Source organism: Pseudarthrobacter sp. 05T312 (assembly GCF_056396685.1).
Genome location: NZ_JBFTLY010000004.1, coordinates 225611 through 281348 on the forward strand (window position 1 = coordinate 225611; position 55738 = coordinate 281348).

The 55738-nt window shown below is 66.7% G+C and carries 51 protein-coding genes, 4 tRNA genes and 1 other RNA gene (2 of these 56 cut by a window edge); 22 read left to right on the forward strand and 34 right to left on the reverse strand.

Going from position 1 to position 55738, the window contains the following annotated elements; genetic code table 11:
- On the reverse strand, positions 1-1224 hold the 5' portion of the coding sequence (locus AC1DIP_RS08755; protein WP_477733508.1) for an Rne/Rng family ribonuclease. 2202 nt of this gene lie to the left of the window's left edge; 1224 of the gene's 3426 nt are visible here — the first part of the coding sequence; the start codon lies at positions 1222-1224; its stop codon lies beyond the left edge, outside the window.
- 438 nt (positions 1225-1662) lie between these two features.
- Here AC1DIP_RS08755 and AC1DIP_RS08760 point away from each other — a divergent pair, with 438 nt between their 5' ends.
- Positions 1663-2331: a vitamin K epoxide reductase family protein gene (locus AC1DIP_RS08760; RefSeq protein WP_477733509.1), complete on the forward strand. Its 669-nt coding sequence runs from the start codon at positions 1663-1665 to the stop codon at positions 2329-2331.
- A 98-nt stretch (positions 2332-2429) separates the two neighbouring features.
- On the opposite strand, the gene ndk is transcribed toward AC1DIP_RS08760, so the two are convergent.
- The 4 genes from ndk to ileS are packed head-to-tail and all read right to left on the reverse strand — an operon-like array spanning position 2430 to position 8044.
- The gene (ndk, locus tag AC1DIP_RS08765; RefSeq protein WP_387565024.1) at positions 2430-2846 is read right to left on the reverse strand and encodes a nucleoside-diphosphate kinase; all 417 of its coding nucleotides are present in this window, start codon (positions 2844-2846) and stop codon (positions 2430-2432) included.
- A 51-nt stretch (positions 2847-2897) separates the two neighbouring features.
- The gene (locus AC1DIP_RS08770) at positions 2898-3362 is read right to left on the reverse strand and encodes a DUF4233 domain-containing protein (protein WP_477733510.1); all 465 of its coding nucleotides are present in this window, start codon (positions 3360-3362) and stop codon (positions 2898-2900) included.
- 2 nt (positions 3363-3364) lie between these two features.
- Complete coding sequence (locus AC1DIP_RS08775) at positions 3365-4723, reverse strand: bifunctional folylpolyglutamate synthase/dihydrofolate synthase (RefSeq protein WP_477733511.1); 1359 nt, start codon at positions 4721-4723, stop codon at positions 3365-3367.
- Positions 4724-4726: 3 nt separating this feature from the next.
- Positions 4727-8044, reverse strand: a complete 3318-nt coding sequence (ileS, locus tag AC1DIP_RS08780) for an isoleucine--tRNA ligase (protein ID WP_477733512.1) — start codon at positions 8042-8044, stop codon at positions 4727-4729.
- A gap of 467 nt (positions 8045-8511) precedes the next feature.
- Here ileS and AC1DIP_RS08785 point away from each other — a divergent pair, with 467 nt between their 5' ends.
- Together AC1DIP_RS08785 and AC1DIP_RS08790 are read left to right on the forward strand one after the other, a co-directional pair.
- Positions 8512-9591, forward strand: a complete 1080-nt coding sequence (locus AC1DIP_RS08785) for an endonuclease/exonuclease/phosphatase family protein (protein ID WP_477733513.1) — start codon at positions 8512-8514, stop codon at positions 9589-9591.
- Between the two features lie 67 nt (positions 9592-9658).
- The gene (locus AC1DIP_RS08790) at positions 9659-10666 is read left to right on the forward strand and encodes an endonuclease/exonuclease/phosphatase family protein (protein WP_477733514.1); all 1008 of its coding nucleotides are present in this window, start codon (positions 9659-9661) and stop codon (positions 10664-10666) included.
- On the opposite strand, the gene AC1DIP_RS08795 is transcribed toward AC1DIP_RS08790, so the two are convergent.
- Positions 10663-11421: an SDR family oxidoreductase gene (locus tag AC1DIP_RS08795; RefSeq protein ID WP_477733515.1), complete on the reverse strand. Its 759-nt coding sequence runs from the start codon at positions 11419-11421 to the stop codon at positions 10663-10665. The genes AC1DIP_RS08790 and AC1DIP_RS08795 overlap by 4 nt on opposite strands.
- Before the next feature lie 18 nt (positions 11422-11439).
- Positions 11440-11811 carry a DUF488 family protein, N3 subclade gene (locus tag AC1DIP_RS08800; RefSeq protein ID WP_476211440.1) on the reverse strand — a complete coding sequence of 124 codons (372 nt, stop codon included), beginning with the start codon at positions 11809-11811 and terminating at the stop codon, positions 11440-11442.
- Positions 11812-11891: 80 nt separating this feature from the next.
- Here AC1DIP_RS08800 and valS point away from each other — a divergent pair, with 80 nt between their 5' ends.
- A complete protein-coding gene (gene valS / locus AC1DIP_RS08805; RefSeq protein WP_476211442.1) occupies positions 11892-14513 on the forward strand; it encodes a valine--tRNA ligase in 2622 nt (873 codons plus the stop codon).
- A gap of 345 nt (positions 14514-14858) precedes the next feature.
- Here valS and AC1DIP_RS08810 read toward each other — a convergent pair whose 3' ends face one another.
- The 6 genes from AC1DIP_RS08810 to AC1DIP_RS08835 all read right to left on the reverse strand — a co-directional run bounded on the left by AC1DIP_RS08810 (position 14859) and on the right by AC1DIP_RS08835 (position 20043).
- Positions 14859-15473 carry a mycothiol-dependent nitroreductase Rv2466c family protein gene (locus AC1DIP_RS08810; RefSeq protein ID WP_476211443.1) on the reverse strand — a complete coding sequence of 205 codons (615 nt, stop codon included), beginning with the start codon at positions 15471-15473 and terminating at the stop codon, positions 14859-14861.
- A gap of 14 nt (positions 15474-15487) precedes the next feature.
- Positions 15488-16768 (reverse strand): ATP-dependent Clp protease ATP-binding subunit ClpX, encoded by a 1281-nt coding sequence (clpX, locus tag AC1DIP_RS08815; RefSeq protein ID WP_224026309.1) that lies wholly within the window; start codon positions 16766-16768, stop codon positions 15488-15490.
- 175 nt (positions 16769-16943) lie between these two features.
- Positions 16944-17603, reverse strand: coding sequence for an ATP-dependent Clp protease proteolytic subunit (locus AC1DIP_RS08820; protein ID WP_307426312.1), 660 nt, complete (start codon positions 17601-17603; stop codon positions 16944-16946).
- 38 nt (positions 17604-17641) lie between these two features.
- Positions 17642-18265: an ATP-dependent Clp protease proteolytic subunit gene (locus AC1DIP_RS08825; protein ID WP_018761581.1), complete on the reverse strand. Its 624-nt coding sequence runs from the start codon at positions 18263-18265 to the stop codon at positions 17642-17644.
- 233 nt (positions 18266-18498) lie between these two features.
- On the reverse strand, positions 18499-19890 hold the full coding sequence (gene tig, locus AC1DIP_RS08830) for a trigger factor (protein WP_476211446.1): 1392 nt from the start codon (positions 19888-19890) through the stop codon (positions 18499-18501).
- A 78-nt stretch (positions 19891-19968) separates the two neighbouring features.
- Positions 19969-20043: transfer RNA gene (locus AC1DIP_RS08835), tRNA-Pro, on the reverse strand.
- Positions 20044-20174: 131 nt separating this feature from the next.
- Between AC1DIP_RS08835 and AC1DIP_RS08840 the strand changes: the two genes are divergently transcribed.
- Positions 20175-20248 (forward strand) — tRNA-Gly (locus AC1DIP_RS08840).
- Between the two features lie 44 nt (positions 20249-20292).
- Here the strand turns inward: AC1DIP_RS08840 and AC1DIP_RS08845 are convergent.
- From AC1DIP_RS08845 to AC1DIP_RS08855, 3 genes are all read right to left on the reverse strand, one after another.
- On the reverse strand, positions 20293-21252 hold the full coding sequence (locus AC1DIP_RS08845; RefSeq protein WP_477733516.1) for an Fpg/Nei family DNA glycosylase: 960 nt from the start codon (positions 21250-21252) through the stop codon (positions 20293-20295).
- On the reverse strand, positions 21252-21746 hold the full coding sequence (locus AC1DIP_RS08850; protein ID WP_476211449.1) for a ribose-5-phosphate isomerase: 495 nt from the start codon (positions 21744-21746) through the stop codon (positions 21252-21254). The genes AC1DIP_RS08845 and AC1DIP_RS08850 overlap by 1 nt, the downstream gene beginning before the upstream one ends.
- An 86-nt stretch (positions 21747-21832) precedes the next feature.
- Positions 21833-22846 carry a hypothetical protein gene (locus tag AC1DIP_RS08855; protein ID WP_476211450.1) on the reverse strand — a complete coding sequence of 338 codons (1014 nt, stop codon included), beginning with the start codon at positions 22844-22846 and terminating at the stop codon, positions 21833-21835.
- 162 nt (positions 22847-23008) lie between these two features.
- Between AC1DIP_RS08855 and pepN the strand changes: the two genes are divergently transcribed.
- Positions 23009-25582, forward strand: coding sequence for an aminopeptidase N (gene pepN / locus AC1DIP_RS08860; protein WP_476211452.1), 2574 nt, complete (start codon positions 23009-23011; stop codon positions 25580-25582).
- On the forward strand, positions 25579-26052 hold the full coding sequence (locus tag AC1DIP_RS08865) for an OsmC family protein (protein ID WP_476211454.1): 474 nt from the start codon (positions 25579-25581) through the stop codon (positions 26050-26052). The genes pepN and AC1DIP_RS08865 overlap by 4 nt, the downstream gene beginning before the upstream one ends.
- Here the strand turns inward: AC1DIP_RS08865 and AC1DIP_RS08870 are convergent.
- A complete protein-coding gene (locus AC1DIP_RS08870) occupies positions 26049-27044 on the reverse strand; it encodes a Rossmann-fold NAD(P)-binding domain-containing protein (RefSeq protein ID WP_477733517.1) in 996 nt (331 codons plus the stop codon). The two genes, AC1DIP_RS08865 and AC1DIP_RS08870, sit on opposite strands and share 4 nt — an antisense overlap.
- A gap of 66 nt (positions 27045-27110) precedes the next feature.
- On the opposite strand from AC1DIP_RS08870, the gene AC1DIP_RS08875 reads away from it, so the two are divergent.
- Both AC1DIP_RS08875 and AC1DIP_RS08880 read left to right on the forward strand, forming a co-directional pair.
- Positions 27111-27794, forward strand: coding sequence for a mechanosensitive ion channel domain-containing protein (locus AC1DIP_RS08875; protein WP_476211458.1), 684 nt, complete (start codon positions 27111-27113; stop codon positions 27792-27794).
- Position 27795: 1 nt separating this feature from the next.
- Complete coding sequence (locus tag AC1DIP_RS08880; protein WP_387564988.1) at positions 27796-28254, forward strand: globin; 459 nt, start codon at positions 27796-27798, stop codon at positions 28252-28254.
- A 60-nt stretch (positions 28255-28314) separates the two neighbouring features.
- Here the strand turns inward: AC1DIP_RS08880 and AC1DIP_RS08885 are convergent, their stop codons facing one another.
- A complete protein-coding gene (locus AC1DIP_RS08885) occupies positions 28315-28974 on the reverse strand; it encodes a DUF8185 domain-containing protein (RefSeq protein ID WP_476211461.1) in 660 nt (219 codons plus the stop codon).
- A 64-nt stretch (positions 28975-29038) separates the two neighbouring features.
- Here AC1DIP_RS08885 and AC1DIP_RS08890 point away from each other — a divergent pair, with 64 nt between their 5' ends.
- Complete coding sequence (locus AC1DIP_RS08890; RefSeq protein WP_476211463.1) at positions 29039-29959, forward strand: acyl-CoA thioesterase domain-containing protein; 921 nt, start codon at positions 29039-29041, stop codon at positions 29957-29959.
- Positions 29960-30085: 126 nt separating this feature from the next.
- On the opposite strand, the gene ettA is transcribed toward AC1DIP_RS08890, so the two are convergent.
- The 3 genes from ettA to AC1DIP_RS08905 form a co-directional block, all read right to left on the reverse strand.
- Entirely contained in the window at positions 30086-31768 is a 1683-nt protein-coding gene (gene ettA, locus AC1DIP_RS08895; RefSeq protein ID WP_141181731.1) for an energy-dependent translational throttle protein EttA, read from the reverse strand.
- Between the two features lie 61 nt (positions 31769-31829).
- Positions 31830-32405, reverse strand: coding sequence for a DUF6993 domain-containing protein (locus tag AC1DIP_RS08900; RefSeq protein WP_477733518.1), 576 nt, complete (start codon positions 32403-32405; stop codon positions 31830-31832).
- 171 nt (positions 32406-32576) lie between these two features.
- The gene (locus tag AC1DIP_RS08905) at positions 32577-33128 is read right to left on the reverse strand and encodes a single-stranded DNA-binding protein (RefSeq protein ID WP_476211466.1); all 552 of its coding nucleotides are present in this window, start codon (positions 33126-33128) and stop codon (positions 32577-32579) included.
- 208 nt (positions 33129-33336) lie between these two features.
- Here AC1DIP_RS08905 and AC1DIP_RS08910 point away from each other — a divergent pair.
- Positions 33337-33409: transfer RNA gene (locus AC1DIP_RS08910), tRNA-Arg, on the forward strand.
- Between the two features lie 51 nt (positions 33410-33460).
- Here the strand turns inward: AC1DIP_RS08910 and AC1DIP_RS08915 are convergent.
- A complete protein-coding gene (locus tag AC1DIP_RS08915) occupies positions 33461-34687 on the reverse strand; it encodes an ROK family protein (RefSeq protein ID WP_476211520.1) in 1227 nt (408 codons plus the stop codon).
- A gap of 146 nt (positions 34688-34833) precedes the next feature.
- On the opposite strand from AC1DIP_RS08915, the gene xylA reads away from it, so the two are divergent.
- Positions 34834-36021: a xylose isomerase gene (xylA, locus tag AC1DIP_RS08920; RefSeq protein ID WP_476211521.1), complete on the forward strand. Its 1188-nt coding sequence runs from the start codon at positions 34834-34836 to the stop codon at positions 36019-36021.
- Between the two features lie 3 nt (positions 36022-36024).
- Positions 36025-37443, forward strand: a complete 1419-nt coding sequence (gene xylB, locus AC1DIP_RS08925; protein ID WP_476211522.1) for a xylulokinase — start codon at positions 36025-36027, stop codon at positions 37441-37443.
- A 102-nt stretch (positions 37444-37545) separates the two neighbouring features.
- Here xylB and AC1DIP_RS08930 read toward each other — a convergent pair whose 3' ends face one another.
- Genes AC1DIP_RS08930 through AC1DIP_RS08940 form a run of 3 tightly spaced genes read right to left on the reverse strand, consistent with a single transcriptional unit; the run spans position 37546 to position 40765 of the window.
- Positions 37546-38385 (reverse strand): sugar phosphate isomerase/epimerase family protein, encoded by an 840-nt coding sequence (locus tag AC1DIP_RS08930; RefSeq protein ID WP_477733519.1) that lies wholly within the window; start codon positions 38383-38385, stop codon positions 37546-37548.
- Positions 38382-39596: a DUF993 family protein gene (locus AC1DIP_RS08935; RefSeq protein ID WP_476211524.1), complete on the reverse strand. Its 1215-nt coding sequence runs from the start codon at positions 39594-39596 to the stop codon at positions 38382-38384. Before AC1DIP_RS08935 ends, AC1DIP_RS08930 begins: the two co-directional genes overlap by 4 nt.
- Positions 39596-40765 (reverse strand): Gfo/Idh/MocA family protein, encoded by a 1170-nt coding sequence (locus tag AC1DIP_RS08940; protein ID WP_476211525.1) that lies wholly within the window; start codon positions 40763-40765, stop codon positions 39596-39598. The genes AC1DIP_RS08935 and AC1DIP_RS08940 overlap by 1 nt, the downstream gene beginning before the upstream one ends.
- Positions 40766-40932: 167 nt before the next feature.
- On the opposite strand from AC1DIP_RS08940, the gene AC1DIP_RS08945 reads away from it, so the two are divergent.
- Positions 40933-42015 (forward strand): LacI family DNA-binding transcriptional regulator, encoded by a 1083-nt coding sequence (locus AC1DIP_RS08945; protein WP_477733520.1) that lies wholly within the window; start codon positions 40933-40935, stop codon positions 42013-42015.
- The gene (locus AC1DIP_RS08950) at positions 42015-42782 is read left to right on the forward strand and encodes an alpha/beta hydrolase fold domain-containing protein (RefSeq protein ID WP_476211527.1); all 768 of its coding nucleotides are present in this window, start codon (positions 42015-42017) and stop codon (positions 42780-42782) included. Before AC1DIP_RS08945 ends, AC1DIP_RS08950 begins: the two co-directional genes overlap by 1 nt.
- Here AC1DIP_RS08950 and AC1DIP_RS08955 read toward each other — a convergent pair.
- A complete protein-coding gene (locus AC1DIP_RS08955; protein ID WP_477733521.1) occupies positions 42779-43681 on the reverse strand; it encodes an aldose 1-epimerase family protein in 903 nt (300 codons plus the stop codon). The genes AC1DIP_RS08950 and AC1DIP_RS08955 overlap by 4 nt on opposite strands.
- A 79-nt stretch (positions 43682-43760) precedes the next feature.
- Between AC1DIP_RS08955 and AC1DIP_RS08960 the strand changes: the two genes are divergently transcribed.
- Positions 43761-44468: a DNA alkylation repair protein gene (locus tag AC1DIP_RS08960; RefSeq protein WP_477733522.1), complete on the forward strand. Its 708-nt coding sequence runs from the start codon at positions 43761-43763 to the stop codon at positions 44466-44468.
- A gap of 6 nt (positions 44469-44474) precedes the next feature.
- Here the strand turns inward: AC1DIP_RS08960 and mptB are convergent, their stop codons facing one another.
- On the reverse strand, positions 44475-46031 hold the full coding sequence (mptB, locus tag AC1DIP_RS08965; protein ID WP_476211530.1) for a polyprenol phosphomannose-dependent alpha 1,6 mannosyltransferase MptB: 1557 nt from the start codon (positions 46029-46031) through the stop codon (positions 44475-44477).
- 154 nt (positions 46032-46185) lie between these two features.
- On the opposite strand from mptB, the gene orn reads away from it, so the two are divergent.
- The 3 genes from orn to def all read left to right on the forward strand — a co-directional run bounded on the left by orn (position 46186) and on the right by def (position 47721).
- The gene (gene orn, locus AC1DIP_RS08970; protein WP_476211531.1) at positions 46186-46815 is read left to right on the forward strand and encodes an oligoribonuclease; all 630 of its coding nucleotides are present in this window, start codon (positions 46186-46188) and stop codon (positions 46813-46815) included.
- A gap of 129 nt (positions 46816-46944) precedes the next feature.
- Positions 46945-47017: transfer RNA gene (locus AC1DIP_RS08975), tRNA-His, on the forward strand.
- Between the two features lie 131 nt (positions 47018-47148).
- Positions 47149-47721, forward strand: coding sequence for a peptide deformylase (gene def, locus AC1DIP_RS08980; protein ID WP_476211532.1), 573 nt, complete (start codon positions 47149-47151; stop codon positions 47719-47721).
- Between the two features lie 21 nt (positions 47722-47742).
- Here def and AC1DIP_RS08985 read toward each other — a convergent pair whose 3' ends face one another.
- The 5 genes from AC1DIP_RS08985 to rnpB form a co-directional block, all read right to left on the reverse strand.
- Positions 47743-48540 carry an HNH endonuclease family protein gene (locus tag AC1DIP_RS08985; RefSeq protein ID WP_477733523.1) on the reverse strand — a complete coding sequence of 266 codons (798 nt, stop codon included), beginning with the start codon at positions 48538-48540 and terminating at the stop codon, positions 47743-47745.
- A 124-nt stretch (positions 48541-48664) separates the two neighbouring features.
- Positions 48665-48874: a hypothetical protein gene (locus AC1DIP_RS08990; RefSeq protein ID WP_476211534.1), complete on the reverse strand. Its 210-nt coding sequence runs from the start codon at positions 48872-48874 to the stop codon at positions 48665-48667.
- A gap of 65 nt (positions 48875-48939) precedes the next feature.
- Positions 48940-50418, reverse strand: a complete 1479-nt coding sequence (locus tag AC1DIP_RS08995; RefSeq protein ID WP_477733524.1) for a glyceraldehyde-3-phosphate dehydrogenase — start codon at positions 50416-50418, stop codon at positions 48940-48942.
- 270 nt (positions 50419-50688) lie between these two features.
- The gene (locus tag AC1DIP_RS09000) at positions 50689-51222 is read right to left on the reverse strand and encodes a TspO/MBR family protein (RefSeq protein WP_477733525.1); all 534 of its coding nucleotides are present in this window, start codon (positions 51220-51222) and stop codon (positions 50689-50691) included.
- A 44-nt stretch (positions 51223-51266) separates the two neighbouring features.
- Positions 51267-51654, reverse strand: an RNA gene (gene rnpB / locus AC1DIP_RS09005) — RNase P RNA component class A.
- A 57-nt stretch (positions 51655-51711) separates the two neighbouring features.
- Here rnpB and AC1DIP_RS09010 point away from each other — a divergent pair.
- Positions 51712-52476, forward strand: coding sequence for a YaaA family protein (locus tag AC1DIP_RS09010; protein ID WP_477733526.1), 765 nt, complete (start codon positions 51712-51714; stop codon positions 52474-52476).
- Between the two features lie 27 nt (positions 52477-52503).
- On the opposite strand, the gene AC1DIP_RS09015 is transcribed toward AC1DIP_RS09010, so the two are convergent.
- Entirely contained in the window at positions 52504-53241 is a 738-nt protein-coding gene (locus tag AC1DIP_RS09015; protein ID WP_476211538.1) for a CT398-like coiled coil hairpin domain-containing protein, read from the reverse strand.
- 60 nt (positions 53242-53301) lie between these two features.
- Complete coding sequence (locus AC1DIP_RS09020; RefSeq protein ID WP_476211539.1) at positions 53302-54225, reverse strand: Nif3-like dinuclear metal center hexameric protein; 924 nt, start codon at positions 54223-54225, stop codon at positions 53302-53304.
- A 98-nt stretch (positions 54226-54323) separates the two neighbouring features.
- Here AC1DIP_RS09020 and msrA point away from each other — a divergent pair, with 98 nt between their 5' ends.
- Both msrA and cysK read left to right on the forward strand, forming a co-directional pair.
- Positions 54324-54848 carry a peptide-methionine (S)-S-oxide reductase MsrA gene (gene msrA, locus AC1DIP_RS09025; protein WP_476211540.1) on the forward strand — a complete coding sequence of 175 codons (525 nt, stop codon included), beginning with the start codon at positions 54324-54326 and terminating at the stop codon, positions 54846-54848.
- 65 nt (positions 54849-54913) lie between these two features.
- Positions 54914-55738, forward strand: partial view of a cysteine synthase A gene (gene cysK, locus AC1DIP_RS09030; protein WP_476211541.1) — the 5' portion only. 111 nt of this gene lie beyond the right edge of the window; the window shows 825 of its 936 coding nt (coding positions 1-825); it begins with the start codon at positions 54914-54916; the stop codon falls past the right edge of the window.

Sequence of the window (55738 nt, forward strand, 5' to 3'; positions counted from 1 at the left end):
AGTCCGGCGCCGGCCCGTGTCGCGGGATTCGCGGCGGCGCTGCTTCTTGGCCTCCAGGCGGGTGGAGCCCTTGACGCTGGTCACGCGGTTGCTCACGGGCGCTTCAGTGACAGCACGCGGCGCGCGGACCCGGGTGACCGTGTTGGGCGGATCATCGTCCCCGCCGCCCGTGAGCTCAAGGTCCTGGTCCCCGCGGCGGCGGCGACGGCGGCGGCGCGACGTCACGCCGTCTTCCACCTGGCCGGCTGCGTCTTCGTCAGACTCGTCCTCAGCATCGGAACTGCTGTCCTCGTTATCCTCCTCCGCCGTACCACCGATACGGCTGCGGCCCCTGCGGCCACGGCTGCGGCGACGGCGGCGGCCGGAGGAATCCTCGACGTCTTCGGATTCTTCTTCCTCGGGCTCCGCGGCTGCGGGCGCCGCGGGCCGGACTACAGTGCTGAGGTCCGGCGCCTGGAAGAGTACTGACGTGGGGGAAGCGGGTTCCAGGAAGAGGGAACCGAAGGGGCTGGCGGCAGCGGCGGCCTCGCCGTCTTCCACTGCCGGCGCTTCCGTGGGCTGCTCCTGTGCGGGGGCGCCTGCCACCGCAGGACCTGCTTCCTGCCCGGCGGATCCGTTCGCCTGCTCCACGTTCTGTTCCGCGACTTGGTCAGCGGCTTCCGGCAGCACGGCTTCCGGGGCTGCGGCAGCTTCAGGGGCTGCGGCTGCAGGTGTTTCGTCAGCCGTTGCCGCGGAGTCACCTGTGGGGGCGGCGACCGGGGAGGCAGCCTTGCGGGTGGCTACCCGACGGCGGCGGACGGGCTTGGTTTCGGGATCTGCCGTTGCATCCTGGGCAGGAACGGCAGGGCTTTCGGCGGCAGGGTCCTGAATGGCGGCCGGTGCGTCAACGGCCGCCACTTCGGCAGCAGGCTCCACGTCAGCGGCGAAGGCAGGCAGCGGTTCGGCGGTGTCGGCCTTCTTCCGGGCCCGGGTTCGCCGGGCGGGGGCCTTCTGCGCGGTGCCGGCTTCTTCGGCAGCGGTTGCTTCCACGGCGGTTGCTTCGACCGCGGCTTCTTGACCGGCCGGGTCTTCACCGGGGGCCGAAGCGGCGTCCGGTCCGCTGGTCATGGCATCCGCGGGAGCTTCCCCGGTTTTTGTTGCCGCTTTGCGGCGGGTCCGCGGAGCCCTCTTGGGCGCAGCAGCCGCTGCTTCGTCGTTAACGGCCAGTTCCTGATCATTGTCCATATGTGGCAACACTCCTGCCCCTGACGTACCGCCACATCCGGCACCCATTGGGGCACATATTGTCAACACCCGCAGGCATTGACAGAAGTCAAGTGGATACTCCCAGGTTCGCACCGTCATTGGGGTGCGGCAGCCCGTGGGAGCCGGCGGATGTTCTGAAAACCCGTTGTTCTGCGTGCTACAACCAGGTGCCGCCCAATGGAGTCGCGGGTTTGCCGGAAGAATCCGAAGCCTGCCCTGCTCATCATTGGCGGTCTTGGGAACAAACCACCGGACCGGAGTCCGAATGTGGATCGGCTTCCAGCCACGTCCATTCTCTCACACCCGCGCCGGATCGCCGCGGAAGCGGGCGTTGCTGTTCCTTTGCCTGTGTGGTGGCTCCAGCCGCCGGCGTTACAATCAGGCACAGGAGCACCGGACGAAAAGGACGCAACACCCATGCCCAGCATCTCCCCCGTCAGCGCCCACGAGCAGGAACGGGCCGCCGAGCCGCAAACCAGCGCCGCCGGAAGCCTTCCGCGGATGGCCCGGAACCGGCCCTTCGGCTGGCTGCTGGTCATCACCGGCATCGTCGGCTGGTTTGCCTCCGGAACCCTGGTCCTGGAAAAACTCGAAGTACTCAAGGACCCCAACCACACCACTGTGTGCGATGTGAATCCCTGGATCTCCTGCGGCCAGGTCATGCAGACCTGGCAGAGTTCCCTGTTCGGCTTCCCCAACATGTTCATCGGAATCGTGGCCTTCGCCATTACCATCACGGTGGGCATGGCCCTGCTGTCGGGTGCGGCCTTTGCCCGCTGGTACTGGCTCGGGCTGCAGGCCGGAGTCACGCTCGGCTTCGCGTTCGTCGTATGGCTGTGGTCCCAGGCCCTGTACTCCATCCACATCCTGTGCCCGTTCTGCATGATCGTCTGGGCTGCCATGATCCCGCTCTTCGTGTGGACCACCATCCGGAACATCACGGCCGGCGTCCTCCCCATGCCGGCGGGTGCGGCCCGCGTCCTGGGCGATTCCGGCTGGATCATCACGGCGCTGCTGTACGTGGCCGTCATCGCCACCATCTTCTTCGCGTTCATCCAGGTGTTCGCAGGGACCTCCGGGTTCTAGCAGGCTGCTCCCCCGGCAACCCCGCCGTCACCTGCTCCACCTGACAGCTAAGGCCAATGTTCAAAAGAACATTGGCCTTAGCTGTCATTTCACCTGGCTTACTGGAACCAGATCTTGATCTCCCGGTCCGCCGACTCAGTCGAGTCGGAGCCGTGCACCAGGTTCTGCTGCACCTTCAGGCCCCAGTCCCGGCCGAAGTCGCCGCGGATGGTGCCGGGAGCCGCCGTGGTGGGGTCCGTGGTGCCCGCCAGGGAGCGGAAACCTTCGATGACGCGGTGGCCTTCGAAAATAGCCGCCACTACGGGGCCGCTGAGCATGAATTCCACCAGGGGCTCGTAGAACGGCTTGCCCACGTGCTCCTCGTAGTGCTGCTCGAGGAGCTCACGGGTGGCGTCAACCTTCTTCAGCTCGGCAAGGCTGTAGCCCTTGGCTTCGATACGGGCCAGGATGGCCCCGGTCAGGTTACGGGCGACGCCGTCGGGCTTGATCAGGACGAGGGTGCGCTCAGTGGTCACAACTGCTCCAATGCGTTGGTGGGGTTTCGGGTCAAGTCTACGGGGACAGGCTTACGGGGTCTGCGGTTGGCCGGGACCCGCGGCCTGGTCCGGGTGGGTGGCTTCCCATTCGGCCTGTTCGCGGGCGCGCTGGGCGGCTTCCCGGTCCAGCCGGATGCCGGTCCGGATTCCGTACCACCAGGCCAGCGCAAAGAGGGCGCCCACCAGGAACATGGCCGGCTCGAAAATGCCGGTGAGGATCAGGACAAGCTGCAGGATCCACCCCAGGCCGATGCCCCAGGGCTTGTTGAGGACTGCGCAGGCGAAGATCATGACCACGCTGAGGCCGATGCCGACGCCGAGGATCAGGGCGGGCGGGAACTCCCCGCGGCGCAGGCCGAACACCACCAGGGTGGCGAAGAACATGACAAACGCCTCGAGCAGCAGCACGGTTGAGGCGAACATGACCTTGGTGGAACGCCGCTTCTTGGGCATGCCGGGCCGCCACTCGCGCTGGGCTTTTGTCAGTCTGGCCATGGTCATGCCTCCGTTTTTCCGAGCAGGATCCGGGCCTCGGCCACCAGGGTGATCGATCCGGTGACCAGGACGGCCCCGGAGAGGTCATCATTGGCTTCAGCCCGCTCCACGGCCCATTCCAGGGCGTCATCCAGTTTCTCGGCGATGTGGACGTTGTCCTCGCCGAAGCCGAGGTCGATGGCAAGCTCTGCCAGTTCCGCTGCCGGTACGGCGCGCGGTGAGTTGGACTGGGTGAAGCAGTACTCCACGGCCACGTCCCCCAGGGATTCCTTGAGCTGGCGGAGGATTTCTTCGGCGTCCTTCTCCTTGAGCACCCCGACCACTGGAACCAGCCGGGTGAAGGTGAATGCTTCGTGCAGGGCGGCAGCCGAGGCCTTGATGCCGTCGGGGTTGTGGGCAGCATCCACGATGATGGTGGGCGCGGTCCGCGCCACTTCGAGGCGCCCGGGTGACGTCACTGCGGCGAAGCCTTCCTGCAGGACCTCGAAGTCGAGTTCCTTTTCGCCGCCGAAAAATGCTTCCAGGGCTGCCACGGCCACGGCGGCGTTCTGCGCCTGGTGGGCGCCGTGCAGCGGTACCAGCAGGTCCGGGTAGCGGCCGGCGATCCCCTGGACGGTGACCATCTGCCCGCCCACGGCCACGGTCCGTGACTCGACGCCGAACTCAACGCCCTCGAAGCGGAAGGGCACGCCCACTTCCTTGGCCTTTTCCAGCAGCACCTGGGCCGCGTCAAGGGGTTGCGCTGCGCTGATGAGGTAGCCGCCGGGCTTGATGATGCCGGCCTTTTCGTAGGCGATGTCCTCGGTGGTGTCGCCCAGCAGGTCCGTATGGTCCAGCGAAATCGGCGTCACCACCGATACCTGGCCGTCGCCCACGTTGGTGGCGTCGGTGATGCCGCCAAGGCCCACTTCGATGATGGCCACGTTGACGGGCTGGTCGGCGAAGATGGCGAAGCCCAGGATGGTGAGGCACTCGAAGTAGGTCAGCCGGGGCTGCCCTTCGGCTTCCAGCTCGGCGTCCACGATCTGCAGGTAGGGCCGGATTTCGTCCCAGATCCTGACGAACGTCTCATCGGACACGGGGTGTCCGTCGATGCTGATCCGTTCGGTGACCTTGGACAGGTGCGGGCTGGTGTAGCGTCCCGTGCTCAGGCCATGGGCGCGGAGCACGGATTCGATCATCCGCGACGTGGAGGTCTTGCCGTTGGTTCCGGTGACATGGATGATCGGGTACGCCTTGTTGGGCTCGCCGAGCACGTCCATGGCGCGGAACAGCGGCGCAAGGCGGGGCTCCATCTTGTTTTCCGGCGCCCGTCCCAGGAGTTCGGCGTAGACGCTTTCCACGGAGAATTCGTCGGTCATGTCTTAGGCCTCCACTTTTTCGACGGCGACGGCGGGTTCGGACACGTCGCCCGGCCCGGCGGCCAGCTCCACCGTCAAGGTTTCGCCCTTGACCAGTTCAGCATTGGCCAGCAGGGCATCCACCACGTTCTGCTGCGCCGTGACGGTGGTCCGGATCCGGTCGCTGACGTTGAGTCCGGCGTCCTTGCGGGCCTGCTGGATGGCGCGGACCATGTCGCGTGCCAGGCCCTCGGCCTCCAGTTCAGGGGTGACCTCGGTGTTCAGGACCACGAAGCCGCCGCCGGGCAGCACGGCAACAGCGGCAGAACCGCCCTCGGACTCTGCCACCACCGTCTCCAGCGTGTACTCCTGGGGCTCCAGTTGCAGCCCACCCGCGGTGACCACACCGGCGTCGTCCACGGACCAGTCGCCGGACTTGGAACCCTTGATGGCCACCTGGACGTTCTTGCCCAGGCGCGGGCCGGCGGCACGGGCATTCACCACCAGCTTCTGCTGGATGCCGAATTCCTCAGGGGAAGCGGTGGCTGCGTCGAGCAGGCGGACGGAGCGGAGGTTGAGCTCATCGGCGACGACGGCGGCGAAGCCTTCCAGCGCATCCGCCCCGGGTGCCACGACGGTGAGTTCCTGGAGGGGAAGGCGGACGCGCAGGTTGGCTCCCTTGCGGAGCGAGGACCCGGTGGAGCAGATCTGCTGGACCCGGTCCATTGCCTCCACCAGGGCCGGGTTGGCCGGGAAGAGGTCAGCCTCCGGCCAGTCAGCCAGGTGCACGGAGCGGCCGCCGGTCAGGCCGCGCCAGATCTCCTCAGAGACCAGGGGCAGCAGCGACGCAGCAGCACGGGTGACGGTCTCCAGCGCTGTGAACAGGGCGTCGAAGGCGTCCTGGTCCTCGTCGAAAAAACGCTGCCGGCTGCGGCGGACGTACCAGTTGGTGAGCATGTCCAGGTAGCTGCGCAGCGAGTCGCAGGCGCCGGAGATGTCATAGGTGTCCAGCTGCACAGTCATGTTCCGCACCAGGTCGCCGGTGTTGGCCAGCAGGTACTGGTCCAGGGTGTCCGCATACCCGTCGTAGCGCAGCTTCGCATCGTAGCCCTGTCCTGCGGCAGCAGCGTTGGTGTACAGGGTGAAGAAGCTGTACACGTTCCACAGCGGCAGGATGACTTGGCGGACGCCGTCGCGGATGCCCTGCTCGGTGACGATCAGGTTGCCGCCGCGCAGGATGGGGCTGGACATGAGGAACCAGCGCATGGCGTCGGAGCCGTCGCGGTCCAGGACCTCGGACACGTCCGGGTAGTTGCGCAGGCTCTTGGACATTTTCTGGCCGTCGGAACCCAGGACGATGCCGTGGCTGATGACGTTGCGGAACGCCGGCCGGTCGAACAGCGCCGTGGACAGGATGTGCAGCATGTAGAACCAGCCGCGGGTCTGCCCGATGTATTCGACGATGAAGTCAGCCGGGTTGTGGGTGTTGAACCAGGCCTCGTTCTCGAACGGGTAATGCACCTGGCCATACGGCATGGAGCCGGAGTCGAACCAGACGTCCAGGACGTCCTCCACGCGGCGCATGACGGACTGGCCTTCTTCGGGCGTGCGGGGGTCGTCCGGGTTGGGCCTGGTGAGCTCGTCGATGAACGGGCGGTGCAGGTCCACTTGTCCGTCCTTGTTCAGCGGCAACCGGCCGAAGTCGGCTTCGATTTCCGCCAAAGAGCCGTAAACGTCCGTGCGGGGGTATTCGGGGTCCGTGGACTGCCACACCGGGATGGGGCTGCCCCAGTAGCGGTTGCGGCTGATGGACCAGTCGCGGGCGTTGGCGAGCCACTTTCCGAACTGGCCGTCCTTGACGTTGCCGGGGATCCAGTTGATCTCCTGGTTCAGTTCGGACATGCGGTCCTTGAACTTGGTGACCTCCACGTACCAGGAGGACACCGCGCGGTAGATCAACGGGTTGCGGCAGCGCCAGCAGTGCGGGTAGCTGTGCTCGTAGCTGGCCTGGCGGACCAGGCGGCCCTGGGCGCGGAGCACCTGGGTGATGGGCTTGTTGGCTTCGAAGACCTGCAGTCCCACGATGTCGTGGAGGTCGCCGTGCTTGAACAGGGGCAGGAACTTTGCTCCCTCGTCCACGGAGAGCACCACGGGGATGCCTGCCTCCTCGCAGACCTTCTGGTCGTCCTCACCATAGGCGGGCGCCTGGTGGACGACGCCGGTGCCGTCCGTGGTGGTGACGTAGTCGGCCACCACGAAGCGCCAGGCGTTCTCCATACCGTACTTCTCGTTGTCGGCGAAGTCGTCCCACAGCCGCAGGTATTCCAGCCCTTCCAGCTCGGCGCCGGTGTGGGTGGAGACGACGGCGGCTTCCGCTTCCTCGAAGCTGTCGTAGCCCAGGTCCTTGGCGTAGCTGCCCAGCAGGTCCGCTGCGAGCAGGAAGCTCCCGGTGACGGGGGCGTCGGCGGAGGCCGCCTTGATTCCGTTGGGGCCGGCGGGCAGCACGGCGTAGGTGATGGAAGGCCCGACGGCGAGCGCGGCGTTGGTGGGCAGCGTCCAGGGGGTGGTGGTCCAGGCGAGGGCCTGCACGCCAGCAAGCTCCTTGGAAACCTCCGACTCCCCCGCGAGGATGGGGAACGTGACGGTGACGGTCTGGTCCTGGCGGTTCTTGTAGACGTCGTCGTCCATGCGCAGCTCATGGTTGGACAGCGGCGTTTCGTCTTTCCAGCAATACGGGAGGACGCGGTAGCCGTTGTAGGTCAGGCCCTTGTCGTGCAGCTGCTTGAACGCCCACAGGACCGATTCCATGTACTCGACGTTGAGGGTCTTGTAGTCGTTGTCGAAGTCCACCCAGCGGGCCTGGCGGGTGACGTAGCTGCGCCATTCGTCGGCGTACTTCATCACCGAGGCGCGGCAGGCGTCGTTGAACTTGTCGATGCCCATGGCTTCGATCTGGGTCTTGTCCGTCATGCCCAGTTGCTTCATGGCCTCGAGCTCGGCGGGCAGGCCGTGGGTGTCCCAGCCGAAGCGGCGCTCCACGCGTTTGCCGCGCTGGGTCTGGTAGCGGCCCACGAGGTCTTTGGCGTAGCCGGTGAGGAGGTGTCCGTAGTGCGGCAGGCCGTTGGCGAAGGGCGGGCCGTCGTAGAACACGAATTCGTTGCTGCCGGGCTCGCCGCCGGGGGCGTCGGCACTGCGCTGGTCGATGCTGGCCTGGAAGGTGCCGTCCTGGTCCCAGTACTTCAGGATGCGTTCTTCGATCTCCGGGAACTTCACGGAGGCGGAAACGCCGGCGCTGCCCTTGGAAGCGGTGCTGGAGGCCGAGGCCTTGGGGTAAAACGTCATGTTCGACATCCTGGGTTGAGCGTGGTGAACCCCGGCAGGGCCGGATGTTCCGTTCAGGATGCGAGGACGGCTTCCGTGCCGTCTTTGAAAGACTTCACGCCCACCGCGGTACCACCTCACTTACCGGCGCCGCGTGTCTTCCGCAAGGAACACGCGCTGCTCCGGCCTCTCATTACTGCTGTGACGGGCTTACCCGTCCGGTTCTACTGGCGCGGCCACTCTTTGCCTGGGCCGCGTGTTCTTCCGGAAGCTCGCCGGTGATTGCCGGGTCATCGCCAACCCCGAGTCTACTATCGCCGTGGCGTCCTGTGCCATTCCGGCAGCATCGCGCCGCACCCCGTTCCGGTCCCGGGACTCCCTGCCCCGGCGCCTCCCGGGGAACTGGCGGTGACGGGGCGCGGAATTAGGGAGGCAGTTGAGGGCAGTGACCGCTGTCCGGCCAGGACCGGGCCGCCAATAATGGACAGATGCGAGCGGTGCAGCCATCCGTGCCGGGCCTGCGGCCCAGCCTTTTGCGCCGGGCGGCTTCCTGGGCCTGCTGGTCAATCGCGGCCGCCTTGTGGCTGCCCGCAGCAGGGCTGACCCTCGTGCGCCTCGCCGGCGGGGGGTCCGGTACTCCGTGGGTCCAGTTGCTGTCCCTGTTCCCCGCCAGTTTGTTCGCGTCCGTTGCCGCGGCGGCAGTCGCGCTGGCCGCCGCGGCCCTGGACCTCCGGGGGGCGCGAATTGTGCTGGCCGTGCTGGCCACCGGTCTCCTGATAGGCCAGATGTTGATAGTGGCGCCGCGTATCGTCCCCGTGTACACGGCCGGGGGGACACTCTTTGGGCGGCCAGCCCACGCCGTTGCGGCCGCAAACCACGCAGGCGTGCACCCGCTGACCGTGATGGCACTGAACGTAGGCTCCACGGGCGTGGATCCTGCCGCACTGCTGGGGCAGGCCCAAGCACGGGACGTCGACATTCTCGCCCTTCCCGAACTCGCCCTTGAAGGCCTGGCAAACCTTGAAGCGGCAGGAATTGGCGTGGACTTTCCTTACCGGGTCATCGATGTTGACGGAGCCGGCACCGGCAACGCCATCTTCTCCCGCTATCCACTCGTGCCGATGCCACGCGTGCCCGGTACGTCCTTCTACCAGACCCGGGCCGTCGCCGACGTCCCGGGCACCGGTGGTGGCATCCAGCTGACCTCGGTGCACATTGATTCCCCCCGCCCTGGACATACGCCATCCTGGCGGGCGGAACTCGACCAGCTGGCAGGCCTGCAGCGGGGACTCCCGGCGGACAGGGGCTCCGTCCTGCTGGGCGACTTCAATGCCGGCCACGACCACGCCGCATTCCGGAACCTGCTCGCCGCCGGCCTTACAGATGCCGCAGGGACCGCGGGGATGGGCCTTGTCCCCACCTGGCCCATCAATGCGCCGGTCCCCGCCTTTACAGCCATCGACCACATCCTTGTGAGCCATGGCATCAGGGTGGTGGGGTTCAGCACGGTTGAATTCCCCGGGACGGACCACGCCGCCGTTGTCGGCACACTGGACGCCTGGCGCTGAACCGCGTCCCTGTCCGTTGCCGGAGCGAGGGCTGCCACCGCCACGGCGCATTCCCTAGACTCGGCTCATGACAGCTTCCGTTCCCTCTCCCGGGCGGACGAGGGCGGCCACCGTCGGCAGGTGGCTGTTCGTACCGGTCGCGTTGCCGGTGGCAGCCGTGTCGGCCGTACGCGCCGTACCGGTGGAGTGGCCCGTCCTGGGGGTGCAGCTGGTGGCGTTCATGCCGTGGGCTGCCGTGCCTGCCGCGGCAGCCTTGCTCCTCGCATTCCTGGGGCGGAGCCGGTGGCAGCAGGTCCTGGCTGCATCGCTGGTGGGGTGCCAGGCGTTCTGGCTGTTTCCGCTGGATGTCCGCGGGCCTGCCGCCGAGGCGGCCGGACATGAGGTCACCCTGGTGGCCATGAGCATCAACGCGGAACTGGGCGGCGCGGACGCAGCGGGGATCGTGGACCTGGTCCGTGAACGTCATGTTGGCCTGCTGGCAGTGCAGGAGTACACGCCGCAGCTAGCACTGAAACTGACGGCGGCGGGACTGGACGGACTGCTTCCGCACCGGATTACCCACACCAGGGATGGCGCCGGGGGAACTGCGGTCTACTCGTCGTTCGTGCTCGAGGACTCCGGGACGCTTCCGCACACCGGGTTCAGCATGCCGGTTGTGCGGCTCGACCTGGCCGATGGCAGTGGATCCACCCTTCGGGTCGTGGCCGTGCACACCGTGGCGCCGGCGGGCAGCGCCGTGAACCAGTGGCGCAAGGAACTGGCCACGGTGGCCGGGGCCGGCGCCGGTTCCGGCCCCCTGCTGCTGGCCGGCGACTTCAACGCAACCTACGACCACCGGGAATTCCGTTCGCTGCTGGCCGGGGCTGGGGGCGGCCGGACCCTGGTGGACGTGGCGGCTTCAGCGGGCAGCAGGCTGGTGCCCACCTGGCCCATGCGCAGCTACCGCCTGCCGGGAATTGCCCTGGACCACCTGGTGACCACCCGCGACATCACCGGCTCCGGCTACTCAGTCCACCCTCTGGCCGGGACGGACCATGCCGCTGTGGTGGCCACCCTGCACATCGAGGTCCCCTAGCCCTTCCGGATCAGCTTGTGCGTGGCTGCCTGCGCCACCGGCCGGACGACGATCTGGTCAAGGTTCACGTGGTGTGGGGCGCTGACGGCGTAGCGGACGACGTCGGCCACATCCTCTGCGGTCAGCGGCTTCTCCACGCCCTGGTAGACCTTTTCTGCGGACTGCACATCCCCGAGCCGGTTGAGGGCGAACTCCTCGGTCTGCACCAGCCCCGGCGCCACCTCGATGACCCGAACGTTGTGCTCAGCCTCTTCGAGCCGGAGGGCGTTGGTCATGGCGTGCTGCCCGAACTTGGCAGCGTTGTAGCCGCCCCCGCCTTCGTAGGCGTCCAGCCCCGCGGTGGAGGTGAGGTTCAGGACGGTGCCCGCGCCGGTGGCCCGCAGCATCGGAAGGAACGCGCGGGTGAGCTTGAGGGTTCCCAGGACGTTGACGCGGTACATCCATTCCCAGTCGGCGGTGTTGGCATCACCCACCTTGTCAGCACCGCGGGCGCCGCCGGCGATGTTGACCAGCGTGTCAATGCCGCCTGCTTCGGTGACCTGGGCGAGCAGCCGGGACACGTCGTCGTCCTCTGCGATGTCTGCGGGAATCGCGACGGCGCCTGTCTCCCCTTCCAGCGCCGCCAGCCTGTCGGCCCGGCGTGCCACGGCGAAGACCGTCCACCCGTCGGCGCGCAGGGCACGCACCGTTGCCTCTCCGATTCCACTGCTCGCGCCGGTCACCAATGCTGCCTTTTTCTGCAAGTCCTCAGTCATGGCACCACCCTAGCGGGATCAGCCGCCGGGCCGTCCCTGGAGGTAATCAAGCAGGACCCGCGCGTGGTTGGCGTCCGTATTGCGGGCGGCGTAGAGCAGGGTGACCCTGGGATGTTCCCCCGCCAGTTCCAGCAGGTCCCCAACGGCCGGATTGGCGTCCAGTTCGGACCGGTAGCGTTCGCTGAAACCAGCGAACTGTTCGGGGCGGTGGTTGAACTCCTTGCGCAGCTCCGTGGAGGGTGCCACGTCCTTGAGCCAAAGGTCGACGGCGGCGTTTTCCTTGGCCATCCCCCGCGGCCAAAGCCTGTCCACCAGCACCCGGAAGCCGTCGTCGTCCGCCGGCGGCTCGTAGATGCGCTTCACGCCGAAGGTTGCCCGGAACTCTCCCATGGCCCGCATGCAACCCCTGTCCGCGTCCGCCCGGGCAAGACGGGTTGGGTGGGATGGAGCCAGCATGAAAGAATTGCCCAATGGCTGAAGACACGCAGGGTACAGACACGCCCACCACCGCCCCCATTAACGTTCCGGACAAACCGGCCCTCGAAGGCCTCGAAGCCGCGCTCACTCGGCGCTGGCTGTCCGAAGGAACCTACAAGTTCAACCCCGACACCACCCGGGAGCAGGTCTACTCGATCGACACTCCCCCGCCCACAGCGTCGGGATCCCTTCATGTGGGGCACATGTTCTCCTTCACCCAGACGGACGTCCAGGCACGCTACATGCGCATGACCGGCAGGAACGTCTTCTACCCCATGGGCTGGGACGACAACGGCCTGCCCACCGAACGCAGGGTCCAGAACTACTACGGCGTCCGCTGCGATCCGGCCATCCCGTACAACGCCGACTACCGGCCGCCCGCGCAGCCGGCCAAGAACCAGCGTGATTTTGACGTTGTGTCCCGGCAGAACTTCATCGAACTGTGTGAGGAACTGGCCGTTGAGGACGAGAAGGTCTTCGAAAACCTGTTCCAGACCCTGGGCCTGTCCGTTGACTGGGACCTGACCTACCGCACCATCGATGACACTTCCCGCGCGGTGTCCCAGCGCGCCTTCCTGGCCAACCTGGCCGCCGGGGACGCCTACATGGCCGAGGCTCCCACGCTGTGGGACGTCACCTTCCGCACGGCCGTGGCACAGGCCGAGCTTGAGGACCGCGAAGTTGCCGGGGCCTACTACCGCTACCCCTTCTTCACCGAAGACGGGGACAAGGTATTCATCGAGACCACCCGTCCGGAGCTGCTGGCCGCGTGTGCCGCACTGGTGGCGAACCCCGACGACGAGCGGTACCAGCCGCTGTTCGGCAAGACCGTGAAGTCCCCGCTGTTCGATGTTGAACTCGAGGTCAAGGCCCACCCGCTGGCCAAGGCGGACAAGGGCTCCGGCATCGCCATGGTCTGCACCTTCGGTGACCTGACCGACGTCACCTGGTGGCGCGAACTGCAGCTGCCCACCCGCGCCATCATGGGCCGCGACGGCCGCATCATCGCCGAAACCCCCGAGTGGATCACCACTGAGGCGGGCAAGGAGGCGTACGCCGCCATCGCCGGGAAGACTGCTTTTTCCGCCAAGGAAGCCGTGGTGGAACTCCTCAAGGAAGCCGGCCTGCTCGACGGTGAACCCAAGAAGATCACGCACCCGGTGAACTTCTTCGAAAAGGGCGACAAGCCCCTCGAAGTGGTCACGTCCCGCCAGTGGTACATCCGCAACGGCGGCCGCGACGAGGACCGCCGTGAACGCCTCATTGGCCGGGGCAAGGACATCGACTTCCACCCGTCCTTCATGCGTTCCCGTTACGAGAACTGGATTGCCGGCCTGAACGGTGACTGGCTGGTCTCCCGCCAGCGGTTCTTCGGCGTGCCCATTCCCGTCTGGTACCCGCTCGACGCGCAGGGAAACCCGGACTACGACAACCCCGTCCTGCCGTCCGACGGCATGCTCCCGGTGGATCCTGCGGCGGATGCCGCCCCGGGCTTCGAGGAGGCACAGCGCGACCAGCCCAACGGCTTCACCGGCGACGCCGACGTCCTGGACACCTGGGCCACGTCCTCCCTGACCCCGCAGATCGTGGGCGGCTGGAGCCGGGACGAGGACCTGTTCGCCAAGGTCTACCCGTTCGACCTGCGCCCCCAGGGCCACGACATCATCCGCACCTGGCTGTTCTCCTCGGTGGTCCGCGCCGACGCACTGCAGGATTGCGCACCATGGAAGCACGCGGCCATCTCCGGCTGGATCCTGGACCCGGACCGCAAGAAGATGTCCAAGTCCAAGGGCAACGTGGTGGTGCCCACGGACGTGCTGAACGAGTACGGTTCAGACGCCGTCCGTTATTGGGCCGCCTCTGCACGGCTGGGCGCCGACACCGCCTACGAGATCGCGCAGATGAAGATCGGCCGCCGCCTGGCCATCAAGCTCCTGAACGCCTCCAAGTTCGTCCTGAACCTGGGCGCCACCGAGAACTCCGTGCTCTCGGGCGATCTTGCCGTGCTGACGAATCCCCTGGACCGTGCACTCCTTGCCCAGCTGGCCGACGTCGTGGCGCAGTCCACCAAGGCATTCGACAATTACGACTACGCCCGGGCCCTGCAGCTCACGGAGTCGTTCTTCTGGCAGTTCACCGATGACTATGTGGAACTGATCAAGGACCGGGCCTACGGGGCCGCAGGCGAAGCGGAGCAGGCTTCCGTGCTGGCCGCGCTGGCCACCACCCTGGACACCCTCCTGCGGCTGTTCGCCCCGTTCCTGCCGTTCGCCACGGAGGAAGTATGGAGCTGGTGGCGCAACGGGTCCGTGCACCGGGCCGAATGGCCGGCCGCGCTGGAGATCCCGGACGGCGACACCACCATGCTGGCAACGGTGGGCGTGGCACTCAGCGGTGTCCGCAAGGCCAAGTCCGAGGCCAAGGTCAAGCAGCGCACCGAGGTGTTGTCCGCCACCATCACGGCGCCTGAAGCGCTGACAGCCCAGCTGCAGGCCGGGCTGGCCGATTTGAAGGCTGCGTCCAACGCCCGGGAGATCACACTGGTGGTGGGTGAGGGCGACCTCACGGTCTCAGATGTTGCCCTGGCACCGAGCGACGAGCCCGCCAAGGCCTGACGCCGGACCATAGCCACGTCGGCCTGTTTACAGGCAAAGGGGAAGCCCCATCAGCGTTTTGCCGTTGGTGGGGCTTCGACTTTTCGGCCATCCGGTGACGTGCTCTGATGGTCTGGCAGGATCCTCTGATCTTCAGGTCTTACTACCCCGTCACTGGTAGCTTGCATTCAACTTTGCCGATGGCTGCGTCAACTGACAAATCACTGAATCTTTGGTTCCTGCGTCCCCTTCTTTCGAAGTGGTAGGAACTATTGTTCTCCTGCGCCGCACCACGTGCAAGGGCCCCGGGATAACTACATTCAGGTAGTTATCCCGGGGCCCTTGCAGCGCTTCAGTGTCCGGCGTTCAGTCGAATTCCGGGCTCTCGGTGCGGCTGCGCTTCAACTCGAAGAAGTGCGGATAGGCAGCGATGGCCGTGGTGGCGTCCCAGATCCTGCCGGCTTCCTCACCGCGGGGGATGCGGGTCAGCACCGGGCCGAAGAACGCGGTGCCGTTGAAGGCCACCACAGGGGTGCCGACGTCCTGGCCCACCAGCGAGATTCCTTCCTCATGGCTGGCCCGCAGCTTCTGGTCGTACGCATCGGAGGTGGCCGCATCGGCCAGGGAGGCGGGGAGCCCGCAATCAGCGAGGGCCTTGGTGATGACCTCGGTACGGTCTTTTTCGCCCTGGTTGTGGATCAGCGTGCCCATGGCATCGTAGAGCGGCTTGATGACCTGCGGCCCATGCTCTTCCCGGGCGGCGATGATCACACGGACCATGCCCCATGCGTTGTCCATGGATTCACGGTAGCCGGGGTCCAGGTCCCGTCCCTCGTTCAGGACTGCCAGGCTCATGACGTGCCATTCGGTCTCGATGTCCCGCACGGCTTCCACTTCCCCGATCCAGCGGGAAGTGACCCAGGCGAAGGGGCAGAGGGGGTCGAACCAGAAGTCGGCTTTGTTCTTTGCGGGTGCAGTCACGGAGGTCCTCTCGGTCAGGCAGACTTACGGCGCTTGGCCACGTGCGGAATCATGGTGGGTTCGGCGCCCCGCAGGACCACGTCTTCGGTGATCACTACGCTGGCCACGTCCTCGCGGCTGGGAAGATCGAACATCACGGGGAGCAGGACTTCCTCCAGGATCGCGCGCAGGCCGCGGGCGCCGGTACCCCGTTCCAGGGCCTGGTCGGCAATGGCTTCCAGGGCGGTGTCGTCAAACACGAGCTCCACGCCGTCGATCTGGAACATCTTCTGGTACTGCTTCACCAGCGCGTTCTTGGGAGTGGAAAGGATTTGGATCAGGGCATCGCGGTCCAGGTTGGACACGGTGGTGATGACCGGGAGCCTGCCGATGAACTCGGGGATCAGGCCGAACTTGAGCAGGTCCTCCGGCATGACCTCACCATAGGAGTCAACCTTCTTGCTGGCCTCGTTCAGTGGAGCACCGAAACCGATGCCCTTCCGTCCGGAGCGGGAACCGATGATCTCTTCCAGGCCGGCAAACGCGCCGGCCACGATGAACAGGACGTTGGTGGTGTCGATCTGGATGAATTCCTGGTGCGGGTGCTTCCGTCCGCCCTGCGGCGGTACCGAGGCTACGGTCCCTTCGAGGATCTTCAGGAGGGCCTGCTGCACGCCCTCGCCGGACACGTCGCGGGTGATGGACGGGTTTTCGCTCTTTCGGGAGATCTTGTCGATCTCGTCGATGTAGATGATGCCCTGTTCGGCCTTCTTGACGTCGTAGTCAGCGGCCTGGATGAGCTTGAGGAGGATGTTCTCCACGTCTTCGCCCACATACCCCGCCTCGGTGAGGGCGGTGGCGTCGGCCACGGCGAACGGCACGTTCAGGCGGCGGGCGAGGGTCTGCGCCAGGTAGGTCTTGCCGCAGCCGGTGGGGCCAATGAGGAGGATGTTCGACTTGGCGATCTCGACGTCGTCGTGGTGCCCGCCGTCCCCGAGGTTTCCGGACTTGGGCGCGTGGCCTGCCTGGATGCGCTTGTAGTGGTTGTAGACCGCGACGGCGAGGGAGCGCTTGGCGGGCTCCTGTCCGATGACGTATTCCTGCAGGAAGTCGAAGATTTCGCGCGGCTTGGGCAACTCGAAGCTGCCGAGGTCGGCGACTTCCGCGAGCTCTTCCTCAATGATTTCGTTGCACAACTCGATGCATTCATCGCAGATGTAGACACCGGGGCCGGCAATCAGCTTGCGCACCTGCTTCTGGCTCTTTCCGCAGAAAGAGCACTTCAGCAGATCCGTGCTCTCGCCAATCCGAGCCATATATGAACCCCTTAGTATCCTGCTGCCTGGCAGCCCTGCACCATTGCTGAAATCTTTACCGGCCGGCACGGCCCGGTTTGTGACAACATCCACTCTAGGTCACATTCGGTCCCAAGGGTGGAATGAAAAGGCCGGTGCGGCCAAATGAACTGGACCGCACCGGCTTTCGGTACTGCTACCTCGTGATTGCCTGGGGCTTGATCTTGCGGGAGTCAAGAACCTGGTCGATGAGGCCGTATGCCTGGGCTTCTTCGGCGGTGAGGATCTTGTCGCGCTCGATGTCGTTGTTGACCTGCTCCGACGTGCGTCCGGAGTGCTGGGCCAGGGTGTCCTCCAGCCAGGAGCGCATGCGCATGACCTCTGCGGCCTGGATCTCCAGGTCCGAGGCCTGACCGCCCTGGCCGCCGGACAAAGCCGGCTGGTGGATGAGGACGCGGGCGTTGGGCAGCGCCAGGCGCTTGCCGGGCGTGCCCGCAGCCAGCAGGACCGCGGCCGCGCTGGCGGCCTGGCCCAGGCAGACCGTCTGGATCTCGGGGCGGATGTACTGCATGGTGTCGTAGATCGCCGTCATGGCCGTGAAGGAGCCGCCGGGCGAGTTGATGTACAGCGTGATGTCGCGGTCCGGGTCCGTGGACTCCAGGACCAGCAGCTGGGCCATGATGTCATCGGCGGAAGCGTCATCCACCTGCACGCCGAGGAAGATGATGCGGTCCTCGAAGAGCTTGGTGTAGGGGTCCTGGCGCTTGAAGCCGTAGGGGGTGCGTTCCTCGAACTGCGGCAGGACGTAGCGGCTGGACGGAAGATTCCCGGCTGACCACCCGAAGTTGTAGTTCATTGTGTTTGCTCCTGATCGAAAGGGGTTCTGGATGCCGGTTAGTTCTGGGAGGCTGATTCGCCGGAGGAACCGTTGGACGTTCCGCCGCCGCCTGAGACGGAGCCGGCGTGCGCGGCGATCTTGTCGAAGAAACCGTATTCGAGTGCTTCGGTGGCTGTGAACCACTTGTCGCGGTCGTTGTCCTTGAGGATGGTTTCAACGGTCTGGCCGGTCTGCTCGGCGGTGAGTTCCGCCATGACCTTCTTCATGTGCAGTATGAGCTCGGCCTGGATCTTGATATCGGAAGCGGTGCCGCCGATGCCGCCGGACGGCTGGTGCATCAGCACGCGGGCGTTGGGGGTGGCGTAGCGCTTGCCCTTGGTGCCGGAGGAGAGCAGGAACTGTCCCATGGATGCGGCCAGGCCGGTGGCGACGGTCACAACGTCGTTCGGAATGAACTGCATGGTGTCGTAGATGGCCATGCCTGCCGTGACGGAGCCGCCGGGAGAGTTGATGTAAAGGTAGATGTCCTTCTCCGGGTTTTCGGCCGAGAGCAGGAGCAGCTGCGAGCAGATCGCGTTGGCGTTGTCATCACGCACCTCCGAGCCCAGCCAGATGATCCGCTCCTTGAGGAGGCGGTTGTAAATGTAGTTGTCCTGGGCTGCAGGATCGACGGTCGCCATCCGGGGGGCCTCTGAGTGCTGTGACATGTTTACTTACCTCTCACTGGTGACGGTGACATCACTGAAAATCACTACTTGGACACTAACCGGTTTCACGGGTGTTTTGTTCGCGCACCGACGGCTGTTCGCTGACGGCGCACGATCACCGAACCGGCAGCGGGCTGCTTCCCGCAGAACGCGAACGGCCCCCGGATCGAAGGGATCCGGGGGCCGTTGCTGCGGTTCAGGAAGGACTATGCCTTGGCGTCAGCCGTGGTGTCCTCGGCTTCGACAACCTCTGCCTCGGCGGCTTCGGTCTCAGCAACCTCGGCGTCGGCCGCGGGAGCCTCTTCGCCGGCGGGGCGCACGAAGTCGCTCAGGTCAACAGCCTTGCCCTCCGTGTCGGTCACCGTGGCCTGGCCCAGGACGACGGCCAGTGCCTTGCGGCGGCGCACCTCGGAAACCATCATGGGGACCTGGCCGCTCTGATCGATGATCTGGGCGAACTGGTTGGGGTCCATGCCGTACTGGCTGGCGGTGGTGACGATGTAGTCGATCAGCTCGCTCTGGCTGACGTTGACTTCTTCCTTCTCCGCGATGGCGTCGAGGATGATTTCGTTCTGGAAGGCGCGGGCCGTGTTGGCGCGGACCTCTTCGCGGTGCTCTTCGGTGTCGTGCTCGCCGTCACCGTGGCCGTTGCCCTCCTGGAAGTGGGCTTCGAGCTGCTCTTCGACGACGGAGTCCGGAACCGGAACCTCCACGAGTTCCACCAGCTTGTCCAGGACCTTGTCGCGGGCTTCAACACCCTGCTCGACGATCTTGGACTCGGCGGCCTGCTTGGCCAGGTCTTCGCGCAGTTCGGCGAGGGTGTCGAACTCGGAGGCCAGCTGTGCGAAGTCGTCGTTCGCCTCGGGCAGTTCGCGTTCCTTGACGGCCTTGACCACTACCTTGACCTGGGCGGCTTCGCCGGCGTGGTCGCCGCCCACCAGGGTGGTGTCGAAGATGGCGTCTTCGTCGGCGCTGAGGCCGGTCACGGCTTCGTCCATGCCCTCAAGCATGGTGCCGGCGCCTACCTGGTAGGACAGGCCGGCAGCGGAGTCGACCTCTTCGCCGTCGATCGTGGCGGTGATGTCGATGGTGAGGAAGTCGCCGTCGGCAGCGGGGCGGTCAACGGACTTCAGGGTGCCGAAGCGGCCACGCAGTTCGTCCAGGGCCTTGTCCACGTCGGCGTCGGAGGATTCCGCAGCGGCGACCTGGACCTCGAGGCCTGCGTAGTCCGGGAGTTCGATTTCGGGGCGGACGTCGACCTCGGCGGCGAACTTTAGGCCGCCGTCGGTGGCGGAGGGGTCCGGAACCTCAGTGATTTCCACCTCGGGACGGCTCAGCGGGCGGATGCCGGATTCCTGCACGGCAGCCTGGTACCAGCCGTTGAGGCCGTCATTGATGGCGGTCTCCAGGACGTAGCCACGGCCGACGCGCTGGTCGATGAGCTTGGCGGGAACCTTGCCCTTGCGGAACCCGGGAACCTGGATCTGCGACGCGACGGTCTTGTAGGCCGAGTCGATGCTGGGCTTCAGTTCCTCAAAGGGGACCTCAACATTGAGCTTGACCCGCGTGGGGGTGAGGTTCTCGACAGCGCTCTTCACGGTCTAAGTACTCCTGGGTTGTGGGATGGGTTTCTGCAACGCAATGTGTGTCCAGGCCGGCTGGTCCTGGCCGCAGAGTCGGGGTGACAGGATTTGAACCTGCGACTTCCTGCTCCCAAAGCAGGCGCTCTAGCCAAGCTGAGCTACACCCCGTAAGTGCACAGGCAAGTCTACGGTGATACGCGTCGCGAATGCACATTTGACACGTAGGCCATGGATTAGGTTTAGTTGTATCCGGCTTGGACAGCCAGCCCGGAGTTTCCGCGAAAAACGGATCTTCCTCCGGGGACGTAGCTTAATGGTAAAGCCTCAGTCTTCCAAACTGATTACGCGGGTTCGATTCCCGTCGTCCCCTCCATGACAAAAGGACCCCTCAGTTGAGGGGTCCTTTTGCGTTTGCCCCTAGCCCTGCGGCTGCTGGCAGTAGGGGCACCAGTAGAGGTTCCGCCCGGCGAGGTCGGCCATGAGCACGATGGTGCGGCATACCCGGCAGGGCAGCCCGTGCCGCTTGTAGACGAAATGGACGTCGTCGCGGTGCGGGAAGTGGGCGCTCCTGGCCGGCACCGGTTCCCCTGCCGCGGCAACCTTGGCTGCCGTGGTGCCGTTGAGCGTCCAGTATTTCGGCGGGGTGGTGATGATCCGCCCGTCCGCCACACCGTCATTCATGACGGCAACGACGTCGCGCCACAGCATGCGGGCGTCGGCCTCAGCCAAGGCGGTTCCGGGCAGCAACGGATCGAGGCGGCGGCGGAACAGGACTTCGGCGCGGTAGACGTTCCCGACGCCGGCAATCACCTTCTGGTCCATGAGCAGGGCCGCCAGCGGGGTCTTCCGGGCCAGCACATTCGCGGCGAAACGTCCGGCGTCGCCGCGGAGGTTCCGCAACGGATCGGGCCCAAGCCGCTCCAGGACCGCGTCGGCCTCCGCTGCGGTGATGGCTTCGCAGGTGGTGGCACCGCGAAGGTCCGCCCAGCCATGCCTTCCGGCGAGCCGGACCCGGACGGCCCCGACGGGCGCCGGCGGACCCGCGTAGGGCGCGCCGCCGTCGTCGTCCCCGTCGGCGAAGGCCTCCCGCTCTCCTACCCGCCGTGGCGCACCGATGCTTGACGCGCCGGCGAAGGTGCTGTCACCGCCGAAGCTCCACGCCCCGTAGAGGCCGAGGTGGACATGCAGGACCAGCGTGTTGTCGAAGTGCAGGAACAGGTGCTTGCCATGCGCCTCGGCGGCGACCATCGTGTGGCCGTCCAGCAGCGCCGCTCCCCCGCTGAACCTGCCCTGGGGACTGGAGACAGCGAGCGCCTCGCCGGTGAAGACGTCCCCGAACTGGTGGGCGAGCCTGCGGACGGAATGGCCCTCGGGCACTACTCGATGACCTCGCCGGTCGCTTCGTAGGCCGCGATCTTGCCGATCCGGCGCACGTGCCGTTCGTCATTGCTGAACGGTTCGGCCAGGAACGCCTCGATCAGTTCGGTGGCCTCTTCCACCGAATGCTGGCGTCCGCCGACCGCCACGACGTTCGCGTCATTGTGCTCGCGGGCCAGGGTGGCGGTGGAGAGGTTCCAGGCCAGTGCGGCACGCACGCCCTTGACCTTGTTTGCGGCTATCTGCTCGCCGTTGCCGGACCCGCCCAGCACGATGCCCAGTGCGTGTATGCCTGCCTGCTGGTCTGCGACCACGGCGAGGGCGGCGTTGATGCAGAACGAGGGGTAGTCGTCCTGGGCGTCGTAGGCCTTGGGCCCATGGTCCACCACCTCGTATCCCTTCCCGGTCAGGTGGGACACCAGGTGGGCGCTGAGCTCCATGCCTGCGTGGTCGGTGGCAATGTGGACCCGCGGGAAGGCAGGGGTAGTGGTCACGTGCTAAGTCCGTTCGTTGGTGGGGCTGGCAGGCCGCCGGTGGAGGCCGGAACGACACCGATAAGGATACTAGGGCGGCGGTGGGGTCAGGGGTTCCGGTCATCCGGCGGCGGACCCCCGCCGCGGCGTGCCCTGGCGGCCACCCGGGTGAGCACTTCGGCAAGCCGCGCGGCTGAGGCCTGGCTGCCGCCGCTGACGGCAAGGCGCTGGCCGTCGGTCTTGCTGACGACGACGGCGGGCCCGCTGCCGACGAGCATGGCCGCGGTCCCGCGGTGGTGCCGGTAGCCCCACCCGCCGTAATCTGCGGCCCTCACTTCGGCCGCGCTGGCATCGGAGATGGCGCCGGCGGGTACATCCATCACCGGTACCACGCCGGCGAGCAGGACCTTCAGTCCACGCCGGTCCGCGCGGACGCGGGCGAAAAGGAACGCGGCACCGACGAGGGCCAGGATCACCAGGAGGATCCCCAGCCAGGGCACCACGACCGCGATGAGGGCCGCCGGGAACAGGGAGGCGATGGCGATCATGACGAAGACCGAACTGCGGGCATGCACCCAGAGCCTGATGCTGTCCCGGGCAAGGTCCGGGTCCAGCTCCCTGGCGATTGCGACCTGGAGCGCGCGGTCGTCACCCGGGGACCACTGCCGGTCGGCCTTGTACACCATGGCCATGGTCACGCCGAGGGAAACCGCCGCACCGCTTCCCAGGGCGAGAACCGTCATGTCAACGTGCGACTGCCGGGCGTCAGCCAGCCCCGTTTGGCCGATCAGCCCTGCAGCGAGCGCTGAGGTGATGAACAGGCTGAGGAAGAGCCCGGCACCCATCATGATCCTGCGCATCAGTACGGGCCGGCTCAGCGGCGCGGCCTGGAGCAGGACCAGCCACCCGGACACGATGATTCCTGCGGCTCCGGCCCCAACGTAGGCGCCGAAGGGCGCGAAGGCCGCACCGCCGCTGTCCGTCCACTGGACCGCAAGCGGCTCCGGCAGATCCGGACGCAGCAGGAACGCGCAGTAGACAAAGGCGGCAGCCAGGACGACAGGGAACCCGACGGCGAAACGCAGGGCCCTGGCATCCACCGAATCCAGCAGCTTTCCCATGCATCCAACGCTACCCCTGCGGAGCCACGGCCCGCCGCCCGGCCCTGCTGTGAGCTGCGCAACTTGCCATAGGAGGCAGGGGTGGAAGAATGCATCACAGTGCCGGCACCGGAACCACCGGCCGGCAGCCGAAAATTCTTTGGAGGACCTCCTTTGCCAGGCATGAACCTGACGCGCGCCGAAGCCCGTGAGCGCGCCGAACTGATTTCCGTCCAGTCCTACGATGTCAGCCTTGACCTGACCCGCGGCGGAGAAGTCTTTGGCAGCACCACCACCGTCAAATTCACGGCGGTGCCCGGAACGTCCAGTTTCATTGACGCCGTCACCCGCACGGTACACAGCGTGACCCTCAACGGCCGGACCCTTGATCCGGACACCGTGGCCGACGGCGTGCGGATCCAACTGCCGGACCTTGCGGAGCACAACGAGCTGACCGTCGTGGCGGACATGCCCTACATGAACACCGGCGAAGGTCTGCACCGGTTCGTAGACCCTGTGGACAACGAGGTCTACCTCTACACCCAGTTCGAGGTTCCGGATTCCCGCAGGATGTTCACCGTCTTCGAACAGCCGGACCTGAAGGCAACGTTCGCCTTCACCGTTACGGCTCCGTCCCACTGGGATGTTGTTTCCAACTCCCCCACCCCGGAACCGGCGCAGGCACAGGCCGCCGAAGACGGTGCCGCCCGGTCCGTCTGGACGTTTGCCCCCACGCCGCGGCTGTCGTCCTACGTCACTGCCCTGATCGCCGGCCCGTACCAGTCTGTCCGCAGCGAGGTCACCAGCGCGGACGGCCGCGTGATCCCGCTCGGGGTCTTCGCACGGAAGTCGCTGATGCAGTACCTGGACGCGGACAACATCTTCGAGCTCACGCGGCAGGGCTTCGGGTTCTTCGAGGCACAGTTCGGCTGCCCCTACCCGTTCGAAAAGTACGACCAGCTGTTCGTGCCGGAGTTCAACGCCGGCGCCATGGAGAACGCCGGGGCGGTGACCATCCTGGAGGGCTACGTCTTCCGCAGCAAGGTCACCGGGGCGCAGATCGAGCGGCGCGCCATCACCGTCCTCCACGAACTGGCACACATGTGGTTCGGCGACCTGGTGACCATGCGCTGGTGGAACGACCTGTGGCTCAACGAGTCCTTCGCCGAGTACATGTCCCACCTGGCAGCGGTGGAGGCCACGTCCTTCACCAGCGCCTGGACCACGTTCGCCTCCGTGGAAAAGTCCTGGGCGTACCGCCAGGACCAGCTGCCCACCACACACCCGATCTTTGCCGAGATCAACGACCTCCAGGACGTGGAGGTCAACTTCGACGGCATCACCTACGCCAAGGGCGCCTCGGTGCTGCGGCAGCTGGTGGCCTGGGTTGGACCCGAACAGTTCATGGCCGGCGTCCGGGAGTACTTCGCCAAGCACTCCTGGCACAACACCGAGCTGCAGGACCTGCTGGTTGAGCTGGAGAAGGCAAGCGGCCGCGACCTGGACCACTGGGGCCGGCAGTGGCTGGAGACCGCCGGCGTTAACACGCTGGCTCCCGAGCTGGACGTCGACTCCGCCGGAAAGCTGCGGTCTTTTGCCATCCTGCAGTCCGCGGTTCCGGAGTGGCCCACCATCCGCCCGCACCGGCTCGCCGTGGGCTTCTACAACCTGGACGACGCCGGCAAGCTCACCCGGGTGCACCGCGAGGAGCTTGATGTCGACGGCGAACGTACCGAGGTCCCGGCGCTGGCCGGCCTGGCCCGGCCGGACCTGATCCTCATAAACGACGACGACCTGGCCTACGCCAAGGTGCGCCTGGATCCGGCGTCCCTGGCCACCGCCACGGCACACCTGAAGGACTTCGCCGAAAGCCTGCCGCGGACCCTTGTCTGGAACTCCGCGTGGGATGCTGCCCGGGACGGCGAGACGCCTGCCCGGAAGTACGTGGAGCTGATCCTGGCCAACGTGGCCGCGGAAACTGATTCCTCGGTGATCCTGGTCCAGCTCCGGCAGCTGGCCACCACGCTTAACTTCTATGTGGCCGAGGAACACCGCGAAGCCACCACCATTGCGGCCGTGGACCGGTTGTGGGATTTGGCTTCGGCCGTCCCCGGCGGCTCCGACGGCCAGTTGCAGTTCATCAAGTCCTTCGCGCTGCTGGCCCGCAGCGCGTCCCAGCTGGACAGGGTGTCCGGCCTGCTGGACGGGTCCGTGGTCCTCGACGGCCTTGCCGTGGACCAGGACCTCCGCTGGGAGCTGGTGGCTTCGCTGGTGGCCGGTGGCCGGATGGGGCAGGACGGCATCGACACCGAGCTGGAGCGGGACAACACCTCCAGCGGCCAGAACGCAGCCGCCCTGGCCAAGGCAGCCATCCCCACCCCCGAAGCCAAGGCTGCGGCCTGGGAAGCCATTGTGGTCAAGGGAGAGCTGTCCAACGCGCTGCAGGGCTCCGCGGTGGCCGGTTTCATGCGGGTGCTGGACCGATCCCTCCTGGAGCCGTACTCCGAAAAGTATTTCGCGGCCGTGCCGGGCATCGTGGCAACCCGCACCCACGCACTCGCCCAGCAAATCGTCGTCGGGCTCTACCCGGCCCTGCTCACCACGCAGGCCACCATTGACCGGACGGACAGTTTCCTGGCGTCATTGCCGGCGGAAAGCGCGGCGCTGCGGCGGATGATGCTGGAAAACCGTGACGGCGTCGCCCGCGCCCTGCGCGCCCGTGCCGCCGATGTCCTGCCGGCTGGCGGTCCGGAGTGAACGTCCACGAACACCGGTACGAGCTGACGGTCCAGTGGACCGGCAACCTGGGGGTGGGCACCTCGTCCTACCGGGGTTACTCCCGCGACCACGACGTCGCCATCCCCGGCTTGCCGGTCCTGAAGGGCTCGGCGGACCCCACCTTCCACGGCGACCGCGAACGCTACAACCCCGAACAACTCCTCCTGGCTGCGCTGGCGCAGTGCCACATGCTGTCCTACCTGCACGTGGCGGTGAAGCACGGCGTGGTGGTCACTCACTACCGGGACGAGGCCACCGGGCTGATGCGGCTGAACCGGGATGGCAGCGGACAGTTCGAGCGGGTGGTCCTGAACCCGCACGTGACAGTGGCCGACGCGGCGCAGGCGGATCTGGCGGCCTCGCTGCACCACGAGGCCAACCAGGTCTGCTTTATTGCCCGGAGCGTGAACTTCCCCGTGGAGCACCAGCCGGTGACGGTGGCCGCCTAGCCTTTCCCGCCCTGGAGCAGCTTGACGAGCCGTTGCTCCGTGCCGGGTTGCAGGCCGGCTTGCCGGGGCCGGTCCAGTCCCCTGGCGCGTTCATCGGCCAGGGTGCCGGCCAGGGTTTCCTGCCAGGGCCGCAGCACCATCCCCGCCGCTTTGGCTGCCTGGTTGCTGCGGGCCATGAAGCCCTCATGGCCGGGCGGCAGCCAGAGCGGAAGGGAATCAGGCCCGGACCAATAGTTGACGCCCTGCTCCACCAGCCAGTCTTCCTTGGCAGTGATGGTGGTGGCGTTGGCCGCTGACCCGTCGCGGCAGGCAGCCAGGAGGTCGGCAAAGGACACCGGCTCACCCACTGCGTTCAGCGGGCCGGTGGTTCCCTGTTCTGCTGCGCGCAGGATCCAGGCCGCCAGGTCCCGGACATCGATGACCTGGGTGGGCTGGTGCCCGATGTCCGGGAGCAGCACCGGTACCGGGTTCCGGTCGAAACGGCCCGGCCAGTAGCCGTACCGGTCGGTGGGGTCCCCGGGGCCGCTGACCAGGCCGGCGCGGCACAGGTGGGCCGCGCCGTTCGTGGCCTCCAGGGTGGTCTCCTCGATGGCTGCCTTGGACTCGCCGTAGTTTTCCGGACTGAAGGGAGCCCCTGCGGGCAAGGGCGGCAGCAGCGGTGCGTCCTCCGCCGCGCCCGGTGTGGAGTGCTCTGCGTAGGCTGAGGTGCTCGAAACAAAGGTCCAGTGCCAGGCCCTGCCGGCCAGGGATGCGAGGGCCTCCCGCGCAGGTTTGGGATCCCGCGCGACCTCGACCACCGCGTCCCATTCGCCCGTCAGCCCGGCGTAGGCACCGGCACCGCTTGAACGGTCGGCTTTGACCCAGGCGGCGCCCCGAGGGGGCTCCGCCGCAGTACCCCGCGCCAGGCAGGTGGCAGCGTGGCCGGCGGCCACTGCCTGGGCCGCGATTGTCCTGGAGAGGAAGGCAGTTCCGCCAAGGATGAGGATGCGCATTGGTCCACGCTACGGCGCTAGGGTTGAAAGAGAACAGAGCAATATCCCAAGGAGCTATTTCCACCCATGGTCAGCATGTTGTCCATCATTCCCCCAGCACCCACCCAGCCGAGCGGCGTGAGCCTGCCCGGCATCGTGATCAGCCTCGGCGTCGGCGTTGCCGTCTGGCTCGTGGCCACGTTCATCATTTCCCGCATCACCAAGCGGGTGGCGTCGGGCAGCAATTTCTTCAAGAAGCCAACGTTCAGGTGGGCGGCCCCGGCCTTCCGGGCACTCGATCACGAACGCCGCGTCCAGCGTGCCGAAACCATCGGCTCGCTGCTCAACAGCGTGGTGGGCGTGCTGGTGGTGATCATTACCGGCATGTACGTGCTGCAGAACCTGGACATCAACATTGCCCCGCTGCTGACCAGCGTGGGTATCCTCGGTGTGGCCATCGGCTTCGGCGCCCAGCAGCTGATCCGCGACTTCCTGGCGGGGATCTTCATTACCATTGAGGACCAGTACGGAATCGGCGACGTCATCGAAACCAGCGAAGTGGTGGGGGTCGTGGAGTCCATGGGGCTGCGGATCACCCGGGTCCGCTCTGACGACGGCGCGATCTGGTATCTGCGCAACGGCGAGATCCTGCGCGTGGGCAACAGGTCCCAGGGACGCTACGTTCCGCTGCACGAGTCCGACGACGGCACCACCGACCAGGGCTCGGCGCACGTTGAGACCAAGAAGACTGACCAGAAAGCCGGGGACTAGCATGTCGCTTCCCATTGAGCCGGGCCCGGGGCAGCGGCCCCAGTTGATGCAGAACGATCCGTTCAGTAAGCCGGACTACACCGACAGTTTCTATGACGCCGTGGGCGGCCACGACACCTTCGTGAAGCTCATTGACGTCTTTTACGACGGAGTGGCCACCGATCCGCTGCTGCGGCCCATGTATCCGGAAGAGGACCTGGCCCCGGCGAAACGCCGGTTCCTGATGTTCCTTGAGCAGTACTGGGGCGGTCCCACAACGTACGGCGAGGAGCGCGGCCACCCGCGCCTGCGCATGCGGCACATGCCTTTCAAGGTCACGCCGGAGGCAAAGGACCGGTGGCTGTTCCATATGCGCACCGCCGTGGATGCGCTGGAGCTTCCGCCGCTTTACGAGGGGACGCTGTGGGACTACATGGAGCGGGCGGCGCTGACCATGGTGAACAGCCCTTCCGGTTCCTGAGCCCAATCCAGCAGGCTCTGTCCGGCAGGCTCTGTCCGGCAGCCGCCCTGCGGTCCGCGCCTAGAGCAGGCCGCTGCCGGTCCGCGCCAGGACGTGGCCGCGGGGTCCGGTAAGCCGGAACCAGCGGCCGGCCCGGTAAAGCTTCTGGTCCCCGTCCCCCAGGAACCCCAGCGCAAAGGCGGCGAAAGCCGCCCCTGCGGGCAGCCCTGCGTCGTCCAGTTCCCGTCCCCAAACCGCGGCCCGGGCGTTATTGACGATCAGCGCACCCGGCTTGTCCGGCACGATGCCCGCTACCTCGGCGATCCCCGCCTCGGCTGCCGCACGCAGCCTGGCGTCGCTGACGGACCCCAACAGCTCCCAACCGCCCCGGGGGGCGCCTACCCCGGTCCAGGACTCGGTGACGGTGGTAGGCGGAACCGGCAATTCGACGTCGCCCTCTCCTGCCCGTGCCAGCCGGTCCAGGACGGAGGACAACGCAACGGTGACATCCGTTCCGGAGGGTTCCGCCAGTGCCATGGTGCGCAGGCCCAGGATGGTGGGGGTCGCTTCGCCCAGGAGCCGGGGCCGCAGGACGCACACGTAGGCGGCCAGGACGGAGCCGGCGGCCTGCAGGCGGATGGCGCCGTCGTCTATGGCTTTGGCCCGGGTGGCGAAGGTCTTCAGGTCGGCCAGATCGCGTGGGTCGGCGAAACGGAAGGACGAAGTGAGTAGTTCAGACACACCTAGAACACTACCGGCTGCACTCCGGTTGAGTGGTTTGCGGGGCGCCGTCTAGAGTCGGACCATGACTGAAGCCGAAGCCGGACTGCTGGCCCCGCCCAGCGGCGACCCCACCTCATCGCTGATCGAACTGCTGGACCTTGGTGAGCTTGAGGGCGCCCGGACGGATGAGGATATTTTCCTTGGCCCGTCACAGCAGCAGCCCCACCACAGGGTGTTCGGCGGCCAGGTGCTGGCGCAGTCACTCGTGGCCTCAATCCGGACAGTTGACCCCGAACGGTTCGTCCATTCCATGCACGGCTACTTCCTGCGGCCCGGCGACGCCAACAAACCCATTACCTTCGGGGTGCAGCGGCTGCGCGACGGCCGGTCGTTTTCCGCCCGGCGCGTCCACGCCTACCAGGACGGCGTGCCCATCCTGTCCATGATTGCCTCCTTCCAGGGCGACGACGAAGGCATCGAACACTCCTCGGAAATGCCGGCCGGAATCCCGGACCCCGAATCCCTGCCCAGCACGGCGGACCTGTTGGGCCGGTTCGACCATCCGGTGGCACGCCACTGGGCGTACGAGCGGCCCTTCGACATCCGGCACGTCAACCCTGCCCTCTATGTTTCGGCGTCCGGTCCGCGGGAGGCCAGCAACGCCGTGTGGATGAAGACGTTCGGGCCGATGCCTGATGACGCCAACCTGCACCGCGCCGCCCTGGCGTACGCCAGCGACTACACGCTGCTCGAATCCATCCTCCGGCGGCACGGACTGAGCTGGATCACGCCGGGAATGAACGTCGCCAGCCTGGACCACGCCATGTGGTGGCACCGGCCGGCACGGGTTGATGAGTGGCTGCTCTACGTCCAGGAATCCCCCAGCGCCCACGGGGCACGCGGCCTGGCAACGGGCAAGATCTTCAACCGCGGGGGCCAGCACGTCGCCACGGTGGCGCAGGAGGGGATGGTGCGCATTCCCACCGATCCCGCGGGCGCCTGACGTCCCAGGCACCATAAAGTACCAAGCACGCCCAGAAACCAGGCACGCAGAAGGCCGGCACCCTCGAATTCCTTCGGGTGCCGGCCTTCGTTGTGCTGCGCCGGATCCGGGCCGGGCTCCGCACTGTTAGTCGCGGGTCAGGCGCCGGTGGGTGACGCGGTGCGGCTTGGCAGCGTCAGGGCCCAGGCGCTCCACCTTGTTCTCCTCGTAGGACTCGAAGTTTCCTTCGAACCAGTACCACTTGGAGGGGTTCTCGTCGTCACCCTCGTAGGCCAGGATGTGGGTGGCCACCCGGTCCAGGAACCACCGGTCGTGCGAGACCACCACGGCGCAGCCGGGGAACTCAAGCAGCGCGTTTTCCAGGCTGCTGAGGGTTTCGACGTCGAGGTCGTTGGTGGGTTCGTCGAGGAGCAGCAGGTTTCCGCCCTGCTTGAGGGTCAGGGCCAGGTTCAGGCGGTTGCGCTCACCGCCGGAGAGCACACCTGCCTTCTTCTGCTGGTCCGGGCCCTTGAACCCGAAGGCGGCCACGTAGGCGCGGGACGGCATCTCCACGTTGCCTACCTGGATGAAGTCGAGTCCGTCGGAAACGACCTCCCACAGGGTCTTGTTGGGGTCGATGCCGCCGCGGCTCTGGTCGGCGTAGGAGATCTTGACGGAGTCACCGATCTTCAGCTCGCCGCCGTCGAGCGGTTCCAGGCCCACGATGGTCTTGAAGAGGGTGGACTTGCCCACACCGTTGGGACCGATGACGCCGACGATGCCGTTGCGCGGCAGGCTGAAGGACAGCCCGTCGATCAGTACGCGGTCCTCGAAGCCCTTCTGGAGGTTCTTTGCCTCCAGAACAAGCCCGCCAAGGCGCGGTCCCGGCGGGATCTGGATTTCCTCGAAGTCAAGCTTGCGGGTGCGGTCCGCTTCCGCGGCCATTTCCTCGTAGCGGGCCAGGCGGGCCTTCGACTTGGTCTGCCGGCCCTTGGCGTTGGAGCGGACCCACTCGAGTTCCTCGGCGAGGCGCTTGGCCTGCTTGGCATCCTTCTTGCCCTGGATCTCGAGGCGGGCACGCTTCTTCTCCAGGTAGGTGGAGTAGTTGCCTTCGTACGGGTACAGGTGGCCGCGGTCCACTTCGGCGATCCATTCCGCCACGTGGTCCAGGAAGTACCGGTCGTGGGTGACGGCGAGGACGGCGCCGGGGTAGCTGGACAGGTGCTGCTCGAGCCACAGGACACTCTCGGCGTCCAGGTGGTTGGTGGGCTCGTCGAGAAGCAGCAGGTCCGGCTTCTGCAGGAGGAGCTTGCAAAGTGCCACGCGGCGGCGTTCACCACCGGAAAGGTTGGTGACATCGGCGTCGGCCGGCGGGCAGCGGAGGGCGTCCATGGCCTGCTCCAGCTGGGAATCGAGGTCCCAGGCGTCGGCGGCGTCGATGGCTTCCTGCAGCTTGCCCATTTCCTCGAGGAGGGTGTCGTAGTCAGCGTCGGGGCTGGCCATTTCCTCGGAGATCTCGTTGAAGCGCTGGATCTTGCCGTAGATTTCGCCCACACCCTCCTGGACGTTGCCCAGGACGGTCTTTTCCTCGTTGAGGGGTGGTTCCTGGAGCAGGATTCCGACGCTGTAGCCGGGGCTGAGCCTGGCCTCACCGTTGGAGGGCGTGTCCAGCCCGGCCATGATCTTGAGGATGGTGGACTTACCGGCACCGTTTGGGCCCACAACACCAATCTTGGCGCCCGGGAAGAAGGACATGCTTACGTCATCAAGAATGAGTTTTTCGCCAACGGCCTTGCGGGCCTTGGTCATTGTGTAGATAAATTCCGCCATGGTCTCAAATCTAGTGGGTTGGCGGGCAGATCTCACATTTGCGGCCTGAATTGCAGCGGGATCAGGAGCCCACGAAGCACTTGCCACTGGCCAGGACCGGGAGGACCGTAACGGTCACGGCACCTTCGCGCACCTGGCCGATGACGCAGTCCTTGCCCTGCAGCACCGCAGCCTCGATGGCATCCGCCTCCAGTCCGGTGGGCGTCCGGCTCTGCGAGACCTGAAGCACTGTCGGCGCGATGCCCGCCCCGGTCAACGCGTCGCTCACCTGGGCCGTCGCCGGTTTTGGCGTCCCTGTTGCGAGTTTCGCCAAGGTATCGGTGACTGTCCGCTTGACGTTTTCGGTGGCTGCAGCGGCTGCTGCAGCTGCGGCGGACGATGCACCGCCGGAGGTATTCGCCATCGCTTCCCCGTCGGGGGAACTGCCCTGACGGGCTGAACCCGACGGCTGGGCCGACGCTCCCCCGGCGGCGGGTGCTGCCGCCGCCGGCGTCGATGATCCCTCGCCGTTGCCGCCAACCAAAGGGGTGTTTGCGGCGGGACCTGCGGCACACCCTGACAAGAGAGCGGCCAGGGCGGCGCAAGTCAGCGCTGCACCGGCCCGGTTAATCTGCCGGCGGTAAGGGGTGGGACGCATGCTGTCATTGTTCCATGACGACGATGCCTGCGGCCGCCGCGACCGGCCGCAGGCATCCAACGGTAAAGGCCGGGGCAGCATGTGTTGGCGGGCGGACGGACGGCGGCCGGGGGTGCTGCCAATCCGTCCGCCCGGGACTGAACGGGCCTGGTTGATCGCTGATGCGTGTTCCTAGACTTCGGCGAGTTCCCCGGTTTCCAGGTCAAGGGAAGAGAGTCCGCCGTCGTTGTCCTCGATGACCACCGCCGCGGGGCCGTGCTCTTCGGGATGCGCGTCCTCGCGGTCCTCCGGTTCGTCAAGGTCCGGGTCCACCGCAGGGGCATCCTCCGGGGACTGGGGCTGCTCCACGAGGGAAAGCGCAGGCCTGGAAGAGGTCCGGATGAAGTTTGCCGAACCGAAGGCAAGGTCATGCCCCACGGCGTCGGCATCGATGATGGTGGAGTGGTACACCCGGCCTTCCTTTTCCCAGGTGTGGATCTTCAGCTTGCCCACGACGATGACCGGCTGGCCCTTCCGGATACTGCAGCCGAGGGTCCCGGCCAGGTTGCGGTAGCCCTGCACGGTGAACCAGTTGGTGTGCCCGTCGCCCCAGGTTTTGGATTCCCGGTCAAAGCGGCGCACGGTGGAACCAAGCCGGAAGGAGGCTGTTGCCACTCCCCCCGGCGTGGTGGAACTCGTGATCTCGGTGGCTACGAAGCCCCGGATGGTAATCGTTTCGCTCATGTCTACGTCCTGTCTGGATGGTGGCGCCTGAAGCAGGCATCACCAGCATCGCCCCGGGACGCCGTAGGGCAGGAGGCGCGGGTTCCCGTATGTGGACAACTGGCCCAAACCCGCCACGTGGGGAGGAACAGTGAAGGCCGGATGACGCCGCCGGCATCCGGGGCAATGTAAACTTTTTGAGGCGCCGGCCTGCAGGCCGGAAGCTGATGCCTCAGTAGCTCAGGGGATAGAGCAGCGGCCTTCTAATCCGCCGGTCGGGGGTTCGATTCCCTCCTGGGGCACCTTGGTGGCTGATGCCCCGGTCTTCGGACCGGGGCATCGTGCATCTGCTGCTAGGCGCTCAGCCGGTGCGGGGCTTCCACAAGGTTCCGGATCACACTGCCGGCGGCGCCGAGCAGGGCGCCAGACTCCCCCACTGCGGACATCGTGATGTCCTCCGGCGCATACTTGCCCGGCGCGTATGTCTGGACACTCTTCAGCAAGGGTTCCCGCAGCCAGGGTTCCAGGACCGCAAAGTGGCCACCGAGGACCACCGAATCGATGTCGACCACCCGGGCTGTCGATGCGAGTGCGATGCCCAGGCAACGGCCGGCATGTTCAACGGCGGCTACCGCCCCGGGCTCCCCGGCCTCCAGCGCCTGCAGGAGTGCGGCCGTGGCGGCCGAGCGGGAGCCCCCCTCAGCTGCCAGGCCGGCAGCGGAGAGAATGGCGTCCTGTCCCGCTGCCGTCTCAAGGCAACCGGTGCCTCCGCACGAACAGCGGCCGCCGTCCGGGTCCACCACGATGTGCCCCACTTCGCCGGCGTGGCCGCCAGGCCCGGTAAACAGCTCAGAACCAATGACGATCCCGCCGCCCACGCCCACCTCGCCGGAGACGAAGAGGAAGTTTGATGCCCCGTCCGGGCGGTGCCGCAGTTCAGCCAGGGCTGCGGCATCGGCCTCGTTGAACAAAGCAACTCCCAGTGCGGCTTCGGGCAACAGGGCGTCGAGGTCGAGGTCCACATCGATCCAGCCCAGGTTGGGAGCGGCCAGCACCCGCGCGGCGGCCGGGTCCACCAGTCCAGGCACCGCCAGCCCACCTCCCAGGACCTCGACTCCCCGTTCTCCGGCGGCACTCCGCAACCTTGCGGCGAGGACGGCGAGCGCGGCGAGGACCGGCTTGTCCGGGCTGTTCCGGTTGTCACGTTCCTGTACCTCGCGGAGCAGCACCGTTCCGGCAAGGCCCACCACGGCTGCAGAAATGTAGTCCACGTTGACCTCCATTCCTATGACCGCACAGGCAGGGCTGAGTTCCAGCCCAACCCCCGGCCGCCCCCGGCCCTGCGGGTTCAGGCCGATTTCACGGATGATCCCGGCATCCAGGAGGTCCAGCACCAGGCTCGACACAGATGCCTTGGTCAATCCGGTGGCACCGGCCACCTGCGCGCGGCTGGGATGGGTGCCGGTCGGGAACTCGGCAATCGCCCCCAGGACCAGCGCCAGGTTGCTGCGGCGCACATCCCCCACGTTTCCGGGGGCCGCCCCTGCGGGTCCGGGCACTGCCGGCGCCGGCATCACCATCACACAGCTCCTCGGTCGGGCGCTTCCGCCAAATTTCCGGCGGCATGCCTGCCGGACTATTGACCCCACCATACGTCCGTCAATATAGTTCAGGCAATGAACTAAAGCCTCGCAATCCCGCAGGCACCCGATCGCAAGGACGCATCATGACGCTTACCCCCACCCCCGCAGACAAGTTCACCTTCGGTCTCTGGACCGTCGGCTGGACCGGCGCCGACCCGTTCGGCGTGGCCACCCGGTCCGCCCTGGATCCGGTGGAGGCCGTACACCGCCTGGCCGAACTGGGCGCCTATGGCCTGACGTTCCACGACAACGACCTGGTCCCGTTCGATGCCTCCGCTTCGGAGCGGGAGCTGATCCTGAAGAACTTCCGGGCGGCCCTGGCAGAGACCGGGCTGAAGGTCCCGATGGTGACCACCAACCTGTTCAGCCACCCGGTCTTCAAGGACGGCGGCTTCACCTCCAACGACCGTTCCATCCGCCGCTTTGCCCTCTCCAAGGTCCTGCGCAACATCGACCTCGCCGCAGAGCTCGGCGCCGAAACGTTCGTCATGTGGGGTGGCCGGGAAGGCAGCGAGTACGACGGCTCCAAGGACCTGGCAGCCGCCCTGGACCGCATGAAGGAAGGCGTTGACACGGCTGCCGGCTACATCAAGGAGAAGGGCTACAACCTGCGGATCGCCCTCGAGCCCAAGCCGAACGAGCCGCGCGGCGACATCTTCCTGCCCACGGTCGGCCATGGCCTGGCCTTCATTGCCCAGCTGGAACACGGCGACATTGTTGGGCTGAACCCCGAGACCGGGCACGAGCAGATGGCTGGGCTGAACTTCACCCACGGCATTGCGCAGGCCCTCTGGGCAGGCAAGCTCTTCCACATCGACCTGAACGGCCAGCGCGGTATCAAGTACGACCAGGACCTCGTCTTCGGCCACGGCGACCTCACGAGTGCCTTCTTCACGGTCGACCTGCTGGAGAACGGCTTCCCGGGCGGCGGCCCGAAGTACGACGGCCCGCGCCACTTCGACTACAAGCCCTCCCGCACCGACGGCTACGACGGCGTGTGGGAGTCCGCGAAGGCGAACATGGCCATGTACCTGCTGCTGAAGGAACGGGCACTGGCGTTCCGCGCTGACCCGCAGGTCCAGGAAGCACTCAAGACCTCCGGCGTCTTCGAACTCGGCGAGCCCACCCTCAGTGCCGGCGAAACGACCGCCGACCTGCTGGCAGACGCCGCAGCCTTCGAGGACTTCGACGCCGACAAGGCCGCCGAGCGCTCCTTCGCCTTCGTCCGCCTCAACCAGCTCGCCATCGAACACCTCCTGGGCGCCCGCTAGGCCATGGTGCTTGTCGCAGGCATCGACAGCTCCACCCAGTCATGCAAGGTGGTCATCCGCGATGCGGATACCGGGGCATTGGTCCGCGAGGGCCGTGCCCCGCACCCGGAGGGCACCGAGGTCCACCCCGACCACTGGTGGACAGCGCTGCTCAAGGCCGCCGCGGATGCCGGTGGCCTGAATGACGTGGCCGCCATCTCCGTCGGCGGCCAGCAGCACGGGATGGTCTGCCTGGACGCGGACGGGACGGTGGTCCGGCCCGCACTGCTGTGGAACGATACCCGCAGCGCCGGCGCAGCCACGGAACTCATCGCAGATGCCGGCGGCGGGGACCCTGCCGCCGGCGCCGCGTATTGGGCCCGCGCGACGGGGACCGTTCCCGTCGCGTCCCTGACGGTGACCAAGCTGCGCTGGCTCGCGGAGAACGAGCCGGAGAATGCCGCCAAGGTGGCTGCAGTGTGCCTGCCGCATGACTGGCTCACCTGGCGGCTCGCGGGCCACGGGCCGGGCAGTGGCAGGGAAGGACTGGCGGCACTGGCCACCGACCGTTCGGACGCGTCCGGCACCGGGTATTACTCGACGGCGGAGGACCGCTACCTTCCCGATGTCCTTTCCGCCGCACTGGGCCACGTCCCGGTCCTTCCGCGGGTCCTGGGCCCACTGGAGGCGGCCGGAAAAACGCCGGCAGGTGCCCTGCTGTCCGCAGGCGCCGGGGACAATGCGGCAGCCGCCCTGGGAGCAGGTGCCCGCCTGGGCGACGTTGTGATGTCGCTGGGCACGTCCGGAACCGTGTTTGCGGTTTCCGATTCGCCGGCGGCAGATGACTCGGGGCTGGTGGCCGGGTTCGCCGACGCCGCCGGGCATTACCTGCCGCTGGTGTGCACCTTGAACGCCACCCGCATCTTCGATGCCACCGCCGCCCTGCTGGACGTGGACCTGGCGGAGTTCAACCGGCTGGCGCTGTCCGCCGCGCCCGGTGCCGGCGGCCTTACCCTGGTCCCCTACTTCGATGGGGAAAGGACCCCCAACCTGCCGGACGCCACCGGCTCCCTGCACGGCATCACCCGGGCGAACTACACCGCCGCCAACCTGGCGCGCGCCGCCGTCGAGGGTGTTGTCTGTTCACTGGCGGACGGCCTGGCGGCCCTGCAGGAGCAGGGGGTGTCCGCCGGACGGATCCTCCTGGTGGGCGGGGGCGCCCAGTCAGCAGCCGTGCAGGAAGTGGCTGCCAGCCTGCTGGGAGCGGGCGTCGCGGTGCCGCGGCCGGGCGAGTACGTGGCCGACGGCGCCGCCCGCCAGGCTGCGGCGGCACTCACCGGATGCTTCCCCGAGTGGGCGGCAGACGCCGTCGACCTTCCTGTGGGAAAGGACGACGACGGCGTACTGGCGAGGTACCGCCGGTTCGCCTCGCTTTACGCCTGAGGCAGCAATACGCAGAAGACCCGGACCGCCGGTCCGGGTCTTCTGCGCGTGGGGCGCAGGCTCCTGCCGTGACGCAGCAGGAGCCCGCGGTCTTGGATCAGGTCAGGCGTACGGCAGGACAAGCTCCGCGTACCGCTCCTTGACCGTGGCCAGGACGGCGGTGCCGTCCGTGTCCCAGATCTCCTGATTGAAAATTTCCACCTCGATGTCGCCGGTGTATCCGGCGTCCCGCACCCAGGTGCCGATCGTGGCGAAGTCCACGACGCCGTCGCCCATGTACCCGCGGGAGAGCAGCGGATCGGCAGCGATGGGCATGTTGAAATCACACACCTGGTAGGAGGCAATGCGGTTTTCCCGGCCGGCGCGATCGATCTGCGCCTTCAGTTCCGGGTCCCACCAGACGTGGAAGGTGTCAACGGCGACGCCAACTGCTGATGCGTCGAAGGGCGCGGCGAGGTCCAGGGCCTGCCCCAGGGTGGAGATGAGTGCGCGGTCCGCGGCGTACATCGGGTGCAGCGGTTCCAGCACCAGGCGGACGCCGTTCTCCCGCGCAAACGGGACCAGGTCCGCGAGCCGGTCAGCCACGCGCTGCCGGGCGCCCACGATGTCCTTCTCCCCCGGTGCCAGGCCGCCCACCACCAGGAACAGCTCCCTGGTGTCCAGGGCCACGGCTTCGAGGATGGCGGCACGGTTGTCGGCGAGCGCGGCGGCCTGGCCCCCGGCGTCGGCGGCTGTCAGGAATCCGCCGCGGCACAGGGAGGACACGCGCAGTCCCGCATCCTTGACCAGGCGGGCCGCCTTGTCCAGGCCGGCTTCCTCGACGCGGCCGCGCCAGGGGCCGATGGCGGGGATGCCTGCATTGACGCAGCCTTCGACCACCTGGGCAAGTGTCCACTTCTTGGTGGTGGCGCTGTTGATGGAGAGCCGGGAGAAGTCGCTCATACTCCCACCCCGTTGATCCGCAGGTAGTCTGACATCCGGAAGGCAGCCAGCGCCGGATCCTTCAGCAGGCCGGCCCGGTCCGCCAGCTCGAAGGTCCTGGACAGGTGGCATACGGAGCGGCCCGAGTGCAGGCCGCCCACCATCTGGAAGCCCGGCTGCTTGCCGTTGAGCCAGGACAGGAACGCGATTCCTGTCTTGTAGTAGAACGTGGGGGCGCTGAAGATGTGCTTGCCCAGTTCGCGCGTGGAGTCCAGAATTTCCCGGGCCTTGGCATTGTTGCCGGCCTCGTAGTTCTGCAGAGCCACCGAGGCGGCGGGGTAGATGGCAGCGAAGATCCCCAGCAGGGCGTCGGAGTGGTGGCCGCCGTCGCCGTCAATGAGTTCCGGGTAGTTGAAGTCGTCCCCGGTATAGAGCCGCACGCCATCGGGCAGGGCGGCACGGAGGGCCACCTCATGGGATGCGTCCAGCAGCGAGACCTTGACGCCGTCCACCTTGTCCGCGTTGTCCCTGATCAGGCCCAGGAAGGTTTCGGTGGCGGCGGGCACATCGTCCGAACCCCAGTAGCCGGCGAGGGCGGGATCGAACATGGTGCCCAACCAGTGCAGGATGACGGGCTGATCCACCTCCTGCAGCAGGGTGGAGTAAACCTGCAGATAATCCTCCGGTCCGCGTGCCACCTTGGCCAGCGCCCGGGAGGCCATGATGATCACCTTGGGTCCGGCCTCACTGACGACGGCGATTTGCTCGCGGTAGGCCTCAAGGACGGCCCGGACCCCCGCCTCCCCCGTGGGAAGCGAGTCAGTGTCCAGCTGGTCCGTGCCGGCACCGCAGGACACCAGGTCACGGACGGACTTGCCGGCAGTGGCCGGATTGTTTGCGGCGACCACCGAGGCTGCTTCGACGCCGGTGCGCTTGATGAGCTGCTGGGTGGCGGCCCAGTCAAGGCCCATCCCCCGCTGGGCCGTGTCCATGGCATCGGCCACGCCGAGGCCATAGGACCAGAGCTCGTGGCGGTAACCCAGGGTGGCGTCCCAGTCGAGGCGGGCAGGGGCCCCGGGGGTATTGTCGGCCAGGACTTCGGGAATGACGTGGGCCGCGGCGTAAGCCCGCCGAGCTGTCAGTGGTGCGCTGGGGCGGGCCCAGGTGGCACCGCCCTGCAGGCGGTACTCCCTGGTGCCGCCGTCGGAGGAGGGAAGGATGAGGGAAGTCATTAGACGGTGATCTCCGGGATGTCGATGGTGCGGCGTTCGTCGTTGGACTGCAGGCCCAGCTCGGCGAGCTGCACGCCGCGGGCGGCGGAGAGCAGGCCGAAGCGGTGTTCGCGGCCGGCCACGACGTCGCGGAGGAACTCCTCCCACTGCAGCTTGAAGCCGTTGTCCAGCTCGGCATTGGCCGGAACCTCCTGCCACTGGTCGCGGAAGGATTCGGTGACGGGCAGGTCCGGGTTCCACACGGGCTTGGGCGTGTGCGCCCGCTGCTGGGCGACGCACTTGTTCAGGCCGGCCACAGCGGAACCGTGGGTTCCGTCCACCTGGAATTCCACCAGTTCGTCGCGGTAGACGCGCACCGCCCAGGAGGAGTTGATCTGGCCGACGACTTCGTCGCCGCCCGGCGTCTCAAGTTCGAAGATGCCGTAGGACGCGTCATCGGCGGTGGCCTTGTATTCCTTGCCCGCCTCGTCCCACCGCGCGGGGATGTGGGTGGCGGTTTTGGCATTGACGCTCTTGACCTTGCCGATGATTCCCTCCAGGACGTAGTTCCAGTGGCAGAACATGTCAGTGGTCATCCCGCCGCCGTCTTCCTTGCGGTAGTTCCAGGACGGGCGCTGGGCGGCCTGGATATCGCCCTCGAAGACCCAATAGCCGAACTCACCGCGGATGGAAAGGATGCGGCCGAAGAAGCCCTCGTCCACCAGGCGCCGCAGCTTGACCAGGCCGGGCAGGTAGAGCTTGTCGTGGACAACACCGGCCGTCACCCCTGCCTGCTTGCCGATGCGGGCAAGCTCGATGGCCTCTTCAAGGGTTTCGGCCGTGGGCTTCTCGGTGAAGATGTCCTTGCCGGCCAGCATGGCCTTCTTGAGGGTGGCGGCGCGGAGGCTGGTCATGGAGGCATCGAAGACAACGTCCACTGTGGGGTCGTTGATCACCGCGTCCAGGTCGGTGGTCCACTCGGACACCTTGTGCTTCTCTGCCAACTCGCGGATTTTCGCCTCATTGCGCCCCACGAGGATCGGTTCAACCTGGACGCGGGTGCCGTCCTCGAGGGTGAATCCGCCGGCGTCGCGGATGGGCAGGATGGAACGCAGCAGGTGCTGGCGGTAACCCATCCGGCCGGTGATGCCGTTCATGGCGATGCGGATCGTCTTTGTTTCGAAGCCCATGTGTCCTCCACGGTGAGTGAGCAATGTACTCAAGCCAACTGGGAAAGCGCATTCCCACTGCTTCCATGATGCACCGCGCCTTTTCTGTTGGCAAGCGCTTTCCGGAAGTAGTTTGAACTGCCATAATGTGCTTAGCCTTCGAGCCCGTACCTAGACCAGGAGATGCTGTGGCTGCAAGTACCCTTACCGAGGTGGCCCGCCTTGCCGGCGTTTCCCCCGCCACGGCCTCCCGCGTGCTTAACGGTTCCGCCCGGAAGCCGGGCCAGGACATCGCCGAACGGGTCAGGCAGGCGGCGGAGTCGCTGGGTTACGTCCCCAACGCCCAGGCCCAGGGCCTGGCGAAGTCCAGCTCCGGCCTCATCGGCCTGATTGTCCACGACATCGCCGACCCCTACTTCGCGGCCGTGGCCCGGGGCGTGCAGGCAGCCGCGCGGGAGCAGCACCGGATGGTGCTGCTGGCCACCACCGGCGCCGGGCCCGCGGAAGAAAGGGAAGCAGTGGCAGCCTTCGCTGCCCGCCGGGCGGACTCGATTGTGATCGCAGGTTCCCGCTCGTGCCGGGACGAGGACAAGGACGGCAACGCCGAGCTGGCGGCCGAACTCGACCGGTACTGCCGCAACGGCGGCCAGGTGGCGGTGGTGGGCCACCCCGTGGTGGGCGCAACGGCTCCGGAGGGGTACCACGTGGTGAAAGTCCCCAACCGGGAGCTCGCCGGCCGGCTCGCCGCCGAGCTTGCGGGCACCTGGGACGGGGACTTCGTCATCGTCGGCGGCCCGGAGGGCCTCCTGACCTCCGATGACCGCGTCCGTGGTTTCCAGGAGGGACTGGACCAGGCCGGACGCCGTCCGGCAGAAGTGCTCCGCAGCGCGTTCAACCGGTCCGGAGGATATGACGCGGGCCTTGAACTTGCGGCGCGGATCAAGGCAGCCGGGTCCGGGGACGGGCACACAGCCGCAAAACTCTGTATTTTCGCCGTCAACGATGTCATGGCCATCGGCGCGGCAGCGGCCCTGCGGTCTGAAGGGCTCCGCATCCCCCGTGACGCAGCCATCGCCGGTTTCGACGACATTGAAACCCTCCGCGACTTCCGGCCCGCCCTGTCCACGGTCCGCCTGCCGCTGGAGGACATCGGCCGGCTTGCCACCCTGGCCACCGGACCGAGGTCCGCCGGCGACGCCGGGGAAGACGCCTCACCCGGTGACATCACGGGCGAGGTCACGCTGCGGCGCAGCACCGAAGCTGCCGCCTGATGGAGGTGCGGGGGCTGACCGCAGTTCCGGCCCGTCCGGAGGGTGCCGGCTCCCGCCCCGCCATCCTGGTCCTGCCCGGAGGAGGTTATGCCCGGCAGGCCGACCACGAAGCGGAGCCCGTGGCGGGATGGCTGGCATCGCTGGGCATCCACGCGTTCGTGCTCCGCTACAGGGTTGCCCCTGACCGGCACCCGGCACCCTTGGAAGACGCAAAGGAAGCCATGCTCCACATCAGGAATGGACAGCATGGGCTGGCTGTCGACCCGGAGCGCATCGGCGTCCTGGGTTTCTCAGCCGGCGGCCACCTGGCAGCCACCCTGAGCACGGCAGCTGCCACTGGAAACCCGGAACTGGACGTGCGCGCAGCCGTCCCCGACCTTTCGGTGCTTTGCTACCCCGTTGCTTCACTGACCCACGAAGCCCACCAGGGATCGGTGGCGAACCTCCTTGGCGACGCGCCGCCGTCGGACCTTCTCAGGGCACTCTCGCCGGAGCTGAACGTCACGCCCCTGGCACCGCCGGCATTCCTCTGGCATACGGCCGACGACAATGCCGTCCCGGTGAGCAACAGCCTGAACTACGCCCGGGCGCTCCTTGCCGCCGGCGTCCCGGCGGAGCTGCATGTCTTCCCGGAGGGACGGCACGGGCTGGGGCTTGCCGCAGACCAGCCAGGCCCCGGTCAGTGGACCGGGCTGTGCGCGGCCTGGCTGCAGCGTGCCGGGTGGACGGACTCCCCCGCCGCAGCCGCCGCGCCCCGCCAAAGCTAGTCCACTGCCCGAATGGTCCAGCTTGCCGAATGGGCCTGGCCCGGCTGCAGATGCACCAGGTCCGTCCCTGAACGCAGGGCATCCGGCGGGCAGGTCATGGGTTCAACGGCCAGGCCCAGCCGGTCCGATCCGACGGGCTTGTCGCCGGTGTGCACCTGGACCCAGGGCCATTCGGTGCCCCACTCCAGTTCCACGCCTGTCCCTGACGGGTCCAGTACCCGCACCCGGGCGAGGCCCCTTGCGTCCCGCGCGATGTCCGTGAACGCATGGTCGATCTTCACCGGTCCCAGCCGCCGCGATGACCGGAAGTCAAAGGCGTCCCCGGCCACCTGCCGCATGCCCACAGGCAGCAACCGGTCAGGGGTCACCTCCAGGTAGGCGCCGGCCGGAAGTTCCAGCGACCAGTCATCCAGCGGGGACGGGCCAGCCACCAGGTAGGGATGGGGGCATGCCCCGTAAGGCGCGGCCACGGTGCCGGCGTTGACCGCCCGCACCTCGCCGCGGAGTCCGTCCTCGGACAGGGAGTAGGTGACTGCCAGTTCCAGGTCCGCGGGGTAATCGGGGCCGGCCGGAATGCGGCACCCCAGGACCGCCCGGTCCGCGGCCGTTTCCAACACTTCCCAGGGCCTGTGGATGGCCAGGCCGTGCAGGGCAGCGCCGCGTTCCGGTTCGTTAACGGCAGCGGCATAGGACTTGCCTGCATAGGAGTAGGTGCCGTCCGCCAGGCGGTTGGGCCAGGGCGCGCAGATGACGCCGCGGTAGTCGGGTACGGGTCCGTCGGGGCCAAAGCCCACCACCAAGCCCCTGTCCCCGTGGCGCAGTTCCCGAAGCGCCCCGCCGCGCAGGGTGACGACGGCGGAGTAGCGTCCGTGGGCGAGGTGGACTTCAGTTCCGGGCATGGTTCCCTCTGCGTCGTAGTATGTTAGCGCTCACCAGCCTACCGCACCGAGGTGCCTGCACACTGGCTAAAGTTGCCCCATGGATACGGCCGCCGACCAGGACCTCATCGACTCCGTCAGGGACGCGCTCCGGGCAATGGCCGATCCCGTACGGGCCGCGGGAGCCAAGGCGTACATGAAGTCTCGGCTCCCTTCACTCGGAGTCCGGGTTCCCGAGGTGCGGCGGATCACCGCGGACGCCGCGCGGACGCATCCCCCTGCCTCCGCGGCGCAGCTCCGCGCCACGGTGCTGGACCTGTGGCGGACCGCGACGTTCCGCGAGGAAAAGTACGCGGCCATCGACCTGACAGCACACCGGCTGCTGACCGCCGACCTGGACATGCTTCCTGTGTATGAGGAGATGATCCGGACGGGTGCGTGGTGGGATTTTGCCGATGGCGTGTCCGGCCGGATCTGCGCCCTGCTGCAGGCGCACCCTGAAGAAATGGCCACCCTCCTTCGGCAGTGGAGCCGGGACCCGGACCTCTGGATCCGGAGGGCTGCCATCACGTCGCAGCTTCGCGCGGGAACAGCCACGGACACCCAGCTGCTCGCCGCCGTCATTGAGCCGAACCTTGCGGATCCGGAGTTTTTTATCCGGAAAGCCATCGGCTGGGCACTCCGGGAGTACGCCAAGAGGGCGCCGGCCTGGGTTGAGGCGTTTGCCGCCAGGCACCGGGATGCCATGAGTCCGCTGTCACGCCGGGAGGCCCTGCGCAGGATCAGTTCCGCGGCCCCGAAGCGGTAGCGGCCGCTAGATCACAGGACGTTCGACGACGGGCTCGTGCGACTTGCGGAACAGCCTGCGGGTGCCAGGGTCCCAGAAGATCAGGTACAGGGCAAAGAGCAGGGCGGTCAGCGCCGCGGCAACGCGGGCCAGGGCGAGGGCGAAGCCGAGGTCCTGGGTCTGGAGGTACGGGAAAACGTCCAACTGGTCCGAAATGGCGTAGATCATGAAGAAGGACACCACGAAGTACAGGGCCTTGACCTGCCAGTCGTTCCTGATACCGGTAACAGCGAAGAGCGGGATGAGCCAGACGACGTACCAGGCCTGGATGATGGGGGCCAGCAGGACCACGGCGGCCAGGGCAAGGGTGAGCCGGCGCATGAGGCGGTCGTAGTCGCCCCGGAAGATCTGCCAGGCGGCGATGCCCACGGCGAGCAGCTTCCCGGCGTCGAACACCCAGCCTGCGGGAACGGATCCATCAAAACCGAAGGCGCCGGCCAGCGACCCGACCACCATGCCGATCAGGCCCACCGGAGCATACCAGATGGAGATGCTGCCGGGCGCGGAAAGCCCGTTGATCCAGCCGAAGCCGAACCCGTTGACCATGCTCATTGCCGTCAGCAGGGCCAGGCTCAGGCCCGCTGTCGCCGCCCAAAACGCCACTTTCCGCAGCCAGCCCGCATTCCGTCCTGCCCAGAGGAGTCCAATGAACGGCAGGAAGACAATCGTGATGGGCTTCACCGCGATGGACAGGGTCACCAGGACGATGCCGCGGACCTGGCGCCGGGTCGCGGAGTAGTACAGGCCCGCCAGCGCCAGTCCGATCATCAGGGAGTCGTTGTGGACACTGGCGATGAAGTTTGTCAGGAAAAGCGGGTTGGCCGCCGTGAGCCAGAGGGCCCGGTGCGGGTTCACGCCGTGCAGTTCGGCGAGCCGGGGCACATAGATGACGCAGAGCAGCACGCCCGCCAATGCCACCAGCCGGAAAAGCATGACGCAGGCCTCCGGCTGGACGTTGGTAACCCACACCACGAACTGCTCGATCCACAGGAACAGCTGGCCGTAGGGAACCGGGGCCTCGGTCCACATCTTGTCCGCGCCCAGCTGGAAGTAGTTGGACAGGGCGGAGATGCCGTTTTCGTACGGGTTGAAGCCCTCCACCATCAGCCGCCCCTGGCCAATGTAGGCATACACGTCACGGCTGAACAGCGGCACGCTGAACATCATGGGAAGTCCCCACGCCACCACCGCGGCCAGGGTTGCCCGCCGGGCCTGTTCGCCCCACACGCGGACTTTCTGTCCCAGCCGCAGCCAGGCCCGCACCAGGAGCATGCCGCCCACGGCCACCAGGACAATGGACAGCGCTACTCCAGGGGCTTCGGTCCGCATCCAGATGAACACAGGCATGCGGCGCAGCTCCGAGACAGGAGCCAGCCAGCCCACGCCAATCGAGCCGATCATCATGGACAGGGAGCCCAGGAAACCGGCAAGCAGGGGTGAGCGTGGATTGTCCACCTCGGCACTGCCCGCTCCGGCAATGCCGTCCGCCGCCATCTCCCCCGCTGCGGGCACAGGCGCCGTCATCTCAGGATCGTCCAATCTTCATGCGTTTTCCGCGGTTCACCCGGCGGCCGCGCAGGCCAGCCGGAACAGGATTCAGGGCGGAAGGGCGACCCGCCGCGTACCCGAAATCCTAGCATCGGCAGGGTGCCCGGAAGTGTAACGGTAGGCTGGTCCGGTGCCTATATCTAACGAACGAATCGTCTGGATCGACTGCGAAATGACCGGCCTGGACATCAAGAACGACGCCCTGATCGAGGTGGCAGCACTGGTCACAGACTCGGAGCTCAACATCCTTGGCGACGGCGTTGACGTCGTCATCAAACCCGACGATGCCGCCGTGGCCCAGATGTCCGACTTCGTCCGGGACATGCACACCAGGTCCGGGCTGCTGGCGGAACTGCCGCACGGCAAGACGATGGCGGAAGCAGAGGCCGCGGTCATGGAGTACATTTCCGCCTGGGTACCGGACCCGCGCAAAGCACCCCTGGGCGGGAACTCGGTAGGAACCGACCGCGTGTTCCTGTCCCGCGACATGCCCGCCGTGGTGGAGCACCTCCACTACCGGGTCATCGACGTCAGCACCATCAAAGAACTTTCGCGCCGCTGGTACGCCCGGGCCTACTTCCAGTCCCCGGCGAAAAAGGGCGGCCACCGCGCACTGGGAGACATCAAGGATTCCATCGATGAGCTCCGGTACTACCGTGAAGCCGTGTTCGTCCCCACCCCCGGGCCCGACAGCGCCACCGCCCAGAAGATCGCCAGGGGAATCGCCAACGCCGACGCCGGAAGCGGCTCCGGAGAGTAATCTGCGCCACGTTTCGTGAAATTTTGCCCCAAAACGCAGAAAGTGGACAAAGCACCCCTTCCGAGCAGGTAAGCTATTTGAGTTGCGTTTCCAGGGAGCCGCTCCGGTGGATTCCCCTTGAGGCACATGGTGGGCGTAGCTCAGTTGGCAGAGCGCCTGGTTGTGGTCCAGGAGGTCGCGGGTTCAACCCCCGTCGCTCACCCTCACGGGGCGGCACATGCAGCCGTCGACAGAGGAGGCCGCACCGGATATCCGGTGCGGCCTCCTTTTTCGTGCCCCACCGGGTACATGCACTGCAGCCGGGGGACACCGCGAAGCCGAAGGACTACTGATATGACTGTTCTGCCAATCACCATCTGGGGCGAGCCTGTGCTGCACCGCCGCGCCGCCGAGGTGGAAGTTTTCGACGACGAACTGCGCACCCTGATTGCCGACATGTTCGAAACCAACGACGCCGCCAACGGAGTGGGCCTCGCCGCCCCGCAGATCGGCGTCGGCAAGCGGATCTTCGTCTACAAGTATGCGAACGACGACGACGCTCCCCCGACCGGCGTCCTGGTGAATCCCGTCCTGACACTGTCCAAAGTCTCCGGTGCTGCTCCCGACCCCGACGAGGAGGAAGAGGGCTGCCTTTCCTTCCCGGGTGAACAGTATCCGCTCAAACGGGCAGAATGGGCCCGCGTGGAAGGCTTCGACGGGTTCGGTGAACCTGTTCGCTTCGAGGCCACGGGCTGGTTCGCCAGGGTCATCCAGCATGAATACGACCACCTCGACGGCAAGCTGTATGTCAACCGGCTGATGGACCGGTATTCACGCAAAGCCATGAAGCAGGCAAAGAAGAACGGCTGGGGCGTGCCGGGGCTGACCTGGATGCCCGGGGTGGACCCGGACCCCTTTGGCCACTGACCCTGTCCCGGCGGCGTCCGGTCAGCCTGCGGTAATGGTCTGCTGCTGGGGGCAGGAGGCAAGGACGCGCCGCATGGCGTCTTTCTCTGCCGCCGTCACCCACAGCCCGTACGCGGCCTTGACGGAGATCTGCCGGGCAACGTAATGGCAGCGGATTGCCATGTTCTTCGGCAGCCAGGTAGCGGCGTCACCCGCGCTTTTTTGCTGGTTGGCGGCGCCGTCCGCTGCGACGAGGTTCAGCGGATCATTGGCCAGGCTCTGGCGGTCCTTGGCCGTGAGGCGCTGGGCTCCCTTTTGCCAGGCGTCGCCCAGGGCCACCACATGGTCGATCTGGACGGCGCGGCTGCTCTCGGATCCGCGCTGGAAGTCCACGTCCTGGCCCGTGTAGGGTTCCTGGAAATGCCCGGCCGTGACTTTGCAGGCGGACCCCTCGGAGAACACAACGCCGGCCAAGTCCCTGCGAAGGATGTCGTTGCGGGTGTCGCAGCCGTTCCGGTCGACATCAAGCCAAGCCTGGCCGAAGGCCTCGCGGCTGTAGCCGGTGTTGGGCGCCCTGCCTTTCACGGCCAGGCCATCAAGGGCTGCCACGGCGCTGCCCGGGGGCACCGGGTTGGGCTCCTGGACCGGTTTCATCCAGGCGGCGTCGAAGACCGGCGCCTCAGTGGGCCCCTCTGCCGCGGGTCCGGCTGCCGCGAACTGGCCGGTGGTGAAGAACCAGACCAGGGCCACGAGAATTGCTGCGGCGGCGGTGGCGAGAAGCGCCCAGGCCTGCCGGGAACGGCGGCGTGCGCGGCGGTAGGCAGACCAGCTGATGGTCACGGGGCTGACGCCGGGAAGGGAAAGTCGGGCACCCCAAGAGCCTAGGACAAAGGGCACGCCCGGCCGCTGATATCCACACTGTTGAGGAGGAGTGATGGGTCACAGCGCCGGGGACTCCCCCGGGTTATTGTTCCCTGGTGACGCGTCGAAGGTCTTCTTCCGCCACGGCCAGCAGGCTCTCGAGCTGGCGCACCCGGTCATCGGTGACGTCACCGGTTTTGTGGGCCTCCCTGGCCCGTTCCAGCAGGCGCACGGCTTCCTTATGGTTGGCCTTGGCCACGTCCAGTGCGTGCTCGAGGGTGGTTTCGTGCTGAAGTGTCGATTCGTTGTCCATGCCACCAGTGTGGTCCGCTTTCCCGGCTGATTCCAGTGAACCAGCCGGGAAAGACCTGACCGTTACTAGACTGCGATGGCTGCCAGGGCGGCAGCGCTTTCCTTGGCGGGGAAGGACGGCGGGTTCACGCCTGCCATCTCTTCCATGACGCGGACCACCTGGCAGCTGTAGCCGAACTCGTTGTCGTACCAGACGTAGAGGACAAGGTTCTTGTCCGTGGACACCGTGGCCAGGCCGTCCACGATGCCGGCGCGGCGCGAGCCCACGAAGTCGGTGGAGACAACCTCGGGCGAATCGATGTAGTCGACCTGCTTGCGCAGGTCCGAGTGCAGCGACATCTCGCGCAGGTAGTTGTTGACCTCGTCCTTGGTGGTGCCGTTTTCGAGGGTGAGGTTCAGGATGGCCAGCGAAACGTCCGGGGTGGGGACGCGGATGGAGCTGCCGGTGAGCTTGCCCAGGAGTTCGGGCAGGGCCTTGGCCACGGCCTTGGCGGCACCGGTTTCGGTGATCACCATGTTCAGCGCTGCCGAACGGCCGCGGCGGTCGCCCTTGTGGAAGTTGTCGATCAGGTTCTGGTCGTTGGTGAAGGAGTGGACGGTTTCCACGTGGCCGTGGACCACGCCGAACTTGTCGTTGATGGCCTTCAGGACCGGGGTGATGGCATTGGTGGTGCAGGATGCCGCGGACACGATCTTGTCGGAGTCCGTGATGTCGCGGTGGTTGATGCCGTGAACGATGTTCTTCAGCTCGCCCTTGCCCGGTGCGGTCAGCAGGACGCGGGCCACACCCTTGCTCTGCAGGTGCTGGGACAGGCCTTCGGCGTCGCGCCAGCGGCCGGTGTTGTCCACTACCAGGGCGTTGCTGATCCCGTAAGCGGTGTAGTCGATCGTAGCGGGGTCGTTCGAGTAGATGACCTGGATCTGGACGCCGTTGGCCGTAATGGTGTTGGCGGCCTCATCCACGCGGATGGTGCCCTCGAAGGAGCCGTGGACGGAGTCGCGGCGCAGCAGGCTGGCACGCTTGGAGAGGTCATTGTCCGAACCGCGGCGCACCACGATGGCGCGCAGGCGCAGTCCGTGGCCACCACCGGCCTTTTCGATGAGGAGGCGTGCCAGGAGGCGCCCGATCCGGCCAAAGCCGTAGAGTACGACGTCGGTGCTGGTGCGGTCATCGCCGCCCCGCTTGCCCACGATCTCGGCGAGTTCTGCACGGAGGAACTCCTCAAGGGTGGCGCCGTTGCCCTCTTCCTTGAATTTTTGGTTCAGCCGGGCGATGTCGATCGCGGCGGCACCGAGTTCGAGTCCGGCCAGCGTGTTCAGCAGGGGCGCCGTGTCCTCCAGGAGCAGTTCGTCCTTGCTCATCCGGCGCGCAAAGCGGTGCGCCTTGAGGATGTTCATGGTGGACTTGTTGATCAGGCTCCGGCCGTGGATGCTGGTCACCACGTTGTTTTCGCGGTACAGCCTGCCGATCACGGGGATCATGGCCTCGGCGAGGGCCTCCCGGCCCATCCACGTATCAAGACAAGAATCAGACGTCTGGCTCACAGAAATACCTTCCTCGGTTCAGCCGTGTACGTCTTCGTACACGGATGTAGGCCACCTGATGATGTCCAGGGGCACCGGCACCTGCAGGGATGGCCCCCAGGCACCTGGATCGCGTGCAAAGAAAAACCGCCGGTTGCGGACGCAACTTTCGGCGGTAGAACTCCTGCGTCCGGGATCCATTCTAATTTGGCACAGTCCAGGGAACACGCTCGGGCTGCGTGAAATCACTCACATGGCGGCCGGTCCGGGAAAGACGCCGTGACGGGCGCCTCAGTTGTGGATGGCGGAGTACAGGTTCAGGCTGGCGCAGTAGACCATCCAGGAGAAGTACGGCAGCACCAGGCCGCCGGCGGTGGCGTCCACCGGGCCGAACCTCAGGATCAGGAACGCGAGGGTTGCGGTCAGGGCACAGATGACTGCGAAGGCCGCCCACAGTGCCACGGCCCCGAGCATGGGGTACAGGGCAAAGAAAGTCACGGGCCAGGCGGCGTTGAGCAGCAACTGGACTACGTATCCGGAGCGGGTGCCGCCGGCGAGGCAGCCTTTGCGCCAGACCAGCCACGCCGCGGTGGCCACGCCTGCGTACAGCAGCATCCACGTGCTGCGGAACATCCACGACGGCGGCATCCACGGCGCCTTCGCGGAGCCTGCGTACCACCCGCCCGAGTTGAGGATGATCGGGACTGAGGAGAGCAGCCAGGCCAGCGCCGAGAGGGCCAGGAATCCGGCGAGCGCCAGGCCCTGGGAACGGATGCCGGGAATGCCCGCTGCCGGTGCGGGACGAGTTTCAGGATTTACGGGCACGGTTCAGGATCCCCGACGCATTGCCCGTGGTCAAACGCGGTTTATGGATGGGACAGCCGATACGCCGGGTTCTGTTCTCCCCTGCCGTTGCCGGCGAGGGAGCGACGGCCATCCATCTACGAGTACCGTTGCCGGCACCCTCCAGCGGCCTACCCGGACACTCGGGCGGGCAGCCCTCGAACGTGTCCTGTCTGGCCTTGCTCCGGGTGGGGTTTACCTAGCCTTCCCGGTCACCCGGGAAGCTGGTGGTCTCTTACACCACCGTTTCACCCTTACCTGCCCTTCCCGGCCGGAGCCGGAAATGCAGGCGGTCTGTTTTCTGTGGCACTGGCCTGCGGGTTACCCCGAGTGGGCGTTACCCACCACCCTGCCCTGCGGAGCCCGGACGTTCCTCGAGCCACTTGCGTGGCGCGCGGCCGTCTGGCTGTCCCATCCGGCTCCCAGTGTACCGGCGCTACCGGCCGCTTTTGTCGCCGGTAGGATCGGACGGTGCTGATTCTGCTTCCCCCTTCCGAAGGCAAGACGCCCGCGCTCCGCGGTCCCGCCGTCGACTGGACCGCCCTGGGCTTCCCGGAGCTCAACCCGTACCGCGCCAAGATCCTCGAGGCCCTTGGCACCGTCAGCGCACACCAGGATGCCCTCGCCCTGCTGGGCGTAGGGGCATCGCTGCGGGACGACGTCGAGCGCAATACCCGGCTGCACGCCGAGCCGGCGGCCCCTGCCCACAGCATCTACTCGGGTGTCCTGTACGACGCCCTGGGCTACCGCACCCTGACGCCGGTGCAGCGCCGCAAGGCCGATGAGTCCGTCCTGGTGATCTCGGCGCTGTGGGGGGCCCTGCGCTTTGGCGACAGCGTTCCCGCCTACCGGCTGTCCATGGGAACTGCCCTGCCCGACGTCGGGCGGCTGGCTCCGTTCTGGAAGGCACAGCTTGGCGATACCCTGGGCGCCGCAGCCCGGGGACACTTACTGGTGGATTGCCGGTCCAGCACCTATGCGGCGGCGTGGGCCCCGCCGGCGGAGCAGACCGTCACGGTCAACGTCTTCACCGAGACTGGAGGAGTCCGGAAAGTGGTGAGCCACTTCGCCAAGCACACCCGCGGTGAACTGGCGCGGCACCTGCTGGTGCGCCGTGGAAAGGCCCCTGGGGCGCCGTCGGACCTTCTGAAGGCAGCCCGCGAACGGTGGGAGGCCGAGCTGGTGCCGGGCACCGCCCGCAAGCCGCACGCCCTGAACATCATCCTGCCGGGCTGACGGCCCGGCAGGATGCCTGTGGGCTGTTTAGGACCACTCGTCCGAACGGACCAGGATGGCCCCGGAGTCGGGGCAGAAAACGATGTCGTCGGCAGCAGCTGCCTTGATCTCGGCGAGGTCGCCCGGGCTGAGCTTCATGCCAGAGGCTTCCGAGGTGCCGTGGAAGAGCCGCGCGGCACCCACCCCGCGCTTCGCGAGCGTTTTTTCGTAAACTGCCAGCAGGCCCGCGTCCAGGCCCTGGGCAAAGTCGCCGCGCTGGGCACGAAGCCCCGCCGCTTCGGTTTCCACGTCGGCGAGGGCCGCATCGAGTTCGGCCCTGATGGTTCCAAAGGACCCCTGGATGTCATCGACGATCTGCTGCTGCGCCGCCTGCCGTTCCCGCACCGAGTCCAGCCGCTCCATGACTTCCAGCTCCACGTCTTCAAGGTCGGAGCGCCGCTTGTTCAGCGACGCAATGTCCTTTTGCAGAGCCACCAGGTCCTTGGACAGGCCGGTGCCGCTGTTGAGCCGTGCTTCATCACGCTGGATCCGGGAGGCAACCTGTTCGACGTCGGCCTCGGCCCGCTTCAGCGCAGCCTCGGCGTCGTGGACGGCCACCTTGGCCGCGCCCAGTTCACCGTTGGCGACGGACAGGGCGGCCTCGAGGTCCTTGATGCGGGGATCGTTTTCGAGCGTGCGGCGGCGGTTGGTGAGGCCCTTCAACCTGGCGTCAAGGCCCTGCAGTTCGAGCAACTTCAACTGTTCCGCCGGTGCTGCCTTGGCCACGTTTACCTCCGCTAGATCCTTCCGGCCTGGGCCGGGCACCGAACCGGCGCTTCCTAGACTCTAGCCGGGAGTGAGGATGAAGTCCCACGGATCGCTGTTGGTGGTACTGACCAGGATCTCCACGTCATGGCCTTGGTCGGCCAGGACGTTGCCCAGGGCCGCGGCCGCGGCAGGCAGCCAGAGCCATTCGCTCGCAAAGTGCGACACGTCCACCAGGTACGGCCGTCCGTTGGCGGCGGCCTCCCGCGCTTCCGACGCCGGGTGGTGGCGGAGGTCAGCGGTGACGTAGACGTCTGCGTTGCTGGCACGTACCTCGTTGAACAGCGAATCCCCGGCACCACCGCAGACCGCGATGCGCCGGACCAGCCCGTCCTTGTCGCCGGAAACACGCACGCCGCCAGCCACTGAGGGCAGGATTCCGAAGACCCGGGCCGCGAAGTCGCCCAGGCTCATGGCGTCCGCGAGGTCCCCCACCCGCCCAATGCCCTCCTCCGGAAGCCCGTTGGCCGCCACGGTCAGGGGGGCGACGTCCTGGAGACCCAGGGCATCGGCCAGGACGTCGGAGACACCACCGACGGCGGAGTCCCCGTTGGTGTGCACGGTCAGCAGTGCCGTTCCCGACTCGATAAGACGGTGGACTGCCCTGCCTTTTGCCGACGTGGCGGCCACGGACGTGACGCCCTTCAACAGCAGGGGGTGGTGGGTGATGAGCAGTTCCGCGCCCCACTCAACCGCTTCCTCAATGACTTCCAGGGTGGGATCGACGGCGAACATCACCTTCGTGACCGGGGCGGACGGGTGGCCTGCCACGAGCCCCACCTCGTCCCAGTTCTCCGCCAGGGATTCCGGCCACAGTTCCTCAACCGCAAGGAGCAGTTCGGCCAATGTGGGGGCGTCCGCGGAACCGGCCGCAGCCGGCGTGTCGGAAGAGGCGTCGCCGTCGTGATCTGCCTGGCCGGTAACGTCGGTGTCCACAGGTTCCATAGTCTTAGTTTTACCCCATTGGCATCGCGGCGCCGCAGTTTGCGGCACCCGGCCGGGGTGCCGGGAATCTTCCGGCGCCGTCAACCATTGAAGAGGTCATGAAAACTTTTGTTCTGGGCGGAGGGTGCTTCTGGTGCCTGGACGCCGTCTACCAGAGGACCAAGGGCGTCACCTCCGTGGTGTCCGGCTACACCGGCGGCCACGATCCGCACCCGGATTACTACTCTGTCTGCAGTGGGACCACCGGCCACGCCGAAGTTGTGGCCGTGACCTTCGATGAAGACATCATCCCCGCGGAGGTGGTCCTGGACATGTTCTTCGCCCTGCATGATCCCACCACGCTGAACCGCCAGGGATACGACGTCGGCACCCAGTACCGTTCCTCGATGTTCTACGAGACCACAGAGGAGAAGATCCTCTTCGAAGAGGCGATCGACCGCAACCAGGCATTATGGCCGCATCCCATTGTCACGGAGGTCAGCCGGCTGCCGCGGTTCCATGTGGCGGAGGAATTCCACCAGAATTACTACGCCAAGCACCCAGAGCAGGGTTACTGCCAGGTGATCATCAACCCTAAGCTGGCCAAGGCCCGGAAATATTACTCTGCATGGCTTAACGCTTAGCCCACCGTTACGCGGCCTCGTTAGGCTGACCTCAGTATCCACCCCTTAGAGATAGGCGTATGTACATGGCACGGATCTATGACGATGTAACGCAGCTGGTCGGCGGGACCCCGCTGGTTCGGTTGAACCGGCTCAGCGAGGGACTGGACGCCACCGTTGCCGTAAAGCTGGAGTTCTACAACCCGGCCAACAGCGTCAAAGACCGCATCGGTGTGGCCATCATCGACGCCGCGGAAAAGTCCGGTGCCCTGAAGCCCGGCGGCACCATCGTCGAAGGTACTTCCGGCAACACGGGCATCGCCCTGGCCATGGTTGGTGCTGCCCGCGGGTACAAGGTCATCCTCACCATGCCAGAGACCATGTCCACGGAGCGCCGGGTCATGCTGCGCGCATTCGGAGCCGAGATTGTACTGACCCCCGGTTCGGAGGGCATGCGCGGCGCCGTGGAAAAGGCCCAGGAAATCGTTGCCAACACCGAGAACTCCATCTGGGCGCAGCAGTTCGCCAACGAGGCCAACCCGGAGGTGCACCGCAGGACCACCGCCGAGGAGGTCTGGGCCGACACTGACGGCGCGGTGGACATCTTTGTGGCGGGCATCGGCACCGGTGGAACCATCACCGGCGTCGGACAGGTACTGAAGGAGCGCAAGCCCGGCGTCCAGATCGTCGCCGTGGAACCCAAGGACTCCCCCATCCTGAACGGCGGTGCCCCCGGCCCCCACAAGATCCAGGGCCTGGGCGCCAACTTCATCCCCGAACTGCTCGACACCAACATCTACGACGAGGTCATCGACGCCACCCTTGAGGATTCGGTCCGGGTAGCCCGCGATCTGGGCATCAAGGAAGGCATCCTCGGCGGCATCTCCTCCGGCGCGATTGTCTGGGCCGCC

What these genes read in the sequence shown, in the direction of transcription:
- AC1DIP_RS08760 (WP_477733509.1), top strand. Translation starts at nt 1,663, where the DNA reads ATGCCCAGCATCTCCCCCGTCAGCGCCCACGAGCAGGAACGGGCCGCC.
- AC1DIP_RS08770 (WP_477733510.1), bottom strand. Translation starts at nt 3,362, where the DNA reads ATGGCCAGACTGACAAAAGCCCAGCGCGAGTGGCGGCCCGGCATGCCC.
- AC1DIP_RS08775 (WP_477733511.1), bottom strand. Translation starts at nt 4,723, where the DNA reads ATGACCGACGAATTCTCCGTGGAAAGCGTCTACGCCGAACTCCTGGGA.
- ileS (WP_477733512.1), bottom strand. Translation starts at nt 8,044, where the DNA reads ATGACGTTTTACCCCAAGGCCTCGGCCTCCAGCACCGCTTCCAAGGGC.
- AC1DIP_RS08785 (WP_477733513.1), top strand. Translation starts at nt 8,512, where the DNA reads ATGCGAGCGGTGCAGCCATCCGTGCCGGGCCTGCGGCCCAGCCTTTTG.
- AC1DIP_RS08790 (WP_477733514.1), top strand. Translation starts at nt 9,659, where the DNA reads ATGACAGCTTCCGTTCCCTCTCCCGGGCGGACGAGGGCGGCCACCGTC.
- AC1DIP_RS08795 (WP_477733515.1), bottom strand. Translation starts at nt 11,421, where the DNA reads ATGACTGAGGACTTGCAGAAAAAGGCAGCATTGGTGACCGGCGCGAGC.
- AC1DIP_RS08800 (WP_476211440.1), bottom strand. Translation starts at nt 11,811, where the DNA reads ATGGGAGAGTTCCGGGCAACCTTCGGCGTGAAGCGCATCTACGAGCCG.
- valS (WP_476211442.1), top strand. Translation starts at nt 11,892, where the DNA reads ATGGCTGAAGACACGCAGGGTACAGACACGCCCACCACCGCCCCCATT.
- clpX (WP_224026309.1), bottom strand. Translation starts at nt 16,768, where the DNA reads ATGGCTCGGATTGGCGAGAGCACGGATCTGCTGAAGTGCTCTTTCTGC.
- AC1DIP_RS08820 (WP_307426312.1), bottom strand. Translation starts at nt 17,603, where the DNA reads ATGAACTACAACTTCGGGTGGTCAGCCGGGAATCTTCCGTCCAGCCGC.
- AC1DIP_RS08825 (WP_018761581.1), bottom strand. Translation starts at nt 18,265, where the DNA reads ATGGCGACCGTCGATCCTGCAGCCCAGGACAACTACATTTACAACCGC.
- AC1DIP_RS08855 (WP_476211450.1), bottom strand. Translation starts at nt 22,846, where the DNA reads ATGGGAAAGCTGCTGGATTCGGTGGATGCCAGGGCCCTGCGTTTCGCC.
- pepN (WP_476211452.1), top strand. Translation starts at nt 23,009, where the DNA reads ATGAACCTGACGCGCGCCGAAGCCCGTGAGCGCGCCGAACTGATTTCC.
- AC1DIP_RS08870 (WP_477733517.1), bottom strand. Translation starts at nt 27,044, where the DNA reads ATGCGCATCCTCATCCTTGGCGGAACTGCCTTCCTCTCCAGGACAATC.
- AC1DIP_RS08875 (WP_476211458.1), top strand. Translation starts at nt 27,111, where the DNA reads ATGGTCAGCATGTTGTCCATCATTCCCCCAGCACCCACCCAGCCGAGC.
- AC1DIP_RS08880 (WP_387564988.1), top strand. Translation starts at nt 27,796, where the DNA reads ATGTCGCTTCCCATTGAGCCGGGCCCGGGGCAGCGGCCCCAGTTGATG.
- AC1DIP_RS08890 (WP_476211463.1), top strand. Translation starts at nt 29,039, where the DNA reads ATGACTGAAGCCGAAGCCGGACTGCTGGCCCCGCCCAGCGGCGACCCC.
- ettA (WP_141181731.1), bottom strand. Translation starts at nt 31,768, where the DNA reads ATGGCGGAATTTATCTACACAATGACCAAGGCCCGCAAGGCCGTTGGC.
- AC1DIP_RS08900 (WP_477733518.1), bottom strand. Translation starts at nt 32,405, where the DNA reads ATGCGTCCCACCCCTTACCGCCGGCAGATTAACCGGGCCGGTGCAGCG.
- AC1DIP_RS08905 (WP_476211466.1), bottom strand. Translation starts at nt 33,128, where the DNA reads ATGAGCGAAACGATTACCATCCGGGGCTTCGTAGCCACCGAGATCACG.
- AC1DIP_RS08915 (WP_476211520.1), bottom strand. Translation starts at nt 34,687, where the DNA reads ATGGTGATGCCGGCGCCGGCAGTGCCCGGACCCGCAGGGGCGGCCCCC.
- xylA (WP_476211521.1), top strand. Translation starts at nt 34,834, where the DNA reads ATGACGCTTACCCCCACCCCCGCAGACAAGTTCACCTTCGGTCTCTGG.
- xylB (WP_476211522.1), top strand. Translation starts at nt 36,025, where the DNA reads ATGGTGCTTGTCGCAGGCATCGACAGCTCCACCCAGTCATGCAAGGTG.
- AC1DIP_RS08930 (WP_477733519.1), bottom strand. Translation starts at nt 38,385, where the DNA reads ATGAGCGACTTCTCCCGGCTCTCCATCAACAGCGCCACCACCAAGAAG.
- AC1DIP_RS08935 (WP_476211524.1), bottom strand. Translation starts at nt 39,596, where the DNA reads ATGACTTCCCTCATCCTTCCCTCCTCCGACGGCGGCACCAGGGAGTAC.
- AC1DIP_RS08940 (WP_476211525.1), bottom strand. Translation starts at nt 40,765, where the DNA reads ATGGGCTTCGAAACAAAGACGATCCGCATCGCCATGAACGGCATCACC.
- AC1DIP_RS08950 (WP_476211527.1), top strand. Translation starts at nt 42,015, where the DNA reads ATGGAGGTGCGGGGGCTGACCGCAGTTCCGGCCCGTCCGGAGGGTGCC.
- AC1DIP_RS08955 (WP_477733521.1), bottom strand. Translation starts at nt 43,681, where the DNA reads ATGCCCGGAACTGAAGTCCACCTCGCCCACGGACGCTACTCCGCCGTC.
- AC1DIP_RS08960 (WP_477733522.1), top strand. Translation starts at nt 43,761, where the DNA reads ATGGATACGGCCGCCGACCAGGACCTCATCGACTCCGTCAGGGACGCG.
- mptB (WP_476211530.1), bottom strand. Translation starts at nt 46,031, where the DNA reads ATGACGGCGCCTGTGCCCGCAGCGGGGGAGATGGCGGCGGACGGCATT.
- def (WP_476211532.1), top strand. Translation starts at nt 47,149, where the DNA reads ATGACTGTTCTGCCAATCACCATCTGGGGCGAGCCTGTGCTGCACCGC.
- AC1DIP_RS08990 (WP_476211534.1), bottom strand. Translation starts at nt 48,874, where the DNA reads ATGGACAACGAATCGACACTTCAGCACGAAACCACCCTCGAGCACGCA.
- AC1DIP_RS09020 (WP_476211539.1), bottom strand. Translation starts at nt 54,225, where the DNA reads ATGGAACCTGTGGACACCGACGTTACCGGCCAGGCAGATCACGACGGC.
- msrA (WP_476211540.1), top strand. Translation starts at nt 54,324, where the DNA reads ATGAAAACTTTTGTTCTGGGCGGAGGGTGCTTCTGGTGCCTGGACGCC.